Genomic DNA, 47,611 nt, shown 5'->3' with positions numbered 1-47,611 from the left:
TTCATTATTTTTAATTTGATAATTAACTGTATTATATAGTTTTGAGCAATGCCAACTTAACTCTTTAACTATCTCTAATTGTTTATGACTAAAATTAGGTTTGAATTTAAATGTTAATCTCATTCTTTCACCTCCTTTGCATTGTTATCTATGTTAATTATAACATACTATTGACACATAGTCAACTATGTAGTATTATTATTTTAGGAGGTGCTTAAAATGGCTAGAAAAAATATCAATACTACATTAGAAGAAAAATTATACAAAAAGATTAAGGTGTTAGCTATTAAGTTAGACAAAAATGCTAATGATTTAATTGAAGAAGGTATGGAGTATATCATTGACAAATATTCTAAAGAACAATAATTTTAAATTCAATATTTAATTAAATTTAAAATAGCCAATTCATCTCCACCTAATACAGTAGCTTAGATGGAGTTTTCTTGGCTGTTCTAGATAAAATCCAACTAAATAAAAAGAGGGTAGGTATAATGAAGAGAGCGATTGTATTTATTAATGGAGAAATGAAGGGAAAAAAAGATTTTTATCTAAGATATATTCAAAGGGAAGATGAAATTTTTTGTGCTGATGGTGGAGCAGAGTATGCTTATGAGTTAGGATTAGTGCCAGAATTAATTTTAGGAGATTTTGACTCAATTTCAAAAAAAGTTTTAAATTATTATCGAACTAAAGGGGTTAGATTGAAGAAATACCCATCTGAAAAAGATAAGACTGATAGTCAAATTTTATTAGAGTTTTTAGTAGAACATGAGTTTGAAAAAGTTGTTATTTTTGCTGGGTTAGGAGGAGGCTTAGATCATGTTTTAGGCAATCTATATTTATTAGGGAAGTTTTCTAAATTTGATATTAATTTGAGTTTAGTTAGTCCTTCAGAAATAATAGAAGTAATCAGCGAACAAAAAATCATAAAACACCAACAAGATAAACGCATATCTTTTTTACCATTTACTTCTAAAGCTACGGGGATAGATTTAGAAGGTTTTAAATATGAGTTGACAGATGGGGTAATGACTAGGGGAGATACATTGGGTTTAGGTAATCTTATTACCGAAGAGGAAGCTGTAATTAAATTGGAAACAGGTAAATTACTTATGATAATCCGCACTTAATTAATTAAATGCTTATATAATAAAAAGTAAGGGAAGCTATAGATGATTATTATATAGGAAGAAGTAAAGGTGGAAATGAATATAAAACATGAATGCTTGAAAAATAAAGTCTAAAATAATTTAAATTGAAATGTATATAATACCTTAGTTAGGTAATAATTAGTATGGGGGGGTCGGTTGCATGAAAGAGTGTGTTGTGGAGCATAAGCCTTGTGAATATTGTGGTGAATGTCTATTTTGTGATGTAAACCCTAATAAAGAATGTGATAACTGCATGGAATGTGTTCAAGGCGAAGTTAATTATAGAGGGGTTAAAATAGATAAAGTTCATTATGATGAACCAGAATCTAATTAAAGCAAATAATTCAAGAAGCAATTTATTAAAATTAATAAATTGCTTCTTGAATTATTAAGCGAAGATGAATATATTTTTTTGAATTTCTGCTGATTCTTTCAGTGGTTTTATTTTATAGTCTAGAGATCATGTTTTTATAGATTATGGCTAACTTTTATTTTTTAAGATTTTTATATAAATTTATAATTTGGAAATCTGAATAAATAAGAATGTTGAAATAATAAGTGGTTATTTAAACATTATAAGGTTACCAGAATTATTTTTAGTCTGTTTGAACAAATAAAGAAGCAAACTAATATCAGCATTACTTCGTTAAAGATATATTTAACGAATAATTATGTTAAAGAGGTGACTATAATGAAAAATTTAACTTATAAGCGAGCAATTAAAAGCTTTATTAAATATTTAATTGCTGAACGTGGTTATTCAAACTCTACAGCAGAACATTATGAACATGATTTATCAATATTTGGAAGATATCTTGAAAAAGAATTCAATCATAACTTGTCAACCTTGCAAGTGCAGGATATTGATGAATTTCAAATCAGTGAATTTTTAAGTGATATTATCTTAATAAAAGATAATAGCCCTGCTGCTAGAAACCGTAAATTATATAGTTTACGTTCATTTTTTAAATATCTTAAGAAAAAAAAGATAACCAAAGAAAATCCAACTAGTGATATCGAAGCTACAAAGAGTAGGTTCAAATCAGAACCTGTATACTTAAAAGAAAGTAATATTAAAAATTATATTAGAGCTATCAAAAATCACAATAGCAAAAATAAAAGTCGAGATTTGGCAATTACTAAAGTATTTATTTATTGTGGACTGCGTATTTCAGAATTAGTAAATCTAAACTTAAATGATATTAATTATCAGGAACAATCAATCAAATTTTATGGTAAAGGTAATAAAGAACGTTATGTGCCATTGCATAGTGAAGTTATCACAGCTATTAAAGATTATCTTCCTGATAGAAAAGAAATCTCCCCTAGTAATTTTGATGCTAAAGAAGCCCTTTTTCTATCTAATCGTGGTAATCGAATCAGTGTTCGAACAGTTCAAAAGATGGTCAAGAAATATGCCAAGAAAGCAGGAATTAAAGATGCTGAAAAAATAACTCCTCATAAATTAAGACATACTTTCGCTTCACTTTTATATCAGAGAACAAAGGACTTACGTGTGTTACAAGAATTATTGGGGCATAGTGATATTTCCACAACTCAAATTTATACTCACACAGATAAAGAACAGCGTAAACACGCTGTTCAACAAATGCCTAAACTTTAATTTGATTTGTCTTTAAAAACATCTTCTAAAGCCGTTTCGTACTCATTGAGATTGCGATTAGCTATCCATCTGATGTCATTCAACTCCTCTTCCCTCTCCCATTCATCTCTTTCCTCCATTTTTTGTTTTAAAGTTTCTAGTTCCATTAAATGTATATTCAACATATTGATCTCTTCTTTAATCTTATCTAACGGGCCAACATCGAAAGTCCGATATTGATCACGAATAAATTTAATTTCTTTTTTATCAGGAAAATTTTCAACCAAGTGGTAATTAATTTGATTTAAAGTTAGCATTGTTGATAACAAGCCACTTCCTTTTTTCAACAACTCATCATCTTGATAATCTTGTTGGATAATATCATTAGATAAATCTATCATTTGTTGTAACAAATTAAACTGTTGATCCATCAATTGATCATAATCATCTATTTTATCTGCTAATTTTAATTTCATACTCCCACCCTTTCAATGTTGGTATTATATTCTCAAAACCTAGTTTCCCCTGTTTGATTAATTATCATACATTGAAATAGTGAATAACCAATGATTAATCTCTTTTTTTAGTTTTACAAAAATTAAAAATAGTTAACTTGTCTGAGAACTAAATTAAATTTCATTTTTTTGATCATCATCAACAATTAATAACTTATATATTTCTTTTAATTCATCCTTTTCAAAGTCTGTTATTTGATTATTATCTTTCTTTGCTTTTAAATTTTTAGCTATTTTAATTAATCTTTCCACCTCATCTTTCCTCATTTTCTTTCCTCCTTGTTAGCTTTATTGATTCACTAACATTATATTGAAAGCAAAATATTTTTGTTACTTTTAATACTTCACGGGCCAATAAACTATATATTAATAAATACAGTAGAAAAAGGAGTGACTACAAAATAAAACAACATTCATTAATTAAAGGTGCTTTTATTTTGATGTTAGCCGGTCTTTTTAATAGAATATTAGGCTTTGTTTTAAGGATGATCTTGGTTAGGGTAATTGGCGATGAAGGTTTAGGGTTATTTCAGATGGTATTTCCTGTTTTTATAACCTGCTCTATCATTACCACAATGGGACTACCAGTAGCCATCTCTAAATTCACCTCTCAAGAAATGGCTAACAAGAATTATCAAACAGTCTTGAAGAATTTTAAATTAGCAATTTCTTTAGTAATAGTTAGTAGTGTAGTCGTTGTCTTTATTTTTACTAATAGTGCTGAGTTTATAGCTAATAATCTATTAAACGACCCTAGAACTTATCCTATTTTGCTTACAGTTGCTCCAGCACTCTTTTTTGTTAGTATTTCTTCCATTTTACGAGGTTTTTTTCAGGGGTTAAGGATTATGACTCCAACTGCTGTATCACAGATAATAGAACAGATAACTAGGATGATTGTAACTTTATTTGTCTTATATAAATTAATTGATGCTCCACTCAAGCTTAAAGCAACTGGAGTAGCAATAGGAGTAACTATAGGAGAAGCAGTTGGTTTTTTAGCGTTAGTGCTCATCTTTTTCTTTTACTTACCAGAAGTAAAAAAGAACTGCTCAGAATCTAGTACTAGAACAAGCTTTGTTCTAATTAAAAAATTATTGAAATTTGGAGTACCAATTACCTTAGGTCGTCTTGTAGCTTCATTAATGTATAGTGTAGAGGCAATAGCTATTCCTGGCAAGCTACAACAGATAGGATATAGTGTTTCAGAAGCTACATCATTGTATGGTCAATTATCAGGAATGGTATTACAATTAATTTATTTACCGACAATTATTACAATTGCATTAATGTCAAATCTAATTCCTGCTATTTCTGAATCGGCTGCTCATAATAATCAACAAGCAATTAGAAAGAAGTCACTAGAAGCCATTAGACTAACATTTTATTTGGGTATGTTAGCAGTGGTTATCTTATTTTTAGTACCTCATCAAATTACTGATTTAATCTTTAATTATCCCCAAGCAGGTGAATATTTAAGGCTATTAGCTCTGCCAGCTATATTCATGTATTTATCTCAGATATTTGCTGGGATTATTCAAGGGTTAGGTAAGCCTAATTTAGTTGTTAGAAATTCAATTGTAGGATTAGCAATTGAGTTAGCTATTATTCAATCGGTTACTCTCTTTCCTCAATTAGGATTTCATTTAATTATCTTAGCAATTGGAAGCAGATATATCATCATATCCCTTCTGCATTATGGCTCGATTAATAATCGAGTCAAGTTACAGATTCCAATCATTCATCTAATTTTTAAACCAATCTTAGCTAGTAGTTTAGTAGTGGCTATTCTACCACAGCTCTATAAACTGATTTATTATATGTCTAATAGTGACCTGATCAGCTTAGCTGTTTCGATTACATTAAGTAGTAGCTTCTATTTTACTTTTTTAGTTTTAACTAACGGAATAACTGGAGAGGATCTGGAGCGATTGAAGCCCTAAAATGAGCTTTGCTCATTTTAGTTTAAGATTAAGATTAAGGTTAAGTAAATCAAAGAAAAAACTCTTCTCTTTAAAGAGAAGAGTTTTTTTAGATCTTGCTTAAACTCAAACTCAATCTCAGACTAAAGTTGTCTTAAGACAACTTTACCTACCAACTTGCTTTTCTTACACCAGGTAGTTTACCCTGATGGGCCAACTCTCTAAAGCAAATTCTACAAAGTTTAAATTTACGCAAAACACCATGAGGTCGTCCGCAAACCTTACAACGGTTTTCTTGTCTAGTAGAGAATTTTGCTTTTTTGTTTGTTCTTTCAATTTTTGCTTTGCGAGCCATTATATACCTCCTTTAAATATTATAATACTTTCAGTTAAATTAAAGTCTGTTATTACAATGCTTCGCATATAATTAAGTTTCTCTATACCTTCGTAGTGTACAATTTACTTAGAACTTATATTTAACAGAATCGTTCATCAATTATAACATTACTTTAGAACAATTCAAATAGTAATAATTACTATTTGAATTGTTCTAGGGTTATCCAGCTAATTCTGCTGTTGCTGTTTTAGTCTTACTTCTATTTGCAACTTTCTTCTGTTATTCTGCTGCTTTATCGAAAGCTTGTCCTAAATCAGCAATAATATCATCAACATTCTCAATTCCGATCGATAATCTAATTAAATCATTACTGATACCAGCATCTTCTTGCTCTTGTGCTGATAATTGTTCATGGGTCGTTGAAGCAGGATGGATAATTAATGTTCTAGTATCACCAATATTAGCCAACAAAGAGCATAACTCAACACTATTAATCAACTTCTTACCAGCATCAAAACCACCTTTGATTCCAAAGCAGACCATACCCCCAAAGTGCTTTTGCTGCTTTTGGGCCAACTCATGCTGAGGGTGACTTTCTAGACCAGGATATCTGACCCATTCTACTTGAGAATGACTCTCTAACCATTGAGCAACCTGCAATGCATTGCTAGAATGTTTCTCCATTCTTAATGACAATGTTTCTAACCCCTGTATGAATAACCAGGCATTCATTGGACTTAAGGCTGGCCCTGTATCACGATAACCTTCTGTCCTCATCTCAAAGAGTAACTTTTCTGGGCCAACAATTACCCCACCAATTGAACTACCATGCCCACCAATATACTTAGTAGCTGAGTGAACTACTACATCAGCTCCAAATTTAAGTGGTTGAGATAAATATGGTGTATTAAAGGTATTATCAACAACTAACTTTAAATCATTACGATGGACAATCTCAGCTATAGCTTCAATATCAACAATATCTAAGGTTGGGTTGCCTGGAGATTCTAAATATAAAAACTTTGTATCATTTGTAATCCCTTCTTCCCAAGCAGTCAGATCATGAGGATCGACAAACTTGGTTTCTATACCATATTTAGGTAAAGTGGTAGCGAATAAATTATATGTACCTCCATAAATATATTTAGAAGATAGAATCTCTCCGCCCCCTTCTGCCAAAGTAAGAGCAGTTAAATTGATTGCAGCCATCCCTGAAGAAGTAGCCAACCCCGCTTCTGCTCCTTCTAAAGCTGCTACTCTCTGCTCCAAAACAGCATTGGTCGGATTAGTAATTCTTGTGTAAATATTACCGGCTTCTTCTAAAGCAAATAATCTCGCTGCATGATCTGCATCATCAAAGACATAGGAAGTAGTCTGATGAATTGGTACAGCTCTTGCTCCACTACTATCTTTTTTTGGATCATATCCTCCGTGTAAAGCAATAGTGTCAAATGAATAATCTTCTCTACTACTCATTATTAAATCCCCCTTTATAAAATTAAAAAGCCTCTTCTGATAAGAAGAGGTTGGTAGTAAAACCTTCTTATCTGTCAATACCGCTTAGGTATTGCTGGAGGTAGCACCTTCCCTATTAATATAGGAGGTTGCTGGGCGTCAATGGACCAGATCCCTCAGCCACTCTTGATAAGATGATATATATATTTATTTAATGATAACATAACATATTAATTATGTCAATTTAGAAAGCTATCTTTTTCATCCGTCTTTACTTCTTTATTTTCAGCTATAATCTGTTCTAAATCGAAGATCATTTCAGTAACAATTTCAGAAACTGACCTATCTTCAAACCAGAAGTTGTGATACCCCTCTTCAATTCTTTCCTTAACCAGTCTTTCTAAATCAAAATCAGCAAAGTTACCTATTTCATGAGAAGCACCTTGCTTTAAATACTCTAAAAGTTGAACCTTAATCCCTTCTTTCAACCCAACTCCAGTTAACCACTCTTCTTGTAATGGCAAATAAGCTGGCATTACATTTAACTTTTTAGCTAACAAGAGAGTCTTCCTTTGAGCCACAAATTGAGCAAACTTATAAGTAGCTTTAGTATGGTCATCACCTCGATATTCCTCTTGGCGAAATAAAAGTAAGCTCCTTGTTTCTATGGGGACAACCCCTTTCTTAAATTTAGAAGGTGGTGGTAATAAGGTTAACTCAGTTCCTTCATTAAGCTCTCGTTGATAGAGGTTATTTAATAACCAGAGGTTAATTGGAGCAATTACTGCCGCTTGATTCTCCCAGAAATACGATAATAATTTTTCATTCATTCTCTTCTCCTCTCTGGGGAAGACACCTTTATCACGTAACTGTTCTAAAAATTGAAAGGTTTCAGTTAAGTCTTTTTCAGTCAACAACAACCTTCTTTCAGAAGAGATTAGCTCCCCCTTGCCTGCTGCCATTAATAATTGATAGAAGAGTTCTGGATTATAAGGGTTGAATATTATTACTTTATCTTCAGCACTAAGCTCTTGGCTAAACTTTTCAAACTCTTGCCAATTCCATCCCTCTTGCACCACTTGCTCTAAATCTAAACCAGTTTGGGCCAACACCCCTTTATTGCCTACCCAAAGTTGTGGAATTAACCAAGTAGGTAAGCCCCAGATTTCTTCCTCACCTGATAATGCTCTCAGGGCTAACGGATCATAATTATCCAATTCCTTAGCCCCTGCCTCATCCTCTAATTTTAAAAAAGGATTGACAGGAAGTTGTAACTCTTCAGAAATCAATTTAGTACCAAAGATATCATTATAAATATCAGGTCCTCTATCCTCAAGTAATGACTCCTTTAGTCGTTGTTCACCTTCTGCAAAGGATAAAAGTTGATAATTGACTTCGATATTAGGATAGAACTTATTAAACTCTTCGATCGTATTTTCTAAAAACTCTCGATAGTCATTTTCTAAGTCGATAAATAATGGATAATCCCAGTAATCTATCTGATATTTCTGATTAGGATCAACTTCTACAGTTGGATCAATCTTAAATCCAGTCTCTGCCCTAAATTTAACATAAAAGATGACAGCCCCACTAATAATCGTTATTAAGAGCATAATTGTAATTATTCCTATCCAACTAAGATTAAACTTTAGTTTCTTCCACATCCTTCAATACCCCTCTTTTCTTATTTAACGCTCTCAGCTAAATTAAAGCCTGCCATTACAATACTTCACAGACAACTAAATTTCTCTGCACCGCCGTCTTAGTGTACAATGTACAATTTACAATTAAATTCAAAATCATAAAACCACAAACACTTAAACCATCAATAACTGCAAAGCATCCTACGCCTAAATATTTTATCTTCCAATATTTTCTTTTAGCTGAGAGTACTCTTATTTAATCCCTAAAATATAAAAGGTATTATCATCTGCTATTAAATCATCCTTCAAACCATAAAAATATTTAAATTCCTTCATTGCATCTTGAGTACCCTCACCAAACCTCCCATCAGTATAACCAGGATCAAACCCATGCTCTCTTAATTTTTCTTGAAATAATAAGACATCCTTCCCTGTCTGACCAGGTCTTAAATCATGGGTAATCTCAACCGGATCTCTATTACCGATAATTTTGACTCGAGTACCGACTTCAACCCAAGTATAGAGAATCTTAACATGCCGATTAAACATTCTAATACAACCATGACTGGCTGCCGTCCCAATTGAATGGGGTTTGTTGGTACCATGAATTCCATAAATTCCCCAGGGAACATTTAATCTCATCCAGCGAACTCCAAAGCCACCTCCCCAATCAGCATCTTTGGCAATGATTGCCCATTCACCAATAGGAGATTTTGTTGAAGGCTTTCCAACTGCTACAGGGAATTTATAATGAATTTCTCCATCAGAGTAAACGATCATCTCTTTTCTATAAGCATCTATCAATAAAGAAACTTCTCCTGTCGGCTGCTCTAAATTCTGAGCAGCTGTTTTTAATAATACTTGATTAGCTACTTCAGTTATCTGAGTCCAGGTATTTTCTCTAACCACTCCTGTGACCGGTAAGCCATTAGCAAATTGAAATCTTCTGACAGCTTGATAAGTCTTTTGATCATAAATTGAATTTAACTTTCCTTCATAAAAGCCTAATGCTTTTAATTCACGTTGTAATTCTAAAATATCATATCCTTTCATCTTCGGTTTACGCAACCATAATTCACGATTATCTAAGCAATTGTAATCAGGCTCAACTGTAGCTTCAAGGTAAATAGGACTCATAGTCATCAGCATCAATAGGATAATGACTACTAAAAACAAGAACTTTTTTAACATTAATAAACTCCTTTCTCAAATTAGATAACTTACTAATTATATAATAAGTGAGGGTGTTTGCTATTTTATCTTTTAAAATTATAAAGGCTAAATAAATTTTAGGAATATCTCAAATAATATAATTAACTTAAATAAAAAATAGCATTTTATAGGAGGATACAACAGTTGAAAATTTCTGATTTATTACATCCTAAAAGACTTTTAAAAAGATCAATTACTGCTGAAAACGAATTATCCACTATAGAAGCGTATGATCTATGGAATACTTTACAAAGTAGATATGCAAGTATAGAAACCTATAAATTATACAAAAATTTTATCCATGATCGTGATTTTGACTTGTTACTTTCTCAACATCTAAAAAACTTTCAAAAACAAGTAAAGATTCTTGAAAATATAGCTAAAAAGATAAAAATAAAAGTTCCTTCTAAACCGCCTGAACAAATAAAAATCTCTACAAAAATCGATGAAATATCTGATAAGATGATCTTTAAAAAAATTTCTACTGATTTAATTTCTGAACTTTACTTAATGAGTCAAGCTACAAGTAGAAGTAGAGTTAATGATAATTTAAGAAACAACTTTATAAATTTTGTAACTAGCCATTTGACTGATCTTAATGATCTCTATAAGTATGGTAATGCAAAAGGGTGGACAGAAACAGAACCACCTTTTAGAACTGATCAACCTACTAAAAAACTATTATCTACAATTGAAGCAGGACATTTATGGGAACTGCTTAACTTTAGATATGATCAATTACAACTTACTCGTATATTTTTAGCTTTAACTAATGATAAAGATTTGAAATTAATATTAGACAGTGGAACTTCAACACTCAAAGATCAAATTAAAATAATTGAAGAATTAGCTGCAAAATTTGAAATCCCTCTTCCTGAAAAACCGCCTGCTTCTCAACAAGCAAAAGTAGATCCTGCAACTATAGAAGATAAGGTTATCTTTAGAATTATTATCAAAGGAATTCAAGATGCTATAAGCAAACATATCCGAGCAGTTGTAGAATCTAAAAAAAATAATAATATCCGCAAATTATTTCTCCAACTCTATCAGCAAGAAATAGAATTTTATAATGATTTTATCAGATATGGAAAAACAAAAGGCTGGGCATATATATCTCCAAAATATAGAAAACTTTAAACGTTAGTTCAATAATAATCTTATCTAAAAATATGTTTAACCAATTAAGATTATACGATAATTAAGTTTAAGTCTAAGATTAAGGCTAAGTAGAATCAAAAAAGAGGAATCTTTACCATGCAGTAAAGATTCCTCTACTAATTCGAGGCGGCTAAAAATCAGCCTTCCCTCAACTAATCAGCAAATCAAGTGCATAATCTATGCTCAGCTCAAACAAAATTTTCCTAAAATTTAAATAGAACCCTAAAGTCAAAACCAGTCTAACCTGTAGATATAGAGTTTTGAACTTTAATTTTATGTTTTAATGGTTTTACTGATTCCTAGTTCCTAATTCTTAATTGCTGATTTTCGACACTAGTAATTACTCTCCAACAATAGAAATAACTTCAACATTCTCCACTGCTTCTTGAATTAAATCTTCTATCTCTAGTTCCTCTTCTCCAGCAAGAACTTGCTCTTTAGTTGGATGGGTCTCTGGAGTCTTAGGAACAAAGACTGTACAACAATCTTCATAAGGCTGAATTGAAGTCTGATAAGTTCCAATCATTTTAGCCTTTTTCTCTATCTCCAGCTTATCCATCCCGATCAATGGTCTAAAGACAGGCATCTCAGGAACCAGATTGGTTACATACATCGAATCTAAAGTCTGACTGGCAACTTGGCCCATACTTTCGCCCGTGATTAAAGCTTTTCCTTCTTGCCGAGCAGTAATCTTTTCAGCTAGATCCATCATGATTCTTCGCATAATGATCGTAATTAAATCAGCAGGACATTTATCATTCATTTCAGTCTGAATAGCAGTAAAATCGACTACATGAAGATCAATCTCTCCTTGATACTGGGCCAACACTTCAGCTAAATCGATGACCTTCTCTTTGGCCCGATCACTTGTGAAAGGAAAACTATGAAAATAAATAGGTACAATCTCTACGCCCCGTTTCATAGCCATCCATCCTGCTACTGGACTATCAATTCCACCTGACAGTAATAAGCCTGCCTTACCTGTCACACCTAATGGCAGACCTCCGACCCCTTTAAGATCTTGAGTATAGATAAAAGCATACTTTGATCTAATTTCAACAGTGACTGGGATTTCAGGTTGATGGACATCAACTTCTAAACGACCATCTTTAGTATTAATTAAGACATGGGCTCCTAATTCCCTATTTAACTCCATACTATCCAACTCAAAACCTTTATTAGAACGTCTAGCAATTATTTTAAAGCTGGTCAACCCCTTTTTAGTTGCTAGTTGTTCATTGACTAATTCCAAACAAGCAGCCTTAATCTCTTCCATATCTAAAGCTACCCGTTTAGTAGGACAGATCCCTACAATACCAAATACCTTCTGTAACCTTGCAACTACCTCTTCTTGTTCAAGATCTGTTCTAACATAGATCCGACCATATGTCTTATAAACATCTAACTGATTAGGTTCAGCTCTTTTTAACTGCTCTCGAATATTATTGACCAATTTGTCTTCAAAAAGTGGTCTATTCTTTCCTTTGATTCCTATTTCACCATAGCGAATTAAATATAACTGTTCCATTTTTTTATCACCTCTGTATGATCTCTTTTAAAGTAGTAATATGTTCTTTCAATCTATTGACTGTATAATTGATCTCTTGTTTTGTTGTTTGAGAGGATAAACTGAATCTAATAGCCCCTTCAATCAAATCACTGGCAACTCCAATCTCTTCTAGTACATAACTAGGTGTTGCTAAGCGAGATGAACAAGCAGCTCCAGTAGAGACATAGATATTATCTCGTTCTAAACTATGAACCAGTATCTCTCCTTTAATTCCAGCAAAGGATATATTAACTATATGAGAAGCTCCCTGTTCAATAGTTGGCCCGTTTAAAGTACTACCTTCAATCTCATCTAATATCCTATTGACTAACAACTTCTTTAAGCGGAATATTGTAGCTGTAAAATCTTCTCGATTAACCTCTTTAACTGCTTCCCCAAAGCCTACTATACCTGGTACATTTTCTGTGCCAGGTCTGATTCCTGATTCTTGTTTGCTGCCTGAGATTAAATTATCAATCCTAGTACTATCCTTAATATATAAGGCTCCTACCCCCTTTGGCCCGTGAATTTTATGGGCACTGACTGAATAGAGATCTATCCCTAATTTAGCTGGAAAAATATCTAATTTAGTAAATGCCTGTACCCCATCAACATGAAAATAGAGCTTATCATAAGGAGCTAACAATCTTCCTATTTTAGCTAATGGTTGAATAGAACCCAGTTCATTATTGACCCCCATAATACTGACCAAAATTGTTTCGTTAGTTAGATACTCTTCTAATTGATCGAGATCAATTACGCCAGTTTGATCTACACTAAGATATTTAACATCATAGCCCTGCTTTTCCAATCTTTTAAAGATATTTAAAACTGAGGGATGTTCGATAGAACTAGTAATAATCCTGTTGCCAGATCTATGTAAGGCATTGACAGCACCTTTAATTGCTAAGTTATTAGCTTCTGTTCCGCCGGAAGTAAAATAAATTTCATCAGTTTTAACCTTTAATTGATCAGCAATCTCTTTACGAGCTGCCTTGATCAACTTTTCAGCTTCTAACCCCTTACCATGTAATGAAGAAGGGTTGCCATACGCTTCAGTTAGTGCATCTTTGATCTTAGTTACAACTGCAGGATATGGTTTAGTTGTTGCAGCATTATCTAAGTATATCTCTTCCATAATTAAATCCTCCATAATAATTATTTCTTACTTAAGACTCTAATTTATCGTGTACTGAACCTAATTTCTGCTTCATACTAGCTTTTTTATCACGCCGTTCATCAATTTTAATCGAAGTAGTTACCCTCAATGCCCCTTGTTCAAAAGGATGGTGATGCATCTTCTTGATTAGAGCAAATATAAGCTCTAAATCCCCTTCAATGATTGTTCCCATTGGTGTAAGTTGATATTCAATTTTTTCTTCTTGTTCTAAAATCTCTTGGCAGCCAGCTACATACTTACTCAAACCAGGTTCTGCTGTACCTAATGGTACTACAGTTACTTCTACAATAGCCATTTTATCCCTCCCTAATTTCATTTGATATTTAATAATTAATACTGAATAATTGAATTCATTAAGACCTTAAAATATTATAAAACTAATTTTTTGTTTGCCATTTCTAAATTACTTAACCTCTCTTTTTATTATCTCTAATCTGCTCAATAGTTATGTAATGTATGTTTAGCTTACAATCCTACTTTTAGTTGGCCCAGTTTTGAATTCAATCTAAATTAAATTGGCACAGCATCTTTATTATACCAATTTATAAGAAAAATTAAAAGCATCTGTTGACATCTAACTAAAAAGAACATAAACTATTAAATAGTTGGGGGGGAAATTATGAAGATTGGTGGTAGGGCGTATAGAAATGGTATTAGATTATTTGGCAAACGCTATTCTGTTAAAGCTTATTATGAAGATGATAAATTGAAATATACAATCAGTAAAAATAAGATAAGTAATAATAAATTATTTTTATTCTTTAAAAAAATACCCTTTATCAGAGGAATTGTTAGTATTATCTTCTCTTTAATTGCTTTTTTTAAAGAGGCAAGCCATAGTCCGAAAAAATTTTGGCCTTTATTAGTACTTGTTTTTTTGGAAATTGGACTTCAGATTCAATATAGGTTCTTTCCAGCTCAAAGTACTCAAATCTTCAATTTTCTAGTGAGATTTAACTGGTTAGCTTATCTCTTTTCAATGGGAGGGATATTAATAGTATTAAGAATGACTCTATTAAAAGAAATCTTTAAATTTCATGGAGCTGAACATAAAGCAGTTAATTATTATCAAGCGGATTCGCAAGGAGAATTGACTGGTTATTCTCGGTTGGCCCGTAGATGCGGCACAAATTTAGTTGTCTTTTATCTATTCATTATTACTTTATTTGATCTAGTCGGGATCAGTTTTAATGTATATTTAATGAGTTTGGTTGCAATTGGTATTGCTTATGAAGTTATCCTGATTGCACCCCGAGTTATTCTGTTCATTCCGTATCTATTTCAAAAATTTACTACTATTGAACCTGATTCAAAACATCTAAAAGCTGCTCAAAAAGCATTAGAAGTTCTGCTTAGAGTAGAAGCTCAACAACAAAAAAGACCAGTTGCTTAATTATAAATCAATTTAATGAGGTGATGTTATGAAAAAAATAATTGGTGTTGATATTGATGGAGTTTTAACTGCAGAAGGTGAGGGGGAAGATAATATTTGGCACCAAGCCATCTGCAATCATTTTGATTTAACAGAGAGAAAAGAGGATGTTTATCATTTTGGAGATGCTTATGGTTTAACAGATGAGCAAGTTGAAGAATTTATGGAGGTTAATAGCTCTAAAATATATGAAAGTGCTGATTCTTGTTCTCATGCCAAAGAAGTATTAAATCGGTTACAGGAGAAAGGATTTACAATTATTTTAGTTACAGCTAGAATCGATGCACATAATCAAGTAACATTAAAGTGGTTAGAAAGACATCAAATCCCTTATGACGAATTAATCCATAATGAAAACAAGGCTGAAGCTTGTCAGAAGAAAGGAATTGAGCTTTTTATTGATGATATGTTGGCTAATGTCCTTGCTGTTAAAAAAGCAGGTGTTGAAGCATTATTAATGGATATGCATCATAATCGCCACTATAAGGGAGATGTTATTCGAGTCAGTAATTGGCTAGAGATTGAAGCTGAGATCGAAAATTTCTTTAACGAATAAATTTAACTGATATAAAGTGGCACTTTGCCACTTTATATCAGTGTACAGTTTACGGTGGATATGGTTTTTATGAGTTTCACGAAGGGTTTAAAAAAACCCGAAGGAAAATCATTAAATCTTAAATTCAAAACCTATCTACCCCTTTAATTATAAGGGTTCTAAGTGGTTTTAAATTTTTAAGGTTTTGATCTTAACTGTTCACTGTAAACTGTCAACTCAATTATGGCTATGACTGAAGTTCATTTCACTCCCTATTAATTAAAGAGTGGTTAATCTCTTCTAAATCACCTTTCATTTCGACAAATAAAACAATCAATTCCCCTAGAGCATATAAAAATAAAGTTTTAAATAATCCAATAAAGATCGGGAAGAGAAGATTAAAGAGATTAAAAGCTATATGTTGCCCCGTCCTTGGTGGTTCTTGCATAATAGTTAAAAATGTAATTAAATTTGTTCCTAAAAAGACCAGTACCGCTAAAACTTTAAAAGCAGTAGAGATGATTCTTAATGCTTTATAATCTGTACTCACTTACCAATTACCTCCTTTATTAAGTGAAATATTCCACTTCCGCTTGAGGGAAGAGTTCATTAATTTCTTTAATCAAATATTCTTTCAATTCTTTTGCTTGCTGAGGCGGATAAACATACTTGCCAAAACCTTTATGGTGATAACTATCTTTATCCAGTTTTAATCTGGTATTGGGAAATCTAGCTTCAATCAAGTTTTTTGATCTAGTACTGAAACGATGCATAATCAATTCAAAGGTCAGATTATTGGCTGCAGGATTGACTAATCTAGTTCTTAATTGAGTCAGTAAGTCAAGATAATCCTCTTGCCAGCCATCATAAATCATTAACGGGGCCAAAATAAAGCCTAATGGATAACCAGCTTGTTGGATCTTACTTGCTGCTGTAATCCTTTCATCTAAATTAGCAGTTAAATGTTCGAAATTTTTAATTACATAACTAGAATTAAGGCTAAATCTAAATCTAGTATGATTATTATGTTCAATATCTAATAAATTATCAACATTGGAAAATTTAGTAACCACTCTCAAGCGACCTCGATCTTGTTTAGCAAAATAGTCTATAATTTTTGCTAAAGAACCGGTTAAGTGTTCAACGGCTACTGGATCAGAGGAGCTACTTGCTTCAAAAGTAATAATCTCTCCTCTACCCTTTCTAATATGCTTTTTAACTGCCTTTAGTATCTCTTTGAGATTAACATAGATTCTAAGATAAGCAGCTGAACCGAGATTTTTTGCTAAATAACAGTATTCACATTTGGCTGGGCAACTGGTGCTGGTTACTAATCGATAATCAGCTGAAGGCTGACATGATTTAAAATTTAATGTCTTCTTAACTCCTATAACTAATGTTTCTTTGTTCCAGTTAAACAACTCAATAGGGTTCATTTCTTTTTCTGCTCTAACTCGATTATGAGATTCAATATAATTGAGTGGTATTTTTGTTGCTTTGAATTTATTCTCAAGTTCTTGACCTAATTCATAATTTAAAGCATCATGTTCAATTAAAACTCGTTTGGGTTCAAATTTTTTCAACAATTATCCCTCCGGTAAGTGCATTTAATATTTAATATTGAATAACTAATAATTAATATTTAGCTTAAGTTTAATTGATAATTGATAGTTTAAACCTTTGCTTTTAAGGGTTTAATCTTTAATTGTACATTGTTAACTGCACAATAAAAAATAGCTACCAATTTATTAATCAGTAGCTATTGATCCTTACTATATATTATGATTTCAATTTAAGATAATATTCTCGAATTTTTGATTGAGACAAATTTTTTCCTAGTAACAACATCAATAACAAGCGAGCTTTAGTACTTGTTAACCCTCCAGCAAAGATTAGATCCAGCTCCTTAATATTAGTCTTTCCACCGGAAGCTCCGTATAGATTATATACCCTTCCTTCATAAGAACGAGAGGTAATTACAACTGGAACTCCTTCTTTCTTAGCTCTAATCAGTCCAGGAATAACCTTTTCGGGTAAAGTCCCTAAACCAAAAGCTTCAATGATTAAACCTTGGCAATCATAATCAAGTGCAGCTTGAATCAGTCGGTCATCACTACCGATTGCTAGCTTGATAATCTCTACTCGCTCCTCTAATTGGTCAACCTCAATTGTAATTTGAGAAGGTAAATCATAGGAATAATGAATTCCGGAATGATCTATAATACCGATTGGCCCACAATTTAATGATGAGAAAGCATTTAGTTTATTAGTATGTATCTTAGATAAAAACCTAGCTGCATGTATCTTTTCATTTATAACTGCTAAAACTCCTTTATCTTTACTTTGGGGACTTAATATTGTCTGGATTGATTGGACTAGATTACCTGCTCCATCTGAGTTGAGTTGATTAAAACTTCTTAATGCTCCGGTAATTACTACTGGTTTATTTATATCTAAGACTAAATCTAGTAAGTAAGCTGTTTCTTCAAGAGTATCAGTTCCGTGAGTAATTAATACTCCATCTACTTCTTTTTCAGCTAGTGCTTTTTCAACTAATTTAGCTAATTCTAATAACATTGGAGCAGTTAATTGGGAACTGTCCATATTGACATATTGAACCAATTCTAAGTCAGCCATTTTCGTCAATTGTGGTACTTGCTGTAATAGATCAACCCCGGATAATTTAGGTACAATCTGACCTGTCTTTTCATCTTTTCCCATTGCTATCGTTCCACCGGTGGTAATAAGTTTGATCTTCTTCATTTTTATCCTCCTCATAATAGATTTACGATTCTCAGCTAAATTTAAGCCTATCACTATGGCACTCCGTAGATAACTAAGCTTTTCTGTACCCTCCGTCTTAGTGTACAATTTATTATGTACAATGGATATAGTTTCTATGGGTTTCACACCCAGTCTGTTTTTTAGACTGGGTGGGACAATGAAATTCAAAACCATACAATCAAAACACTAAAACCCTCAATGTTTATAAGCTATTATACAACTAAACATTCTTATTTGCAATATTTTCTTTTAACTGAGAATACTCTAAATTTTATTAGATTAGTAAATCATTCAAAATCTTTTTTCCGTTATTTAAACCTGGCCCACCTAATAATAATAATAAGTCGCCAGATTCAATTTTATTCAATCCTAACTGCAATGCAGGTTCTAAATTAGCAGTAGTTGTAATTTTAATTCCTTCTTCAGCAATAATTTTAGTAAATGCATCTTCCTCTGCTGATAATACTTTGTTTTTTTGAATTACTTCTTCTTCTGCTCGAGTAGTAATAATCTCTTTAAGATTTAATTTATTGGCCCAGGTAGTAATTATTTGAGCATTATGTTGATTTGCTTTAATCCCTCTTTTTCCTTTCAAAAAATGAATAATCACTAAATTATTATAATCAAGTTTCTCGATAGTTTTAAAATTAGAGTTTAGGCTGGATGGATTATGAGCAAAATCATCGATAATTGAAAACTCCTGATCATAAATCAGCTCCATTCTTCTTCTAACTCCAGTAAAACTTTCTAAATTAGATTTAATCTTTTCTACTGGAAATCCTAATAATGAACAGGCTAGAAAAGCTGCTAACGCATTATATATGTTATGATAGCCAGTTATAGGCATTTTAATTTCTAAAGAGATTGGCTTGATTAATTTACCAGTCATGGTTACAAGATTATTATTAACCTTCAATTTGAATTTAATTCCCTGCTTATTAATCTTTATATCTGCAGCACTCAAATCAGAACTATTTTTAATTCCATAAGTGTAACTAATAGCTGAAGTATTTTTAATAATTCGCTCAGTATAGTCATCATCTGAATTACAGATAGCTATTTTATCCTCTTTTAACTCAGTAAATAATTTCTCTTTACTTGTATAATAATCTTCTAGTGTTTGATGAAAGTTCAAATGATCACGTGATAAATTAGTAAAGATGGCCAAATCAAAATCTAAACCCCAAACTCTATTTAACTTTAGAGAATGAGAAGATACTTCCATGCTTACGTAATTGATTTCTTCTTGCTCCATTCGGGCCAACCTCTGATTTAAGACTGTAGATTCAGGTGTTGTACATTGATTGGGATTGGAGTAATATTTATCACCAATTTTAGTATGTAAAGTACCAATTAAGCCAGTCTTCTCTCTCAATTGATTGATGATATGATCGATCATCATTGTAGTTGTTGTCTTACCAGTAGTTCCAGTAACACCAATTAAGTTTAACTTTTGACTAGGAAAGCCATAAAATTTCCCAGAAAGTTCTGCTAAAGCCTTTCGAGCATCTTCAACTTGTAAATATGGAATCTGCTGAGGAATACTGACTTCCCTTTCTCCAATAACAGTTATTGCTCCCTGGCTGACGGCTTCCATTATATATCTGTGTCCATCAGTATTAAAACCGTTTATCGCAACAAATAAAGAACCAGGAGCAACTCCTTTTGAATTATTTGTAATATTATTGATTTTAGATTCTTTAAAGTTGGTGCTATTTATTATTTGTAAATCTTTAATCAAATCACTTAAAGTCTGCTCAGTACTTGCTAATACTGAATTTAGTGACATCTTTATCCCCCTTATTTATATTATATGATTGAATTAAATAAATGTGATAACTTATTGTAGTTAATAATTAGATTAAAAGCAAAATTTAGGATACATAATATTAAATAGATGATATAAACTAAAATTAAAAGCTTCAAAAAATTTAGAAATGGGGTGCAGAATGGATCTAAAAGATAAACTAAGATATATTTCAATTTTGATTGCACTTATTCTAATCAGTGGTTTATTTACCGTTTTAACCAGAAATAATAATCTAATTAATCAACCTAATAAAGAACCTAATAGGCAGCCCAGTCAATCTGAAGAACAACAAGTTAATACTAGCGTTACTTTGCAAGGGCATAAAATAAGTGGTAAAACTAAAGAAGAAGTCGATAATATTATAACTCAGTTAGCTAAAAAAGAAAAGAGCAAAGCACAAAATGCTTTTATTTTCAAGGGGGTAATTATTTCAGAAGAATTTGGTCAAAGGATAGATATCTCTGCTACACTAAAGAGAGTATTGACTGCTCAAGCAGGAACAGATGTTGAATTTGTAACAGAAAAGATTGCTCCTGTAATTACTACAGAAATGTTAAAAAAAGATCAATACTTTGAAATTGAATTTGAAGATGAAATTATTACTGGAAAGGTTTTGAGCAATTATACGACGTATCTAGAAGATAATCAGTCCAACCGTAAAAATAATATTGAGATTGCTTTACAAGAAATCGATCAGCATCAACTAAAACCTACAGAAGAATTCTCTTTTAATGAACTGATAGGAGTCCCTACTGCTGATAAAGGATATAAAGAAGCTACTATTATCGATTCTGGAGAGTTTTCTTCAGCATTAGGGGGTGGGATTTGTCAGGTCAGTTCAACCCTTTATAATGCAACCAAGCAAGCTCAATTAAAGATTGTAGAGCGTCATCATCATAGTATACCAGTAAATTATGTTCCGCACGGACAAGATGCCACCTTCTCTCCTAATCAAAAAGACTTTCGCTTTGTAAATAATAAAGATTTTGAGCTACTGATTTTAACTGAGCTTATTGATCGCTATGTAGTTATTTATTTAATTCAATTAAGAAACTTAATAAATCATCATAATAATAATTACTAACAGAATTATTAAGGCAATCAAACCACCAACAATTATTGTTTCTTTATTTAGATTTAAATTAACTTTATTTTCTTCTTCAGTAAGTTGTTGAATCTGTTCTTCTTCTGTTAGGATTATCAATTTAATTTCAGATTCCACTAGAACTTGTCCATAAATACTAGGGCCAAACTGAATTAAGATTAAATAACGCTTGGAATCTTGATTAAAGCTAATGTTTTTGACCTTCCCAACAGTAACTCCTTCAGAATTCTGTAATAGTTTAGCTAAGTACTGACCAACCTCTCTAGTATCAGTAATTCTAACTACCAATTCATCTCCTATCTTTAAATGAGAAGCCTTCTGTCCCTGGGTTGGAGAAATGATCGGAATACAATTCAACCGAATTTCCATTCCCAATCCATCATTTTCTTCTTTTTCATCACTTGCCTCTTCTCCTTCTAAAGAAGGAGTTTGCTTGGGAAATAAATTTGAATAAAAATTCTTTAATTGAGCTTTAGTAGTTAAATTAGTATAAATTTCTAAGTCAATATTTTCTTCCAGAACATCTTCTAATTTTTCTTCAATTAATTCTTTGACCTCTTTTTTTTGTTTATCTTGAACCAACTCCAATAGATTAAAAATTTCTGTTGGATTAAAACTAGAAAAGAGTTCTAGGCTGATACTCTGATTATTAATAACTTTTTCTGGAGCAAGATTATCTAAGGTTTTCATAAAAACATTATTATTCACATCCAGATTTATATTTAATAGTTCTCGCTGATTACTTAGTACCAATTCATATTTAAGAAATTCTCCTTGTTTCCCATCAGCAATAATACTGAGTAATCCATAAACCCTATTATGTAAGCTACCATAATTAAATTTCCCATGAACAATCACAAAGTTCTTATCTACATATTCAATCATTAATAATGCTCGATCCAGATCTCCTTCAGCTAATTCAAGAGCCATTTCGGCTTCATTTCTCTTTACTTTCATTGTATCTTGAATGATTTCAAGCTTTTTCTCATCCATATTAGTTCACCCTTTTATATCAATTTAAGGTTAAGTCTAAGCTTTAGTTTAAGCAAACTCTAAATATTTATATTTTTAATGGTTAGTTCAACCTTACCTTATAAAAACCATTTCCTCAGCCTTAAACTTAAGCTATTTAAAGTAGTAAAGAGAGAGCTAAGTAACTGCTCTCTCTATTAATAATTAATTCAGTTCTTCCTCTAATTTCAATAATTTTTCTTCCATCTCTTCTATTAATTTACCATATTCCTGCCAATTACCTCTTTTTAACTCTGTTTGAGCTTCATTATATAAAGCTGTAATTCCACTAATTTTTTCTTTTAGATCGACCTGTCCTTCTAAAATAGCTTCCGTTATTTCTGCTTCTTCTTCCTCTAACTCATCTCCTAAGTCCTCTTTTAATTGTTCATCATCAACTAAGTGTAATAAAGCTAATTCTAGATTCCGTTCCATCACAATGTCATCTCCAGAGGAGACTATTACCCTTCTTAATTCAGGAATCTGCTCCTCTTCAGATTGTAAAAAGATTGGCTCTACATAAAGTAGTGATTGACCAATCGGAATCACTAATAAGTTTCCTCTAATCACTCTAGAACCACGTTGATCCCACAAGCTTAGTTGTTGTGATATATCTTCATGCTGATCAATTCTTGATTCGATCTGCATTGGCCCATAAACCTGTCTCCCCTTAGGGAAATCATATAAGACTAACTCACCATAATTATCAGGATCAGATTTGGCCCCTAACCAAGAGATTATATTATTTCTGTTAGCTGGAGTAAAAGGAAGCATTAAGATAAAGTCCTCTTGCTTCTCCTCAGGCAAGGTCATTACTGTATAATAAGGTTCCATCCTAATCGAATTACCATCATAATGTTCGCGAGGTATATTCCAGACATCTTCTTTGTTATAAAAGACATTTGGATTACTCATATGATAAGTACTATATAATTGAGTTTGAACTGTAAATAAGTCTTGAGGATATCTGATGTGCTCTTTAATACCCTCAGGCATCTCCTCAAAGGACTTGAATAGTTCAGGGAAGATATTACGATAAGTTTCAATAATAGGCTCCTCATCAACGATATAAAAGTCCAGCTTCCCTGTATAGGCATCAATAACAACTTTAACTGAATTTCTAATATAATTCCCCCAATTATGAGGTTCAGAATAAGGATACCTATCTGTCGTTGTATAAGCATCCTGAATCCAATACAGCCCCCCATCATCACCAATAACTAAATAAGGGTCTTGATCATACGTTAAAAAAGGAGCAGCTTTACGAACCCTTTCATGGATATTACGATCAAACATTAATCGACTTTCATTAGTTAAATCATCATTTAATAAGATATTGATCGCTCTATACTTGAAAGCAAAGGCTAGCCTCTTAATTGGGGAATCAAGCTCAACTCCCCCAGTTCCTTGATAATTATAAAATTTATTTTGATCCCCCTCAGGATAATCAAATTCATTTGCTTCAGTATTAACGATTACATATTCATCAGTTGCTTCGCCATAATAAATTCTAGGTTCTGTTATCTCAAACCGATCACTGTGGGGTGGGATATCCTTAATCAAAAATTCAGGCAGACCACTTTCTGTTACCTTATTTGCTGGACTCATAGCCGCTCCAAAACCATGAGTATAAACCAATCTCTTATTGACCCAAGTCTGGGCTCGTTCTGGCAACAAATCTTGATTTAATTCTCGAGCTGAGAGCATCACTTGTTGTAAGTTTCCATCAATCAAATACCTATCAACATCAACATCAGTAAAATCATAATATGATCTAATCTCTTGCAATTGACTATAGGTATCTTTTAAAGCTCTATGATCCCATAGTCTGATATTATCAATCGTTTCTTGATTATTACGAATATCACTATATGAGAGCTCTTCTTTTAATGGATAATCTCTTCTATCAATTTGGGCTAAATTATAAGCCTGTTGCGTAAAGTTAATATTATGCTCAATATAGGGTGACTCCAGTGCAAATTCGTTTGGTTCCACTCGATACCTTTGAATTAGAGATGGGTAAATTCCGTTCAATAAGACAGAAGCTAAAATTAATACTCCTACGCCCCCGATAATCAACTTTGTTTGTTTGAAATAGATATTAACTAAGGTAACTATTCCTAATAATAACGATGTAACCAATAATATTCTTAAGGCTAACAGTTGAGCATTGACATCGGTATAAGTTGCTCCAAAAATAACACCGGTTTCAGAGTATAATAAATCAAACATATCGAGTCTATAACCCCAAGCTTTAAGAAAGAAAAAGGTACTAAGTAGAATTGAGATATGATACTTTGCTTTATTATTAGCAATAAATTTAGAATTTCCAGTTCCTATAAAGAGATAAATACTTCCTATAATAATTAAATTTAAAACGACCAACACAGTTAACATTTGATAGAGCAATTCATAAGTCGGTAGTTGAAAGATATAAAAGGCAAGATCTTTACTAAAGATAGGATCTACAGTTCCAAAAGGAGTTCTATTGATGAATTTAAGGATTAACTCCCAACTATTTGCCCCAACCCCGCTAAACAGAAGTCCAATTAAAAAACTGAATAGTAAATATACTAGGTTGATTCGTTTGGAAGTTATTGCTTTCAACCAATTATTAGAGCTTATAGGATTCAGTTCAATTACATCTTCTCCTTGTGTTGTCTTTTTCTTTAATTTATTTACTAAATTTAAAATTTTATCTTTAGTGAAAAATAAATTAATAAAAGTGATAAAAGTAAATAAAATCAAAACACCTATTCTCAATCCCAACCTTGTCCCAAAAGTAGTCCAAAAAAGGTTGGTTAAGTTTAGATTTTCAAACCATAGCCAATCAGTATAAAAGTTAATAATTAACTCTAAAAAGTTGCTACTTAAAATTAGAGCTAAAGTAAATACAAATATTATAAAGCCTAAACCTTTTTTCAATTAAATCATCCTTTCATAGTAAGTTAGTTCAAATTATAGTTATATTAACTCTCTATCAATCGCAATGAATCATTAGTTTCTTTTGCATTAGTTATTTGCATTAGTTAACTGTTCAGTAATCATTGTTGTAGTTTCTTTATCTGTTCCGTAAATATTTTGAATTGCCTCCATCAAAAACTCTATATCCAGTTCATCTAGAGTTTGTAATGCTGCTTGTTTACTCTTTTTAATCTTCGTAGCTTTAATTAAGTATTTAATCCCTTCATAACCTGCCTTAATTAAGGCATGACAAACATTGATTCTAATTATTTGATGTTCATCATCTATTAATTCAAACAAGTGAGAAGAAGTTCTCGGATCAGAAAGTTCACCTAATATTTTAACTGCTTGATTTCTGACCTTCCAATCATTATCTTTTAATTGTTCAACTACATATTTAAAGACTTGTTCCTGATCAATATACTGAACCAACCCCCTGATAGCTTCAATTCTAACTTGTACAGATTGATCATCTAATAACTTAATTAATAAATCTGTAACTTGCTCATCATCAATATCCCGTAATAATTTAGTTGCCCAAACTCTATAAATTTCATCTTTCTCAAAAGCAACCCTCTTCAATTGTTCAAGAGCTTGACAACCCATTTTTTTAAATGCATTAGTTAACATTGATAATAACACTTCATTATCACAATGATCTATATAATCAATGAAAGCATCAATAACTTTAGGATTAGCATTATCAGTTAAAGCTTTAATAGCCTTATTCTTTACTTTGTTATTGTTATCATATAAAGCAGTGACACAATAATCAATAGCTTGAGAAGTACCAACTTTGGAAAGTACTTGACAGGCCAAAATCTTTTCTTCAGGTTGAGCAAAAACTAAATCTTTAAAACTCTCTTCAACTAAACCATTATTTAAAAGATATTTCTTGACACTTAAATAAAGTTTAGGTTCTAAATCCTTTTTCCCTTCTAAAAAAATCTTTTTTTTAATCTTATTCTCTTCAAGTTCTTTTAAAATACTAAAGTCATTCTTCTTTTTTTTCAAAGTTGAAATTACCAATTCATAATCAAGCTTAGAATTAGATTTGAAATATTTAAGTAAAATTAGGATAATTATTCCTACACTACTAATTAATAAGTAAAAAAAGTTAATCTCCTGTAACATATTAATGTAAGGTATGAACATTAGAACCGCTCCTCTGTTATTGATCGTTATTATATGTATTCTGCAAATTACTATTTCTTCCTTCATTAAGAGCTAATTAATAAAAGATCAATTTAAATTTATTGTAGGAACAACTCTATCTTTTTCTAAATAAGTAAAGTATTTACCATCGCTTAGTTTAGTCAATGACTTTAGGTAGAGTTGATCATTTTTAGTTATATCTCCCAAATGAAGAATATGGGTTCGAATCCCTTTGTTTCTTAAATTCTGTATTGTTTTAGTAAGTGCTTTCTGTTCATTAATATTGCCATCTGTGACTAATAAGATATGTTTAGCTCCTTTTTGTTCATTTAAGTGTTCACCTGCCCTAATTAAATTAAGTCCAATTGGAGAATGAATAGTTGGTGTGACCTGCTGGATAACATTCAATAGCTGCTGTTTATTGTTTTGTGCTAATGGAACCTTCATAAAGTAATTAGCTGTTGAATCTTGATCAGAACTAAAAACTCTCAAGCCTAAATAGATATTTTGAGGAAAATCATTAATAATTTTAGTCATTACATCCCTAGAGTGCTTAATATCTTCTTTCTTTTGGAAAGTAGCTTCCCAAACAATCTTAATATTAACCCTATTTTCAGTAAGATAACTACTATCCACCTTTATTTCTCTTCCTATTTCTGAATTTTCTTCGTTAATAGGACTTGAGATAATATTCAAGGTATTAAGACCAAAAATAGTTGAAATTAAAATAATAATTAAAAAAATCAGAATTAAATTCTGCTGTAATCTCACTTAGATCTATCCTCCCTTAGCCAGTACTTTTATAATAATATTCAGTAGATAAATTCAATATGTTAATTTTGGTTTGGTAGATATTTCTTCATAAAATAATTAATAGTCTAGAAGACATCTTCTAGACTATTAATTAACAATCTTTTTAAATTGACGACTGGATGAAATTTCTGTGAAAATTTCATTATTATCATTTAAAATTTTATTTTTTAAGTTTTGGTTTAATTTAACTGCTTTTTTTAACATTCTTAATGAGTGATTATAGTCTTCTTTAATTGCATATAGACGGGCCAACTTATAATATAATCTAAAATCATCTGTAAATTTTTCAATACCTCTTTTAAGTATAAACTCTGCTAGATCATATTTCTTTTTTATTAAAGCCAAAGAACCTAATTCTAGATAAACTAATACAGATTCTCCCAAGTTATTTAAGTATTCTTCAACAGTATCAGGAGAAAGCGGTAACTTCTTATATTTGATTGCAGCTAAATGAAGGTAAAACTCAACATATTTATCATTTCGTAATTGTAAAGCGTTTTTGAAATTATTAATTGCTTCTCTTAAGTCTTCTAGATGATAACAAACTATTCCAAAACCAAAAACATATTCAAAAATTTTGTAATTAATCTCTAATAGTTCAGTAAAGTATCTTTTCGCTTTAGTAAATTTTTCATTATTAGCATAACAAATAGCGATCATTTTTAAAATTTTTTCCTCAGATTTAATTCGATAAGCCTCTAAATAATTTTGAACTGCTATAGGATCATTTAATCTCTCATATGCTAAACCTAAATTAAGATCAATAAAATGATTCTTAGAAATATCTTCTTTTAATTTTTCTAAACAAGCAATTAACTCTTCCTCTCGACCTAAACTTTTATATAAGTGATGGATTTGTGGTTTTCTGGTTTTCCTAAATAACTCCTTTAAAAATTTAATAACCTCTTGATAATTTCCTAGATAATAATTACTAATTATAATCCCATAATAGATTGTAAGCAGATTTGGTTTTAAATTTAATACTTCCTTATAAATCTTAATTGCTTTATTATATTGGCCCTCTTTTTCTAAGCATCTTCCAACTTTAATACTAGCTTTAAAATTATTATGATTATACCCTAAGACTTGTTGATAATTCTTTTTAGCTTCTTCATAATTCCCTAATTCTAAATGTGATGCACCTAATTTAGAAAAAAGTTCTTGCTTATCAGCTTTATCTAAAGTGATTTTACTTTCTGGTTCATTTAATTTACTCTTTTTCCAACTCTTATTTAAGTATTCAATACTATCGGTATATTTTTTTTGATTAAATTTACAATAAGCTAAATGTAGATAAATATAAGGATTATCTTTTTTCTTTTCAATTAATTTTTGTAAGTATTTTTCTGCTTCTTGATAATCTTTTTGTTTTAAATAAATTTGCGATAGTTTATAGATATCTTCTTCATCTTCCTTCAGTTTAATCAAATTTTGATAATATTTACTTCCTTCCTCAAACTTATTTTTCCTATAACAATAATCAGCTAATTTTTTTAAAGTATTATAATTTTCATTTAGCTTATAGGCATAAGAATAATTAATATACGCTTTAGAATCACCTAATTTATTATAAAGATCTCCTAATTTGATATATAGACTAGTATCAAATAATTTTTTCTCTTTCATTTTCTCTAAATGTTGGATTGCTTTTTCATACTTTTCTAAGTTAATAAAAATATCACTGAGATGAGTATATGATTCTGTAAATAACTCTTTTTGATTGTAATTTTGTATTTTATACTTTTTATTTTCATAACTAATAATATACTTGAATATTCTTTCTGCTTGTTGATAATTATTTTCTTCCTTAAATATCTCTCCCAAAATAAAATAAGAATCTAATAAATTAGGATATCTATCAATTAACAGAAGTAATCTTTGCTTGCTTTTTTCTTTCTTTTGATTTTTTAAATCTATTTTAGCAAAAGCCAACATTAATTCAGGATTATAGCCAAAAATATTCCTGAGTTCCCAACTAGAAATAGCAATTAAATTAACTAATGTTAATAAATTAGATAGATAAATACTCAATAATAATCCAAGTCCTAAATACCATCTTAGATATTTATTCTTTAAATATTCTATTATATAATGTGTTTTTGAATTATACTTTAAATCATGATCCATTGATATCCCTACTTTTATAGCTTTATTATCTAATAAGCTATTTAAATTTACTTTTAATCTCTTTATTTTTAATTATTTCTTTATAGTTTTTGCTAACTCCTCTTTTTCTCTAATAATTTAATTATTCCCATTAAGTAAAGCTTACACTTTTTATTCTAAAAGTTAACTGTATTTAATTATTCTTTTAGGGAAATCTAATAACAAATAAAGAAGAGGAGGTGAAAAAGATGAGTATTAGAAATAATAATAATCGATTAACAAATCCAATGGCTCAACAAGCGATGGATAAATTCAAACTAGAAGTAGCTCAGGAGCTTAATATTTCTAATGATTATCAATCTGGTTATTGGGGGAATATGACTTCTCGTGAATGTGGCTCTGTTGGTGGTGAAATGGTTAAACGAATGGTTGAACAATATGAGAATCAAGTGGCTAATAATAAACAACCTCAATAATTAATTAAATCCCCACCTGTTAATTATACCTCCCAACAGTAAACTAGGAGGTATTAAAATGAACGGCAAAAACAATAAGCACTTAACAAGGTCAATGGATAAATTCAAATTAGAAGCAGCCCAGGAACTTAATATCTCTGATGAATTTAACTTGATCATCGAAAGAATATAGCTTCTCATCCCTGTGGCTTTGCTAGCAGTGAAATGATTGGACGTATGGTTGAACAACATGAAGATACTGAAAAATATAAAAATCAGATAGGTGATAATTAATAAAAATGAAGTAAAGCCCTGCTTAGCAGGGCTTTACTTCATTAATTTTGTGGCTCCTTATTTAAAAAGTTTAAGATAAATTTGATAATAAAAAAATCTTTTATTTTTGTATCCTTTGAAAGGTTAAATAAATTAATCACATGTTTCTTTATCTTCTTAAACTTGTTTTCTTTAACAAGGGGTTTATTTAATATAATACACTGCAGTAACTTTAAATAATTAGAACGAATTGGAATCAACTCTTCATTCTTTGCTTCAATAGAATCTTCTTCATAGACTTTAGCTAATGTATTCAAAAAACCTTTGGATTTATTTGGCATATTATGCCCCCCTTTCTTAACTTATAAAAAAATCTTATCACTCTTTATAAAGAACTGCAAAAGTAATTAATGGTACCGTTCATATTATGTTCTTTTTTAAAAATTACTATTTACAAATTAAAAATAATTGGAAAGCTAATCTGCATACCAACTATTTTAAGAATAGTATCTACTTGTCAACTAACTACACCTAAATATGTATCTAAATTTTTATTATAATTAAGTCGTTGTAGTTTTTCTAATGCCCTATTTAGTAATTGTCTAATTCTTTCACGGGAAAGATCTAATTGTTTAGCTATTTCTTTAAATGTTCTTTCTCTTCCATCCTCTAATCCAAATCTTAATTTAATGATTCTTTCCTCTCTATTAGTTAGATAACTTAATAATTTATCGATCATTGTTCTGAGATCTTCTTCAAGAATAATTTTAATTAGATCAAATTCACTAGGGATTAAGGAAAATAGATCACTATTTTTGTTTTCTCCAATTTTATTATTTAAAGAAGATATATCCTGACTTAGTTCAATCAATTCACTTGTTTTTTGTACAGATAAGTTCATATCTTCTGCTAATTCTTTTAAGGTTGGTTCCCGTTGGAATTTGGCCCTTAAGTATTCTTGAATTCGTTTCAGTTGATTAATATTATTTTGAACTTGAAAAGATAATCTAATTGTTCGTCCTTGACGTTTAATTGCTCTCCTAATTTTCTGTTCAATCCACCAAGTAGCATAAGTACTAAACCTATAACCTTTTTGATATTTAAACTTTTCAACCGCTTTAATTAAGCCAATATTTCCTTCTTGAATTAAGTCTGAAAAATCCAAGCCTTGATTATTATATTTCTTAGCAATACTAATTACCAATCTCAAATTAAAATTAATCAATTTTTCTCGAGCTTCTTCATCTCCTGCAGCAATTCTTTTGCTTAACTCAATTTCTTCTTCTTTAGAAAGCAAACGATGGCTTGTCTCTTTAAAATATATATTAATTGAATTCTTATCCATATTATACTCACTCCTTATTTAAGTTCTTATTTAGAATTATAATAAATAAATTTTACGAAATTATGACAGTTTCAAATATTTAAGTGAAAAAATATTATTTTTTCACTTAAAGATTAAAAATTGCTTTACTTTTTGGTCTTAATTGATAAAAAAGAAGGTTGCCGTTAGGCAACCTTTAGAGTTTAATTGATATTTTATTCTCTAAATTTTAGATTCATAGCTTTAAAATTTAATTGCTCAACCTTTTTTAATTCTTCTTCAAAACTTTCTAGTTCGTTATCTTCACCTGCAAATTCAATCAAAATTAAACCTTGATTTTGATTATCATTATGTAAACCTAGTCTCGTTTTTATATTTGCTCCATATTCAGTTAATATGTGCTGTACATCTGGTGCAAAATTATCCCGTTCGTCAACTTGTAAAGCAATAATTGCATCTTCCATTATTCTCCTCCCTGTATTTAGTGGTAATATTTTTTTATTTTTAAGAGTCTAAATCAAGGTTAAGTTGTTTTTCTTCGATTATATCCTCTAGTTTATCCTTAAGAGCGTTTAGATTATCTTTGTCCTTAATCCCTTCTTTAACATCTTCATCTAGATTATTAGCTATATCATTTAAACCACTATTAGTAATAAATTCTGCAAAAGATTCTTGATCAGTTAGGTATAAATTAAAAATTTTCTCTATTAGCTCTATTTTTTCTTCAGTTAAATTTTGAATATCTAATTCATTTAGTAGCTCAGGATCAATTCCAGTTAATTCTGCTATGTTTTTTAATTTTTCTTGAAGTTCATCCATATTATGTCCTCCTTTTAATTTATTTATTCAACAATACTATATTTATGTTGAAGGATTGATTTTTGCAACTTAGATTCATTGGTAATTTATAGAACAACATTTAAGGTTTCTATATCACAAAAAAGAAGCAACTGGTCTAAGACCAGTTGCTTCTTTTTAATTAGGATTATAAAGATTCATAGTTTGGTAATGTTATTCTTTGATTGTAGTACCACTAGAAATAATACCTTCTTTTAGATATTTCGGTTTTATTCTAGTAAGTATCCTACAATTCCGTTCTATTATTACTTCTGAAGGAATTTGAATCCCTTTACCAATTACATTCAAACCATTTTTAAGAACGTTAGGTCTTTCTTGATTTGGAGTCAGATCACTTCCTATTCCTATTTTAGCATTAGGGCCAACAGTTACATTCTTATCAATTATAGATTTATTAATTACTGTATCCTTTTTTATTTTAGTATTATGGAATATAATAGAATCCTTTACAACTGCTCCTTCCTCAACAATGACCCCTGGAGAAATAACTGAGTTTTCAACTTTTCCATCAATTATTGCTCCGTTAGAAACTAGACTTTGAATCGCTATTCCTTTTTCTCCAAATTTAACAGGTAATCCCTCACATTCACGCGTATAGATCTTCCATTCTTTATCATATAAATCTATTTCTAAATCTTTCTTTATTAAAGCTAAGTTGGTCTCCCAAAATGATTGTAATGTACCTACATCTCTCCAAAAACCTTCAAATTCATAAGTAAAAGTTTGATTATTTTTTATCATCTCTGGAATAATATGATGTCCAAAATCTGAATGCTTATGATCACAAATTGCTTCTAATTTTTTTATTAAAACATCAGTAGAAAAAACATAAATTCCCATTGATGCTAAATTACTAGGAGGATCTTTAGGTTTTTCTTTAAAATCTAAAACCTTCATTGTATTATCTGACTTTAAAATTCCAAATCTACTTGCTTCTTGCTCAGGAACTCGTTGAGCTGCAATAGTCAGATCTGCTCCCTTGTCTTTATGAAATGAAATAAGTTTACTGTAATCCATTTTATAAACATGATCACCAGATAAAATAATTACATAATCAGGATTTTTATTCTTGATATAATTTATATTTTGATAAACAGCATGTGCTGTTCCTTGATACCAGTTATTCTTTTCCCCAGTATATGGTTGTAATAAAGTTATCCCCCCCATTTTACGATCAAGATCCCAAGGTCTTCCTATTCCAATATGATTATTTAAAGCTAATGGTAAGTATTGAGTTAAGATTCCGATATTATAGATACCAGAATTTACACAATTACTTAAAGTAAAATCAATTAATCTGTACTTACCTGCAAAGGGAACACTTGGCTTTGCTCTATGTCCTGAAAGAATATCTAGCCTAGTTCCTCTTCCTCCTGCTAAAATTAGTGCTAAAGTCTTCATTAATATTACCTCCCCTTTTTATTATATAATATTAATAAAAAAGGAAAATATTACTAAAACCCATTCTTTTTTTTATTTTTTTAATTATTGATTTAATCTAAACCTTAACCTTGAACTTAAGTTGTATCAAATATCTAATAATAGATCCTTATCTTGTATTAAATTAAAACTATACATTATTTTATAAATTAAAAAACTTAAACTTGCAGGCAAAACAAAATGTAATAAGATAACTGCTCCAATCACTTCAGTTCCCATTGCTTCAATAGTTCCAAATTGACCTACTAATCCAGCAGTTCCCATTCCAGAACCAATTGGGATATTTTTTAGAGGAATTAGTGTAGTTGCTATTGGCCCTAAAATAGCTCCAGTTAAGGTAGGTGGTATCCAAATATATGGGTTTTTAACTATATTAGGAATCTGCAACATAGAAGTACCTAATCCTTGACTGACCAACCCCCCCCAGCCATTTTCACGAAAACTGATTACAGCAAAACCAATCATTTGGGCACTACAACCAACTGTTGCTGCTCCTGCTGCTAAACCACTTAAGCTCAACATTAAACCAATGGCAGCACTACTGATCGGTAATGTTAAAGCCATACCCATTAGTACTGAAACTAAAATTCCCATTGGAATTGGATGTAACTCTGTTGTTTGAATAATTAGTTGACCTAATCCAGTCATTAAAGTATCAATTGCCGGACCAACAAAATCAGCTACTAATAAGCCTGAGATAATCACTGTCATAGGGGTTAATACTATATCAAGTTTAGTTTCTTTAGAGATTAATTTACCACACTCTGCCCCAATTATAGCTGCTAAAAAAGCCCCTACTGGTCCTCCTAACTCAGCACCTGCTGCTCCTGTAATAACTGAGGTAAATATAACCAAAGGCGGTGCTTGTAACCCATAAGCTACAGAAACGCCAATTGCTGGTCCCATCATATCCATTGCTATTTCACTAAAATTAACTAATAAGGGTATGCTTAGCTGTTCTCCTAAGACTTGTAAGATCAAACCAATGATTAAAGAAGCAAATAAACCTTTAGTCATAGCTGCTAATGCTTTAATACCATAACGCTCTAATGAAAATTCAACATTTTTTCGCACTAAATAATTCTTAATGTTTTGAGTCATCGAATTATTCCTCCCTACTCTTTTTTACTAAAGAATTTGTTTCTTGCTGTTCAATCTGTTCCAAAACTTATGTTACATTATATATATCTTTATAGTTATTAATTTTACACCTTAATTCCTGTCATGTCAAGTGTAAAGACATATTTAGGTGTAAGTTTGTTTTTAGAATATTGTGTTCATAAGTGACTATATCATAACTGTACTTATTTGTTAAAATAATTTGTTACTATTTAAGCTATAATTAATCTTCTTCTAATAAAAAGCCTGCTTCTTGAAGTTTATTTTCAATCAAGTTCAGTACTTCTTGATTTAAAGCTTCAATAGTATGTAAATGGATTCCTTCAGTTAAAAAAGACAATGGCTTACTGGATTCTTCTCTGCATTTTTTCAAAAACTCTTCTAACTCAGCTTTACTTTGAATCATCAACAGCCCTTTCAATTCGCCATAGATTGGATGTTCAACAATTACATCCTTAATTCTCCCTCCATACTTAATAATTATTTCTAATTCAGCTTTTATCTCTGATTCTTGATGTTTACAAGCAATCGTCTTCTGTGCCATTTGAGTTGTAGGTTGAGACATAATATAACCTTGAGAAGTAGCTACTATCTTATGACCTTTGGCCCTTAATAAAGCAATATCTTGTACAATTACTTGGCGACTGACCCCAAAAAATTCAGCCAAATCAGAACCAGTAATTGGATCTGATTCTTGACTTAATTTATTTAAAACCTCTTCTCTTCTTTTAGATGTTTCCATCTCCATCACTCCTCTTAAATTTAAGATAATCACTTACTTTATTCAAGACTTAATAATAAATTCCTGCTAATAGACTATAAAAGAGTGGGCACTTGAAAATGCCCACTCTTCATTAGAAAATTACAGTTAATTAAAATTATTTTTTATTTAAATCTTTATTATCCTTATTTTGTCTTCTTCTAGCTGCCTGAAGCTCTTCTGACACTTCAAAATCTTCAAAATCATCTGGATTGAGATCTCTTACCCTCTCAAATTCATTTTCAGCTCTCAACTCTTCCTTTTCATTATTTGCATTTAATTCTTCTCCAGTCTTAAAATCTTCAAAATCATCAGGACTAAGATCCCTTGCTCCTTCAAATCTATTTTCTCCCCTATTTTCAAGTTCCTTTAAATTCCTCTGCTGATTATTAGGTTTAGAGTCTTTAGCCATTATATTTATTCCCCCTTTGTAACTTTAGTTTCACACATTAAAGAAATAATATAACTAATAATTAGTTCAATAAAAGCTACTTTTTAGCAACGTAAAACTCATCATTGTTCTCTAAAGTGGCCAATAATACATTCTTTGGATAGTTAATATTCTCTTCTTTTAATTTCCCTAAAAGCCAGGTCTCATCTAGATCTAAATTTTCCAAGTTTTTATAATTAATCTTACCATCTGCAATTAATATTATTGGTAAACCTTCATATTCAGTATCTAAATTTAAATCTTTAGGGGTCACCATTCTTTTTTGAGATTTAGGAATAATACTTAAATCCCCAGAAGTCTCTAAAATAGCAAATTCAACATCAGTAATTCTAAAAATATCTTTCTGTCGTAATTGAGCTAATAAATCATGAATTGTATATCTTGAATTTCTTAATTCTTCTTTTATAATCTCACCATTCTTAATTATAATATTGGGAGTTCCATTAGCTGCTTTTCGAATAATTTCACTCTTTAAAGATATATAAGAAATAAATATTTCTATTCCTACTAAAGTTAAAAGTGGAATAATTCCATACCATAATGATGAACCTCTATCTTCTATTACAATTACAGCTAATTCAGCTATCATAATTGAAACTACTAAATCAAAAGGAGACAGCTCTCCTATCTCTCTTTTGCCCATTAATCTAACAGCAAATAAAGTCACAAAATATATAAGTATTGTTCTCAAAAATAATTGAAACATCTTATCGCCCCTAAATGACAAGTCTCTTCTAATATTTTCCGCAAACTTAACAAGTTTATACATAATAAATAAATTATATTTTTAAATAGAGTAAGACCAGCCTCACGGCTGGGACTCCTCTTCAAACTGCACGTACGGATTTCCCGTATACAGCTTTCGGTTATTGGTGCTCCTTATCAGAGAGTAAGTCCTCGACTCTATGTCACCATAGATGTATATTTTACTCCTGATTAAAGCACATCAATGAGTAATGATTGAAGTCCTTTATTTCTTAGATAACTATTTGAAAGGCGATGATTTTGGTGTATTATCGCCTTTTTCTTTTCGATAAATGAACGTATTCTCATTCTTATCCATCCATCTAATTTTCTATATAGTCTCTTTACATTTCCTATCTTAAAGTAGTTCCCCCCCAACCCCTCAAGACTGGGTTCAACTCGGCAATTATCACCTCTACAGGAAATGGTCTAGCTCTACTAGTAATCTTCCTTATTTTGTTCTTGAATTTTGTTATACCATACGGCAGACACCCTATTATTGTTGGTTTCACACACCGTACTGGCTAAAACAGCATGGATAGGATTTCCACCTATTGTTTATTGCATCTACAAGGCACACACCAAAAGAAAAAACACTGGATAAACCAGTGTTTTTTCTTTAGACCCATTTAATTAAACCAAGTTCATGTTTTTCTACTAACTTTTCATAATTTGGAATTACTCTAAAGGTATAGTTGTAACTGCCACTCTCACCCAAATTAATTACTGCTGTATAAATATAAAGTCCATTCTTCCTTTCTTCTTTCAGTCTCATTGGAATACTTTCTATCTTCTCTTTATCTTTAGTAGTTACTAAATAAATTTCAACCTTTACATCAGTCGGTTTTAGATCTCCTAAGTTAACCTGAACACTTAAATTAATATTTTCATTAATATTATAATTACCCTTTGCCTGTTCTTGAACTGAAAGGTTAATTTCATGCCAATTATTTCTCAATTTAGCCTTCCATTCAGCTAATTCCTTTGCTTTTTGATAATTGTCATTCCATAGCTTCTTACCCCTTTTTAAAGCTGGCATATATAGCATTTCAGTGTACTCTTCAACCATTCGATCTGTACTATATTCTGGAGCATTAGTAATCATTGTTTCTTTCATTCGTTCAACCCATTCTTCAGGAACACCATCTTTATTAAAATCGTAATATAAAGGAATAATCTCTTCCTCTAAAGTCTTATATAGAGAGTTGCTATCGATTAAATCCTGTTCTTGATTACTACTATATTCAGATTTATGGCCAATTGTCCAGCCATTCCTTCCATTATATCCTTCACACCACCAACCATCTAATACACTGAAATTAAGTCCAGCATTTGCTGCTACTTTCTGTCCACTGGTTCCACTTGCCTCTAATGGTCGCCGAGGATTATTCAACCAGACATCGACTCCTTGAACTAGGTATCTAGCTAAATTCATATCATAATTTTCTAAGATAAATACTTTTCCTTTAAAATCATCACTTTCCGCAATATCATGAATCTCTTTAATTAATTCTTGTCCTGGTATATCAGCTGGATGAGCTTTCCCTGCAAAGATAAGCTGTACTTCCTGCCCTTCTTTATTACAAATTTCCTTCAACCTTTTTAAATCCTTAAAGATCAAATTGGCCCGTTTATACGTAGCAAATCTACGTGCAAAACCAATAGTTAATTTATCTTTATCTAATTTTATTTCTGTTTCATCTTCAATAATCTCATATCTTTTTTTTCGTTTCAAATTACTTTCATGAATATAATCGATCATTTTTATCTTTAAATCCTGGTGAACTTGCCAAAATTTATTAGCAGGAATCTCTCTAACTTTTTCCCAAATCTTAGAATGCTTGATTCTACTCTTCCAATCAATCGGTAAATAATGATCTAGGAGCTTCTTCCATTCTGGGGCCAACCAAGTCAAAGTATGGATCCCATTAGTAATATACTTGATTGGATTCTCAGTCGGTGGCACACCAGACCATAGTGATTCCCACATTTCACTAGCTACTTTTCCATGCAATTTGCTAACTCCATTATTAAATCTAGCTAATTGCAAGGCTAATACAGTCAAACCAAATTCATCACATTGTTGAAAGTCTACACAACCTAACTGCATAAAATTCTCTCTACTAATCTCTAACTCTTCCCAATAAGTCGAAAAGTATTTTTCTTTTAGCTCAAAAGAAAAAGTTTCATTTCCTGCTGGAACAGGTGTATGAGTAGTAAAGACAGTATTGGCTGCTACCTTCTCTAATGCCTGTTCAAACTTTAAATCTTCCTTTGTAATTAATTTCCTTATCCTTTCCAATCCTAAATAAGCAGAATGCCCTTCATTCATATGCCAAACAACAGGTTCATACCCCATTTTATCTAATGCCTTAACCCCACCAATCCCTAAAATTATTTCCTGACAAATCCTTTTTTCTTGATCTCCTTCATATAATCTAGAGGTTATATTTCGATCACGCTTTTGATTAATTTCCAGATCAGTATCAAGTAAATAAACTGAAATCCTACCCACTTTCACTTCCCATATTTTAGCATATACCTCCCTATCTAGTAAGTTTACTGTGATTAATAACTCCTCTCCTGCTTCATCCCTTACTGTAGTTATAGGTAATCTGCTAAAATTCAAATTAGGATGTAATGCTTCTTGCCATCCTTCATTATTAATTCTTTGTCTAAAGTAACCATGCCTATACAATAACCCTACACCAACAAATGGTAATCCCAAATCACTTGCTGATTTACAATGATCACCAGCTAAAACCCCTAGTCCTCCAGAATAGATTGGCAATGACTCATGAAAACCAAATTCAGTAGAAAAATAAGCAATAACCCTCTGCTCATCATTAATTAACGATGGAAAATTATCATTAAACCATGTATCTTTCTCTTCTAAATAATTATCAAAGTTATTAATAACCTGTTCATAATTTCTAATAAATTCTTTTTTATTACTTACCTCTTTTAGACGCTCATAACTAATCTTTGATAAAAATACAACCGGATTATTATGAGATTCTTTCCATAATTCAGAATCAACAACCTTAAATAACTCTTCCGCCTCTGGATTCCAAGACCACCAAAGATTATAAGCTAATCTTTCTAACTCTGAAATCTCAGTTGGTATTTCTGGAGTAATAGAAAAACTACCATAAAATTTCATTGTACCCCTCCATAATATAATTTAGTGTTCTTTCTATAGGTCTTATCAGACCTTCCATAATAAAAACCATTTGCTAAATTTAAACCTGTTATTACAATTATATCCCTCCATCTATTATCTAATTAAACTCTCCTTGTCAACTCAAACAATTTTTAGCTAATAATTTCTATTTCTTCCCCTTGGCCCTTGATTTTAGGAGAATAAAATTCACTATATATTTGATAATCAATTTCAGGAAAGATATTATTATTCTGTTCTAATTCAGTTAACCTTTCTTGATCAATATTCCCTCCTTTAATTTGATTAAACAGATTAAAAAAGTGATGAATATGAGCTGTAGTTCTATTAACAGCATACTCAACCATAGTACCCGTTTTCATAATAAATGCCCAATCACTACTTTGGGCCAATAATAACTCTCTAGCTGCTTGGTTAAGAGCCCTCCTAGTTAAACCATCTGGTTCATTAATTTCTGTTGCCAACTTGATCATTTTTTCTACAGCTTGATGCAAATGGCGATAGATCCAATCATTACTACCATCAAGCCACACATCATTATACCCTTTAGCCCCCCAGCTACACATTGGTGGCTGGCAGATCTGATTTTTAGGATATTTCTCTAAATAATCAATTGGAGAAATTAACTTTATAATATCTTGATCGTAGGCAACCTTTCGAATTAAGAAATTTAAAAAATCAGGCCCCTCATACCACCAATGCCCAAATAATTCTGCATCATAAGGAGAGATAATTAACGGTTTTCGATCAATTAAACTGGTTAAATTTTCAATCTGCTCAATCCTATTCTTCATAAAATCCCCAGCATGAAGTGCTGCTTTTTCTCTAGCTACTTGATAATTATAAGGCTCCTTCTCACAATCTTCACCAGTGATTTTATAATATTTCATACCTGTATCAATTCTGATTCCGTCCTGATGAATATACGGCTGGATATAATCTAATGGTAACTCAAAACCAATATCACAATAATATTCTCGATAATTATAATCACCAGGATATCCTTCTTGAGAACTCCAAACTTGCTTAGAAGATTCCTGCTCTCTGCCAAAAGCAGCTACTCCTGTTTCAGTATAGATTGGAGCAAAAACTCCATATTTAGGTCGAGGGTTAGCATGCAAAATACCATGTGTATCCACAATAAAAAATCTCAAATCATACTCTTTTAATATTTTTTCTAACCCTGGATAATAAGCACATTCAGGTAACCAAATTCCTCTAGGTTTCCTTCCTAAATGTTTTTTATGTGTCTTAATTGCTACTTCTATTTGAGCTCTAACGGCTTCTGGATATTCTTGCATTAATGGAAGATATCCATGGGTCGCTCCACAAGTAATCAATTCTAAATAACCTAAGTCCTGAAACTTTTTAAAACCATTAACCAAATTTTTATTATAGTAATTAACAAAGATATCTTTACTCTGCTTGAATCGTTCTAAATACATATTTGCATTCCGATTAAACTGTGGTTGACTAGCAGTTCGTTCTAACTCTTTATGAGCAAGTTCTATTAGATTATCAATATGATTAATATAACGTTCTTGTAATAATGAATCGGTTAACATTGAGATTAACGGTGGAGTTAAAGACATTGTTAGTCTATACTCTACCTTATCTCGATATAACCCTTCAAAATAATTTAATAATGGAATGTATGTTTCTGTAATTGCTTCAAACAACCACCGTTCCTCTAAAAAATCCTTTTCTTCTGGATGGCGTACAAAGGGCAAATGAGCATGTAAAATTAAAGATAAATAACCTTTCTCCTCCTTAAAAATAGTCACCACTCCTTAAATTAATTATCTCCTTTAAATTAATTATCCAATTTATTAATTCTAAATCTAATTATTCAACTATTTCTGAACTCCCCTTCAGTAATGAAATAGAACTATATCCCTCTTCTAATCTTGATAATTGAATTACTTTTTCTTCTTTTTGGATAAGCTCTGGAGAACTATATCCTTCTTCTAACTCTCCTTTCCCAGATAAAAAATAGATCTTTTCTAACTTATCCTTCACAGTCATCCAATCCTGATCTAAATTATCACTGACTGTATTACGTGGTGTTCGAATTGGATTAGACTCAATTATAGGATGAAATTTCATTTCATCCTCAATAACTCCCAGCTTCACTAGGTAATTATGTCCAGGGTTCAATTCATTAATATACCAGTCCTTATGCTCTAAAGTAGTATTAATATTATACTGCTTATTGATAGTTAAATCATAAAGTCTTAAGACTAATGGTAATTCAGATAAATCATGGTATCCTAATTTAGACAGAACCTGATTAGCCAGTTCATCTGTAAATCCCCAATACAGATGAACTGAAGTAGGATTTTTAACCTGCATAACTATTTTATTTTCACCATATTCTTCTGACAATTGATATTGACTCCAGATATTACTTTCCTGAATCTCTTCAATTGATTCTGCCGAATTCCCGCTCGGACTTGTTAAATACTCCTCTTGCTTTTGTAGTTTATCCAAACTTACTCTTTCCACCTTTGACATTGCCAACCCCTCCTTAAAAGTCAACTTTTATTTTAATTAATCTAATTTTAAATTAGTTTCAATCAATTTATAATAAATTTCAAGATATCCTTGAGCTGAATTTTTCCAACTATGATCAGCTTTCATTGCTCTTTTAACAATTCTATTCCAAGTTTTTTGTTGGTGATATACTAAAACCGCTCGACGTATAGTGTACAATAATTCATTCGCATCATAAGAACTGAAGTGGAATCCATTTCCTACTCCAGTAACTTCATTATAAGGTTGGATAGTATCATTCAAGCCACCAGTTTCCCTTACTATTGGAATGGTACCATATCTTAAACTGAATAATTGTCCCAATCCACATGGTTCATACTTTGAAGGCATCAAAAACATATCACTTCCAGCATAAATCTTTTGAGCTATATTTACATCATATTTAATATTTGCTGCCATCTTATCAGGAAAATCTTGTGCTACTATATTAAACATTTCTTCATACCTAGCTTGACCTGTACCTAACATTATAAATTGAAGCTCAGTTTCATTCAGCAGATCATAAATTATCTCTTCTATTAAATCAAGACCTTTTTGATCTACCAACCTAGATACCAATCCAATAACAGGAATATCCTGCCTGACCGGTAAACCCATCTCTTCTTGTAATCTCTTCTTATTTACATATTTACCTTCTAGATTATCAGCACTATAATTACTATAAATTCTTTGATCAGTCTCTGGATCATATTGCTCATAATCAATTCCATTAATTATGCCATATAAATCATCAGCATTCATCCGCATTACATAATCCAACCCTTCACCGAATTCAGATGTCTTAATCTCTTCAGCATAGGTTTTACTGACTGTATTAACAATATCTGACATATTAATTCCCATCTTCATATAATTAACAGCACCATCATGTCTTAAAACCCCTGAATCCCAGTGCTTGCCATCTAAACAGAGTACATCACTTAAAATCTCTCTTCCAAATTGCCCTTGATAACGCAAATTATGAATAGTATATACTGTTTTAATATCTTTATAATAATCATACATTTGATAATCTTCTTTCAGCATTATACTTAGCGGCCCTGTTTGCCAATCATTACAATGAATAATATCCGGTTTAAATCCAATCTTAGGTAACATCTCTAAAATAGCCCTACAAAAATAAGTAAATTGAATATGCTGATCAGGATTTTCATATAAAGATTCACGGTCAAAATAGTTTTTATTATCTATAAAGTATGTAGTTACGCCGATATTATCCAATTTATTGATCCCTACATAATTATCTCTCCATCCAACCTTAGTCCTAAAATGAAGTATATGTTTTAATTTCTCAAGATATTCATTGGGAATTTGACTATACTCTGGCATAACTACCCTTATATCATGACCTAATCTTTTTATTGCCTGTGGTAAAGAACCTGCTACATCTGCTAAGCCTCCAGTCTTAGCAAAAGGTGCTACTTCTGAAGATACAAATAATATCTTTAATTCTTTTTTCATAACTGACCTCCTAAAAAATTAATTCAATTTTAAACTCCTACAATCTCTTATTATACCCTTATTACTCAACCTTTTATTAAAAAAATCAAAAGCCTATTTCTATTCTTTCTTTATTTCAAATTAAATTCCTTCAATAATTGTAAATAAATGTATATTAGATGTAATTAAGCTTAAGTTTCAGTCTAAGTCTAAGTAAGATCTAAACCCTTATGGTTTTAATGGTTGGTTTAACCTTACCTTCAGTCTATAAAAACCCTTCGTAATAAAAATCATTTCCTCAGCCTTAAACTTAAGCTCTATACCAATTAAGTTAACTTAATTGGTATAGAGCTTCTTGCAATTAACTTAATATTCTGATAATTTTGATTATACAATAAAATTGACAACTATAAATTGACCTGATATTATTTCTTAGTCAACTTATTATTGTCAATTTGGCTAATGGTTTATTCATACTATACTCTGAATTACTAAAGTAAAATAAATATATAAATTGCTAGAAAGTTATATCTTCAACATATGATAACAATTTAACTTGTTTCAGAGCAATCTATTAATTATCCAGTTAATTCTTCTTGATTTTCATCTTGTTTAATTAACTTCAATGTATTACTCTCTTGATCACTATTATCAGTTCGATAAATCTCTTTAGCAACTCGTAATAACTTTAAGGAATCCAACTTTCTAATTTTATTCATAACATCAGGTTTTAAATCTTTAGATTCAATTGCGATAATAAGATATTTAATTCCTTTATCCCCTAACTCAAGTAAAGATTGACAAGCATTATTCCTAACAATTCCACTGCTATCAGTTAACATTTTACACAAATAAGGAATAATTTCTTTGCCCTTAAACTTTCCTAACAACTTGGCTACCTGGGCTCTTACATTACAATCATCATCTTCAATTTTATGGAGTAGTGCTTTAAATACCTTTTCCCCCTCAAACTTTGCTAAACTTTTAGCTGTCATAACTCTAACTTGTGGAGTAGGATGTTGATATAATAGATTGATCAATGGGTCAACAACCTGTTCATTCCCAATTTCTCCCAAGATCTCTATAATCCAATTCAAGTAAGCTTTATCTCGTGACTTTAATAACGCCAATAATTGTGATACACCAGCAGAACCAAGTTCTAAAAAAGATTCTTGCAAAACATTTAAAGTTGCTAAGTCATCACAGGAATCTAAGTAATTAATTAAAGTAGTTATCACTTTAGGACTATCAAGTTTTGATAAATTTTTAATTACTAAATTTCTAACTTGATCATCTTTATCATAGAGCAAAGCAATTAAATAATCAATAGCTTGGGTTGTCCCAATTTCCAATAAAACAAAAGCTGTTTTTTTTCTTTGTTCTACATTTTGATTAAAAGTTTCCGCTAATAATTGCTTTAAAAAATCATCAGTTACTAAATAGTTTTTAATTTGCCGATAAGAATTCTTCTCTAAATCTTTTTTTCCTTTTAAAATCAAATCTTTCTTAAACTCTATATCTTCTATCTTATCTAATCTATTTAATGCTTTCTTAAAGTCAGTTTCAATCAACCTAGTTACAGCTTTATACTCATCATCTATATTATCATCTTTTATTCTTCTCTTTTTAAGTATTAAAAGCAAACCTATAATAATAACTATTCCGCTTGTGACCAATAGTAAATATGTATAATCTTCCATTAATAACTCCAGATAAAAAGAAATTTCAATCACCCCTTCTCACTTATCATAAGCTCTCAGCTAAATTAAAGCCTGGTATTACAATACTTCGCAGATAACTAAGTTTCTCTGCACCCCCGTCTTAGTGTACAATTTACAATGTACAATTGACAATTGAATTCAAAATCATAAAACCACAAACACTTAAATCATCAATAATTGCAAAACATTCTACGACTAAATATTCACTCTTCCAATATTTCATTTTAGCTGAGAGTACTCTTATCGACAATATTCAGCTTGTTATAGTATTTCAATATTGATTCTCTTTTTCCTTTATCTTTTTCAAATTAATTAAACAAAAAATCCATCCTTAATAGAATGGAGTTAGTAAGAATATTATTAGATTATTAATTGGTAGCGGCGGAGGGACTTGAACCCCCGACTCTGCGGGTATGAACCGCATGCTCTAGCCAGCTGAGCTACACCGCCACATAAGTTCATTTAATATTTTACATTTAATATTGAATAGTTTTTAAGTTCTTAAGGTCTTGAACTTAACTATTAATTATTCAATATTAAATATTCATTGCTTTTTATTTTGGTTGCGGGGGTTGGATTCGAACCAACGACCTCCGGGTTATGAGCCCGACGAGCTACCAGCTGCTCTACCCCGCGACAAAAATTCATTTAATATTTTATATCTAATATTGAATAATGAAAAACCTAAAAAATTTAACGAGCTTGATTTTCAACTATTAAATATTCAATATTATTTATTCACTGCTTTTAAAGATGGTGCCGGGGGTCGGACTCGAACCGACACGGGCACGAAAGTCCCATCGGATTTTAAGTCCGATGCGTCTGCCAATTCCGCCACCCCGGCTTATTATAATTTATAGTGTACAGTTTGTAGTAACTAGTTAAAAAATATTAAATGGTGGAGGGGGAAGGATTCGAACCTTCGAAGGCGTCGCCGGCAGATTTACAGTCTGCTCCCTTTAGCCACTCGGGAACCCCTCCAAAATTTATTATCTTTCTTTAATTTATTATCTTTCTTTGCTACGACATTTGATAATATATCATAGAATTTATTATCTGTCAAGAAAAACAGTGTTTTTTCTCTTCTTTTTTGTAAAATTAATAATTTCTATTCAAATATACTCCAATTTAATTCTTGCTCTTCTGTTTTAGAATTGGTCTTATTAGAACTAATATCAGTTGTTTCTGCTTCTTGATTATCTTGTTCTACTTTTGATTCTGAATTTTCTTCTTGAGTTAGCTCATTTTCTTGATCAGTATCTTCAACATCTTCAATATAGTCTTCTTCTTGCTCACTAGTTTCATTCTCAGATGCTGATTCTACTGTTAACTCTTCTTCAGCCTCATCACTAGATTGAGCTTGAATGTTCTCATCTTCTTTGTTTACACTTTTCTCTTCTAACTCTAACAACCTTTTCCCAGTTTCAGTTAAATAATAGACTCTATTTCGACCATGAAACTGATAAGCTACAACTAAACTGGATTCTAGCTCTCGCAGAAGATAATTGGTTGCTGATCTATTTAATCTTGCCAATCTACCGATTTCTCTTTTAGTTAAGCCCTTTCCTTGCTTTAAGATTGGAAAAACATTCTCAAAAATTGCTTTTGCTTGACTGGACAATTCAGTGGCTAAGTTTTTAATGCAGTCATCACATAACTTCATTCTATTTCCTCCTTAATGAATAATGTTTATTATAATATATACTTCAATAATTAATAAAGTATAACTTTAATTGAATTTTAATTACAATTATGTGTAACTTTTGCTTAGAACTATGAGGGAGATTTCTCGTTCTGAAAGATTTTTTCTGAGCTTCTAAGATTCGTCTGCGAATAAATAAGAGCTAGCTAA

The 47,611-nt window shown here is 31.0% G+C and carries 45 protein-coding genes, 4 tRNA genes and 1 riboswitch; of the genes, 10 read left to right on the top strand and 39 right to left on the bottom strand.

The window, feature by feature from the left end; all coding sequences use genetic code 11:
• The first annotated feature begins 219 nt into the window (after positions 1-219).
• The 4 genes from MWH25_RS05640 to xerA all read left to right on the top strand — a co-directional run bounded on the left by MWH25_RS05640 (position 220) and on the right by xerA (position 2,775).
• Complete coding sequence (locus MWH25_RS05640) at positions 220-366, top strand: hypothetical protein (protein ID WP_248626662.1); 147 nt, start codon at positions 220-222, stop codon at positions 364-366.
• A gap of 125 nt (positions 367-491) precedes the next feature.
• A complete protein-coding gene (locus MWH25_RS05635; protein ID WP_248626661.1) occupies positions 492-1,130 on the top strand; it encodes a thiamine diphosphokinase in 639 nt (212 codons plus the stop codon).
• A 181-nt stretch (positions 1,131-1,311) separates the two neighbouring features.
• Positions 1,312-1,485 carry a hypothetical protein gene (locus MWH25_RS05630; RefSeq protein WP_248626660.1) on the top strand — a complete coding sequence of 58 codons (174 nt, stop codon included), beginning with the start codon at positions 1,312-1,314 and terminating at the stop codon, positions 1,483-1,485.
• Between the two features lie 357 nt (positions 1,486-1,842).
• A complete protein-coding gene (gene xerA / locus MWH25_RS05625) occupies positions 1,843-2,775 on the top strand; it encodes a site-specific tyrosine recombinase/integron integrase (RefSeq protein ID WP_248626659.1) in 933 nt (310 codons plus the stop codon).
• On the opposite strand, the gene MWH25_RS05620 is transcribed toward xerA, so the two are convergent.
• On the bottom strand, positions 2,772-3,230 hold the full coding sequence (locus MWH25_RS05620) for a hypothetical protein (RefSeq protein ID WP_248626658.1): 459 nt from the start codon (positions 3,228-3,230) through the stop codon (positions 2,772-2,774). The two genes, xerA and MWH25_RS05620, sit on opposite strands and share 4 nt — an antisense overlap.
• Before the next feature lie 153 nt (positions 3,231-3,383).
• Entirely contained in the window at positions 3,384-3,536 is a 153-nt protein-coding gene (locus MWH25_RS05615; RefSeq protein ID WP_248626657.1) for a hypothetical protein, read from the bottom strand.
• A 98-nt stretch (positions 3,537-3,634) separates the two neighbouring features.
• On the opposite strand from MWH25_RS05615, the gene MWH25_RS05610 reads away from it, so the two are divergent.
• Positions 3,635-5,212 (top strand): putative polysaccharide biosynthesis protein, encoded by a 1,578-nt coding sequence (locus MWH25_RS05610; RefSeq protein WP_345947228.1) that lies wholly within the window; start codon positions 3,635-3,637, stop codon positions 5,210-5,212.
• A 148-nt stretch (positions 5,213-5,360) separates the two neighbouring features.
• On the opposite strand, the gene MWH25_RS05605 is transcribed toward MWH25_RS05610, so the two are convergent.
• The 4 genes from MWH25_RS05605 to MWH25_RS05590 form a co-directional block, all read right to left on the bottom strand.
• Complete coding sequence (locus tag MWH25_RS05605) at positions 5,361-5,546, bottom strand: type Z 30S ribosomal protein S14 (RefSeq protein WP_248626654.1); 186 nt, start codon at positions 5,544-5,546, stop codon at positions 5,361-5,363.
• 261 nt (positions 5,547-5,807) lie between these two features.
• Entirely contained in the window at positions 5,808-7,004 is a 1,197-nt protein-coding gene (locus tag MWH25_RS05600) for an O-acetylhomoserine aminocarboxypropyltransferase/cysteine synthase family protein (protein WP_248626652.1), read from the bottom strand.
• A 64-nt stretch (positions 7,005-7,068) separates the two neighbouring features.
• A riboswitch (SAM riboswitch) is annotated at positions 7,069-7,179 on the bottom strand.
• Positions 7,180-7,222: 43 nt separating this feature from the next.
• Positions 7,223-8,647, bottom strand: a complete 1,425-nt coding sequence (locus MWH25_RS05595) for an ABC transporter substrate-binding protein (RefSeq protein ID WP_248626650.1) — start codon at positions 8,645-8,647, stop codon at positions 7,223-7,225.
• A gap of 231 nt (positions 8,648-8,878) precedes the next feature.
• Complete coding sequence (locus MWH25_RS05590; RefSeq protein ID WP_248626648.1) at positions 8,879-9,817, bottom strand: L,D-transpeptidase family protein; 939 nt, start codon at positions 9,815-9,817, stop codon at positions 8,879-8,881.
• A 165-nt stretch (positions 9,818-9,982) separates the two neighbouring features.
• Here MWH25_RS05590 and MWH25_RS05585 point away from each other — a divergent pair, with 165 nt between their 5' ends.
• Complete coding sequence (locus MWH25_RS05585; protein ID WP_248626646.1) at positions 9,983-10,975, top strand: DUF3231 family protein; 993 nt, start codon at positions 9,983-9,985, stop codon at positions 10,973-10,975.
• A 361-nt stretch (positions 10,976-11,336) separates the two neighbouring features.
• Here MWH25_RS05585 and thiI read toward each other — a convergent pair whose 3' ends face one another.
• From thiI to MWH25_RS05570, 3 genes are read right to left on the bottom strand one after another with little or no spacing between them, the layout of a single operon-like run.
• Complete coding sequence (thiI, locus tag MWH25_RS05580; RefSeq protein WP_248626644.1) at positions 11,337-12,524, bottom strand: tRNA uracil 4-sulfurtransferase ThiI; 1,188 nt, start codon at positions 12,522-12,524, stop codon at positions 11,337-11,339.
• Positions 12,525-12,531: 7 nt separating this feature from the next.
• Complete coding sequence (locus MWH25_RS05575; protein ID WP_248626643.1) at positions 12,532-13,683, bottom strand: cysteine desulfurase family protein; 1,152 nt, start codon at positions 13,681-13,683, stop codon at positions 12,532-12,534.
• Between the two features lie 31 nt (positions 13,684-13,714).
• The gene (locus MWH25_RS05570; RefSeq protein WP_248626642.1) at positions 13,715-14,020 is read right to left on the bottom strand and encodes an MTH1187 family thiamine-binding protein; all 306 of its coding nucleotides are present in this window, start codon (positions 14,018-14,020) and stop codon (positions 13,715-13,717) included.
• Between the two features lie 324 nt (positions 14,021-14,344).
• Between MWH25_RS05570 and MWH25_RS05565 the strand changes: the two genes are divergently transcribed.
• The gene (locus MWH25_RS05565) at positions 14,345-15,118 is read left to right on the top strand and encodes a DUF1385 domain-containing protein (protein WP_248626641.1); all 774 of its coding nucleotides are present in this window, start codon (positions 14,345-14,347) and stop codon (positions 15,116-15,118) included.
• A gap of 28 nt (positions 15,119-15,146) precedes the next feature.
• Positions 15,147-15,713, top strand: coding sequence for a 5' nucleotidase, NT5C type (locus MWH25_RS05560; protein WP_248626640.1), 567 nt, complete (start codon positions 15,147-15,149; stop codon positions 15,711-15,713).
• Positions 15,714-15,957: 244 nt separating this feature from the next.
• Here MWH25_RS05560 and MWH25_RS05555 read toward each other — a convergent pair whose 3' ends face one another.
• The 4 genes from MWH25_RS05555 to MWH25_RS05540 all read right to left on the bottom strand — a co-directional run bounded on the left by MWH25_RS05555 (position 15,958) and on the right by MWH25_RS05540 (position 20,265).
• Entirely contained in the window at positions 15,958-16,242 is a 285-nt protein-coding gene (locus MWH25_RS05555) for a hypothetical protein (protein WP_248626639.1), read from the bottom strand.
• A gap of 19 nt (positions 16,243-16,261) precedes the next feature.
• Positions 16,262-17,275 carry a spore photoproduct lyase gene (gene splB / locus MWH25_RS05550; RefSeq protein ID WP_248626638.1) on the bottom strand — a complete coding sequence of 338 codons (1,014 nt, stop codon included), beginning with the start codon at positions 17,273-17,275 and terminating at the stop codon, positions 16,262-16,264.
• Positions 17,276-17,471: 196 nt separating this feature from the next.
• Positions 17,472-18,455 (bottom strand): asparaginase, encoded by a 984-nt coding sequence (locus MWH25_RS05545; RefSeq protein WP_248626637.1) that lies wholly within the window; start codon positions 18,453-18,455, stop codon positions 17,472-17,474.
• Between the two features lie 295 nt (positions 18,456-18,750).
• On the bottom strand, positions 18,751-20,265 hold the full coding sequence (locus MWH25_RS05540; RefSeq protein WP_248626636.1) for a UDP-N-acetylmuramoyl-L-alanyl-D-glutamate--2,6-diaminopimelate ligase: 1,515 nt from the start codon (positions 20,263-20,265) through the stop codon (positions 18,751-18,753).
• 160 nt (positions 20,266-20,425) lie between these two features.
• On the opposite strand from MWH25_RS05540, the gene MWH25_RS05535 reads away from it, so the two are divergent.
• Positions 20,426-21,370 carry a VanW family protein gene (locus MWH25_RS05535; protein WP_248626635.1) on the top strand — a complete coding sequence of 315 codons (945 nt, stop codon included), beginning with the start codon at positions 20,426-20,428 and terminating at the stop codon, positions 21,368-21,370.
• Here the strand turns inward: MWH25_RS05535 and MWH25_RS05530 are convergent.
• From MWH25_RS05530 to MWH25_RS05510, 5 genes are all read right to left on the bottom strand, one after another.
• On the bottom strand, positions 21,341-22,384 hold the full coding sequence (locus MWH25_RS05530) for a hypothetical protein (RefSeq protein ID WP_248626634.1): 1,044 nt from the start codon (positions 22,382-22,384) through the stop codon (positions 21,341-21,343). The two genes, MWH25_RS05535 and MWH25_RS05530, sit on opposite strands and share 30 nt — an antisense overlap.
• A 183-nt stretch (positions 22,385-22,567) precedes the next feature.
• Positions 22,568-25,327 (bottom strand): UPF0182 family membrane protein, encoded by a 2,760-nt coding sequence (locus MWH25_RS05525; protein ID WP_248626633.1) that lies wholly within the window; start codon positions 25,325-25,327, stop codon positions 22,568-22,570.
• Between the two features lie 87 nt (positions 25,328-25,414).
• Positions 25,415-26,521: a HEAT repeat domain-containing protein gene (locus tag MWH25_RS05520; RefSeq protein WP_248626632.1), complete on the bottom strand. Its 1,107-nt coding sequence runs from the start codon at positions 26,519-26,521 to the stop codon at positions 25,415-25,417.
• A gap of 87 nt (positions 26,522-26,608) precedes the next feature.
• On the bottom strand, positions 26,609-27,292 hold the full coding sequence (locus tag MWH25_RS05515) for a vWA domain-containing protein (protein ID WP_248626631.1): 684 nt from the start codon (positions 27,290-27,292) through the stop codon (positions 26,609-26,611).
• A 129-nt stretch (positions 27,293-27,421) separates the two neighbouring features.
• Positions 27,422-29,461 (bottom strand): tetratricopeptide repeat protein, encoded by a 2,040-nt coding sequence (locus MWH25_RS05510; RefSeq protein WP_248626630.1) that lies wholly within the window; start codon positions 29,459-29,461, stop codon positions 27,422-27,424.
• A 227-nt stretch (positions 29,462-29,688) separates the two neighbouring features.
• Here MWH25_RS05510 and MWH25_RS05505 point away from each other — a divergent pair, with 227 nt between their 5' ends.
• Positions 29,689-29,916 (top strand): alpha/beta-type small acid-soluble spore protein, encoded by a 228-nt coding sequence (locus MWH25_RS05505; protein WP_248626629.1) that lies wholly within the window; start codon positions 29,689-29,691, stop codon positions 29,914-29,916.
• Positions 29,917-30,230: 314 nt separating this feature from the next.
• Here the strand turns inward: MWH25_RS05505 and MWH25_RS05500 are convergent, their stop codons facing one another.
• The 21 genes from MWH25_RS05500 to MWH25_RS05405 form a co-directional block, all read right to left on the bottom strand.
• Complete coding sequence (locus tag MWH25_RS05500) at positions 30,231-30,509, bottom strand: hypothetical protein (RefSeq protein WP_248626628.1); 279 nt, start codon at positions 30,507-30,509, stop codon at positions 30,231-30,233.
• A gap of 176 nt (positions 30,510-30,685) precedes the next feature.
• On the bottom strand, positions 30,686-31,513 hold the full coding sequence (locus MWH25_RS05495; protein ID WP_248626627.1) for a sigma-70 family RNA polymerase sigma factor: 828 nt from the start codon (positions 31,511-31,513) through the stop codon (positions 30,686-30,688).
• A gap of 194 nt (positions 31,514-31,707) precedes the next feature.
• The gene (locus tag MWH25_RS05490; RefSeq protein WP_248626626.1) at positions 31,708-31,956 is read right to left on the bottom strand and encodes a hypothetical protein; all 249 of its coding nucleotides are present in this window, start codon (positions 31,954-31,956) and stop codon (positions 31,708-31,710) included.
• Between the two features lie 40 nt (positions 31,957-31,996).
• On the bottom strand, positions 31,997-32,311 hold the full coding sequence (locus MWH25_RS05485; RefSeq protein WP_248626625.1) for a cell division FtsX domain-containing protein: 315 nt from the start codon (positions 32,309-32,311) through the stop codon (positions 31,997-31,999).
• A gap of 192 nt (positions 32,312-32,503) precedes the next feature.
• Positions 32,504-33,751, bottom strand: coding sequence for a glucose-1-phosphate adenylyltransferase (locus MWH25_RS05480; protein ID WP_248626624.1), 1,248 nt, complete (start codon positions 33,749-33,751; stop codon positions 32,504-32,506).
• Between the two features lie 126 nt (positions 33,752-33,877).
• The gene (locus MWH25_RS05475) at positions 33,878-34,891 is read right to left on the bottom strand and encodes a PTS sugar transporter subunit IIC (protein WP_248626622.1); all 1,014 of its coding nucleotides are present in this window, start codon (positions 34,889-34,891) and stop codon (positions 33,878-33,880) included.
• A 241-nt stretch (positions 34,892-35,132) separates the two neighbouring features.
• Positions 35,133-35,651, bottom strand: coding sequence for a transcription repressor NadR (locus MWH25_RS05470; protein WP_248626620.1), 519 nt, complete (start codon positions 35,649-35,651; stop codon positions 35,133-35,135).
• 136 nt (positions 35,652-35,787) lie between these two features.
• Complete coding sequence (locus tag MWH25_RS05465; RefSeq protein WP_248626619.1) at positions 35,788-36,081, bottom strand: hypothetical protein; 294 nt, start codon at positions 36,079-36,081, stop codon at positions 35,788-35,790.
• Between the two features lie 76 nt (positions 36,082-36,157).
• On the bottom strand, positions 36,158-36,826 hold the full coding sequence (locus MWH25_RS05460) for a DUF421 domain-containing protein (RefSeq protein ID WP_248626618.1): 669 nt from the start codon (positions 36,824-36,826) through the stop codon (positions 36,158-36,160).
• Between the two features lie 230 nt (positions 36,827-37,056).
• Positions 37,057-37,242: a group II intron maturase-specific domain-containing protein gene (locus tag MWH25_RS05455; RefSeq protein WP_345947227.1), complete on the bottom strand. Its 186-nt coding sequence runs from the start codon at positions 37,240-37,242 to the stop codon at positions 37,057-37,059.
• The gene (locus tag MWH25_RS13020; protein WP_345947226.1) at positions 37,218-37,376 is read right to left on the bottom strand and encodes a group II intron maturase-specific domain-containing protein; all 159 of its coding nucleotides are present in this window, start codon (positions 37,374-37,376) and stop codon (positions 37,218-37,220) included. Before MWH25_RS13020 ends, MWH25_RS05455 begins: the two co-directional genes overlap by 25 nt.
• Before the next feature lie 107 nt (positions 37,377-37,483).
• Positions 37,484-40,027: an alpha-glucan family phosphorylase gene (gene glgP, locus MWH25_RS05450; RefSeq protein WP_248626617.1), complete on the bottom strand. Its 2,544-nt coding sequence runs from the start codon at positions 40,025-40,027 to the stop codon at positions 37,484-37,486.
• Between the two features lie 152 nt (positions 40,028-40,179).
• Positions 40,180-41,829 carry a glycoside hydrolase family 57 protein gene (locus tag MWH25_RS05445; protein WP_248626616.1) on the bottom strand — a complete coding sequence of 550 codons (1,650 nt, stop codon included), beginning with the start codon at positions 41,827-41,829 and terminating at the stop codon, positions 40,180-40,182.
• A 61-nt stretch (positions 41,830-41,890) separates the two neighbouring features.
• On the bottom strand, positions 41,891-42,559 hold the full coding sequence (locus MWH25_RS05440; protein WP_248626615.1) for a DUF4912 domain-containing protein: 669 nt from the start codon (positions 42,557-42,559) through the stop codon (positions 41,891-41,893).
• 36 nt (positions 42,560-42,595) lie between these two features.
• On the bottom strand, positions 42,596-44,059 hold the full coding sequence (gene glgA, locus MWH25_RS05435; protein ID WP_248626614.1) for a glycogen synthase GlgA: 1,464 nt from the start codon (positions 44,057-44,059) through the stop codon (positions 42,596-42,598).
• Positions 44,060-44,616: 557 nt separating this feature from the next.
• Positions 44,617-45,738 (bottom strand): HEAT repeat domain-containing protein, encoded by a 1,122-nt coding sequence (locus MWH25_RS05430; protein ID WP_248626613.1) that lies wholly within the window; start codon positions 45,736-45,738, stop codon positions 44,617-44,619.
• Between the two features lie 394 nt (positions 45,739-46,132).
• Positions 46,133-46,209, bottom strand: a tRNA-Met gene (locus MWH25_RS05425).
• A 110-nt stretch (positions 46,210-46,319) separates the two neighbouring features.
• Positions 46,320-46,395 (bottom strand) — tRNA-Met (locus tag MWH25_RS05420).
• Between the two features lie 118 nt (positions 46,396-46,513).
• Positions 46,514-46,603 (bottom strand) — tRNA-Leu (locus MWH25_RS05415).
• 52 nt (positions 46,604-46,655) lie between these two features.
• Positions 46,656-46,740 (bottom strand) — tRNA-Tyr (locus MWH25_RS05410).
• 127 nt (positions 46,741-46,867) lie between these two features.
• Positions 46,868-47,422, bottom strand: a complete 555-nt coding sequence (locus MWH25_RS05405; RefSeq protein ID WP_248626611.1) for a hypothetical protein — start codon at positions 47,420-47,422, stop codon at positions 46,868-46,870.
• Positions 47,423-47,611 lie beyond the last annotated feature (189 nt).

This window comes from Natroniella acetigena (genome assembly GCF_023227745.1).
Taxonomy (GTDB): domain Bacteria; phylum Bacillota; class Halanaerobiia; order Halobacteroidales; family Halobacteroidaceae; genus Natroniella; species Natroniella acetigena.
Note: the sequence above shows the minus strand (reverse complement) of the source record. Positions and strands in the feature narration are given on the sequence as shown.

Coding starts and splice junctions, on each gene's coding strand:
- MWH25_RS05640 (WP_248626662.1), top strand. CDS start 220: ATGGCTAGAAAAAATATCAATACTACATTAGAAGAAAAATTATACAAA.
- MWH25_RS05635 (WP_248626661.1), top strand. CDS start 492: ATGAAGAGAGCGATTGTATTTATTAATGGAGAAATGAAGGGAAAAAAA.
- MWH25_RS05630 (WP_248626660.1), top strand. CDS start 1,312: ATGAAAGAGTGTGTTGTGGAGCATAAGCCTTGTGAATATTGTGGTGAA.
- xerA (WP_248626659.1), top strand. CDS start 1,843: ATGAAAAATTTAACTTATAAGCGAGCAATTAAAAGCTTTATTAAATAT.
- MWH25_RS05620 (WP_248626658.1), bottom strand. CDS start 3,230: ATGAAATTAAAATTAGCAGATAAAATAGATGATTATGATCAATTGATG.
- MWH25_RS05615 (WP_248626657.1), bottom strand. CDS start 3,536: ATGAGGAAAGATGAGGTGGAAAGATTAATTAAAATAGCTAAAAATTTA.
- MWH25_RS05605 (WP_248626654.1), bottom strand. CDS start 5,546: ATGGCTCGCAAAGCAAAAATTGAAAGAACAAACAAAAAAGCAAAATTC.
- MWH25_RS05600 (WP_248626652.1), bottom strand. CDS start 7,004: ATGAGTAGTAGAGAAGATTATTCATTTGACACTATTGCTTTACACGGA.
- MWH25_RS05595 (WP_248626650.1), bottom strand. CDS start 8,647: ATGTGGAAGAAACTAAAGTTTAATCTTAGTTGGATAGGAATAATTACA.
- MWH25_RS05590 (WP_248626648.1), bottom strand. CDS start 9,817: ATGTTAAAAAAGTTCTTGTTTTTAGTAGTCATTATCCTATTGATGCTG.
- thiI (WP_248626644.1), bottom strand. CDS start 12,524: ATGGAACAGTTATATTTAATTCGCTATGGTGAAATAGGAATCAAAGGA.
- MWH25_RS05575 (WP_248626643.1), bottom strand. CDS start 13,683: ATGGAAGAGATATACTTAGATAATGCTGCAACAACTAAACCATATCCT.
- MWH25_RS05570 (WP_248626642.1), bottom strand. CDS start 14,020: ATGGCTATTGTAGAAGTAACTGTAGTACCATTAGGTACAGCAGAACCT.
- MWH25_RS05565 (WP_248626641.1), top strand. CDS start 14,345: ATGAAGATTGGTGGTAGGGCGTATAGAAATGGTATTAGATTATTTGGC.
- MWH25_RS05560 (WP_248626640.1), top strand. CDS start 15,147: ATGAAAAAAATAATTGGTGTTGATATTGATGGAGTTTTAACTGCAGAA.
- MWH25_RS05545 (WP_248626637.1), bottom strand. CDS start 18,455: ATGAAGAAGATCAAACTTATTACCACCGGTGGAACGATAGCAATGGGA.
- MWH25_RS05540 (WP_248626636.1), bottom strand. CDS start 20,265: ATGTCACTAAATTCAGTATTAGCAAGTACTGAGCAGACTTTAAGTGAT.
- MWH25_RS05535 (WP_248626635.1), top strand. CDS start 20,426: ATGGATCTAAAAGATAAACTAAGATATATTTCAATTTTGATTGCACTT.
- MWH25_RS05530 (WP_248626634.1), bottom strand. CDS start 22,384: ATGGATGAGAAAAAGCTTGAAATCATTCAAGATACAATGAAAGTAAAG.
- MWH25_RS05520 (WP_248626632.1), bottom strand. CDS start 26,521: ATGTTCATACCTTACATTAATATGTTACAGGAGATTAACTTTTTTTAC.
- MWH25_RS05510 (WP_248626630.1), bottom strand. CDS start 29,461: ATGGATCATGATTTAAAGTATAATTCAAAAACACATTATATAATAGAA.
- MWH25_RS05505 (WP_248626629.1), top strand. CDS start 29,689: ATGAGTATTAGAAATAATAATAATCGATTAACAAATCCAATGGCTCAA.
- MWH25_RS05500 (WP_248626628.1), bottom strand. CDS start 30,509: ATGCCAAATAAATCCAAAGGTTTTTTGAATACATTAGCTAAAGTCTAT.
- MWH25_RS05495 (WP_248626627.1), bottom strand. CDS start 31,513: ATGGATAAGAATTCAATTAATATATATTTTAAAGAGACAAGCCATCGT.
- MWH25_RS05490 (WP_248626626.1), bottom strand. CDS start 31,956: ATGGAAGATGCAATTATTGCTTTACAAGTTGACGAACGGGATAATTTT.
- MWH25_RS05485 (WP_248626625.1), bottom strand. CDS start 32,311: ATGGATGAACTTCAAGAAAAATTAAAAAACATAGCAGAATTAACTGGA.
- MWH25_RS05480 (WP_248626624.1), bottom strand. CDS start 33,751: ATGAAGACTTTAGCACTAATTTTAGCAGGAGGAAGAGGAACTAGGCTA.
- MWH25_RS05475 (WP_248626622.1), bottom strand. CDS start 34,891: ATGACTCAAAACATTAAGAATTATTTAGTGCGAAAAAATGTTGAATTT.
- MWH25_RS05470 (WP_248626620.1), bottom strand. CDS start 35,651: ATGGAAACATCTAAAAGAAGAGAAGAGGTTTTAAATAAATTAAGTCAA.
- MWH25_RS05465 (WP_248626619.1), bottom strand. CDS start 36,081: ATGGCTAAAGACTCTAAACCTAATAATCAGCAGAGGAATTTAAAGGAA.
- MWH25_RS05460 (WP_248626618.1), bottom strand. CDS start 36,826: ATGTTTCAATTATTTTTGAGAACAATACTTATATATTTTGTGACTTTA.
- glgP (WP_248626617.1), bottom strand. CDS start 40,027: ATGAAATTTTATGGTAGTTTTTCTATTACTCCAGAAATACCAACTGAG.
- MWH25_RS05440 (WP_248626615.1), bottom strand. CDS start 42,559: ATGTCAAAGGTGGAAAGAGTAAGTTTGGATAAACTACAAAAGCAAGAG.
- glgA (WP_248626614.1), bottom strand. CDS start 44,059: ATGAAAAAAGAATTAAAGATATTATTTGTATCTTCAGAAGTAGCACCT.
- MWH25_RS05430 (WP_248626613.1), bottom strand. CDS start 45,738: ATGGAAGATTATACATATTTACTATTGGTCACAAGCGGAATAGTTATT.
- MWH25_RS05405 (WP_248626611.1), bottom strand. CDS start 47,422: ATGAAGTTATGTGATGACTGCATTAAAAACTTAGCCACTGAATTGTCC.